This is a genomic window from Burkholderia sp. AU32262, from assembly GCF_020419985.1.
GTDB classification, from domain to species: domain Bacteria; phylum Pseudomonadota; class Gammaproteobacteria; order Burkholderiales; family Burkholderiaceae; genus Burkholderia; species Burkholderia semiarida.
This window is the reverse complement of record NZ_JAIZRS010000032.1, coordinates 1-56,333: the sequence shown is the minus strand read 5'-3', so window position 1 is coordinate 56,333 and position 56,333 is coordinate 1. Positions and strand designations below refer to the sequence as shown.

Annotated in this window: 50 protein-coding genes, 2 tRNA genes and 3 pseudogenes (1 of these 55 running past the window's edge); 21 read left to right on the top strand and 34 right to left on the bottom strand. The window is 66.3% G+C overall.

Annotated features, from left to right (window positions below; all coding sequences use genetic code 11):
• The 10 genes from queC to def form a co-directional block, all read right to left on the bottom strand.
• Positions 1 to 448, bottom strand: partial view of a 7-cyano-7-deazaguanine synthase QueC gene (queC, locus tag LGN10_RS28895; protein WP_059573614.1) — the 5' portion only. 287 nt of this gene lie to the left of the window's left edge; the window shows 448 of its 735 coding nt (coding positions 1-448); its start codon is at positions 446 to 448; its stop codon lies off the left edge, out of view.
• 351 nt (positions 449 to 799) lie between these two features.
• Positions 800 to 875 (bottom strand) — tRNA-Phe (locus LGN10_RS28890).
• Between the two features lie 60 nt (positions 876 to 935).
• Positions 936 to 1,637 (bottom strand): response regulator transcription factor EsaR, encoded by a 702-nt coding sequence (gene esaR / locus LGN10_RS28885; RefSeq protein ID WP_226225816.1) that lies wholly within the window; start codon positions 1,635 to 1,637, stop codon positions 936 to 938.
• The gene (esaS, locus tag LGN10_RS28880; protein WP_059573612.1) at positions 1,638 to 4,052 is read right to left on the bottom strand and encodes a sensor histidine kinase EsaS; all 2,415 of its coding nucleotides are present in this window, start codon (positions 4,050 to 4,052) and stop codon (positions 1,638 to 1,640) included. It lies immediately after the preceding gene.
• On the bottom strand, positions 4,042 to 4,632 hold the full coding sequence (locus LGN10_RS28875) for a DUF4390 domain-containing protein (RefSeq protein WP_124658801.1): 591 nt from the start codon (positions 4,630 to 4,632) through the stop codon (positions 4,042 to 4,044). Before LGN10_RS28875 ends, esaS begins: the two co-directional genes overlap by 11 nt.
• On the bottom strand, positions 4,629 to 6,020 hold the full coding sequence (rsmB, locus tag LGN10_RS28870; RefSeq protein ID WP_124863328.1) for a 16S rRNA (cytosine(967)-C(5))-methyltransferase RsmB: 1,392 nt from the start codon (positions 6,018 to 6,020) through the stop codon (positions 4,629 to 4,631). The genes LGN10_RS28875 and rsmB overlap by 4 nt, the downstream gene beginning before the upstream one ends.
• Before the next feature lie 233 nt (positions 6,021 to 6,253).
• Complete coding sequence (htpX, locus tag LGN10_RS28865; protein WP_006485774.1) at positions 6,254 to 7,111, bottom strand: zinc metalloprotease HtpX; 858 nt, start codon at positions 7,109 to 7,111, stop codon at positions 6,254 to 6,256.
• A 100-nt stretch (positions 7,112 to 7,211) separates the two neighbouring features.
• A complete protein-coding gene (locus LGN10_RS28860) occupies positions 7,212 to 7,853 on the bottom strand; it encodes a LysE family translocator (RefSeq protein ID WP_226225814.1) in 642 nt (213 codons plus the stop codon).
• Positions 7,854 to 7,973: 120 nt separating this feature from the next.
• Entirely contained in the window at positions 7,974 to 8,966 is a 993-nt protein-coding gene (gene fmt / locus LGN10_RS28855) for a methionyl-tRNA formyltransferase (RefSeq protein ID WP_060010902.1), read from the bottom strand.
• Between the two features lie 34 nt (positions 8,967 to 9,000).
• Entirely contained in the window at positions 9,001 to 9,504 is a 504-nt protein-coding gene (gene def / locus LGN10_RS28850; protein WP_059573609.1) for a peptide deformylase, read from the bottom strand.
• 192 nt (positions 9,505 to 9,696) lie between these two features.
• On the opposite strand from def, the gene dprA reads away from it, so the two are divergent.
• The 3 genes from dprA to LGN10_RS28835 all read left to right on the top strand — a co-directional run bounded on the left by dprA (position 9,697) and on the right by LGN10_RS28835 (position 14,218).
• Positions 9,697 to 11,010, top strand: a complete 1,314-nt coding sequence (gene dprA / locus LGN10_RS28845; RefSeq protein ID WP_226225813.1) for a DNA-processing protein DprA — start codon at positions 9,697 to 9,699, stop codon at positions 11,008 to 11,010.
• A 36-nt stretch (positions 11,011 to 11,046) separates the two neighbouring features.
• Positions 11,047 to 11,427, top strand: coding sequence for a thioredoxin family protein (locus LGN10_RS28840; protein ID WP_226225812.1), 381 nt, complete (start codon positions 11,047 to 11,049; stop codon positions 11,425 to 11,427).
• A 193-nt stretch (positions 11,428 to 11,620) separates the two neighbouring features.
• Entirely contained in the window at positions 11,621 to 14,218 is a 2,598-nt protein-coding gene (locus tag LGN10_RS28835) for a DNA topoisomerase III (protein ID WP_226225811.1), read from the top strand.
• Positions 14,219 to 14,345: 127 nt separating this feature from the next.
• Here the strand turns inward: LGN10_RS28835 and LGN10_RS28830 are convergent, their stop codons facing one another.
• Positions 14,346 to 15,395, bottom strand: a complete 1,050-nt coding sequence (locus LGN10_RS28830; protein ID WP_059573605.1) for a LysR family transcriptional regulator — start codon at positions 15,393 to 15,395, stop codon at positions 14,346 to 14,348.
• A gap of 427 nt (positions 15,396 to 15,822) precedes the next feature.
• Between LGN10_RS28830 and LGN10_RS28825 the strand changes: the two genes are divergently transcribed.
• A complete protein-coding gene (locus tag LGN10_RS28825) occupies positions 15,823 to 16,836 on the top strand; it encodes a D-2-hydroxyacid dehydrogenase family protein (protein WP_059573604.1) in 1,014 nt (337 codons plus the stop codon).
• 48 nt (positions 16,837 to 16,884) lie between these two features.
• On the opposite strand, the gene LGN10_RS28820 is transcribed toward LGN10_RS28825, so the two are convergent.
• Together LGN10_RS28820 and LGN10_RS28815 are read right to left on the bottom strand one after the other, a co-directional pair.
• Entirely contained in the window at positions 16,885 to 17,751 is an 867-nt protein-coding gene (locus LGN10_RS28820; protein WP_059646058.1) for a patatin-like phospholipase family protein, read from the bottom strand.
• An 8-nt stretch (positions 17,752 to 17,759) separates the two neighbouring features.
• On the bottom strand, positions 17,760 to 18,164 hold the full coding sequence (locus tag LGN10_RS28815; protein WP_027785770.1) for a PaaI family thioesterase: 405 nt from the start codon (positions 18,162 to 18,164) through the stop codon (positions 17,760 to 17,762).
• A gap of 190 nt (positions 18,165 to 18,354) precedes the next feature.
• On the opposite strand from LGN10_RS28815, the gene LGN10_RS28810 reads away from it, so the two are divergent.
• Together LGN10_RS28810 and LGN10_RS28805 are read left to right on the top strand one after the other, a co-directional pair.
• A tRNA-Lys gene (locus LGN10_RS28810) sits at positions 18,355 to 18,430 on the top strand.
• A 175-nt stretch (positions 18,431 to 18,605) separates the two neighbouring features.
• On the top strand, positions 18,606 to 19,658 hold the full coding sequence (locus LGN10_RS28805) for a DUF3592 domain-containing protein (protein ID WP_060010897.1): 1,053 nt from the start codon (positions 18,606 to 18,608) through the stop codon (positions 19,656 to 19,658).
• Positions 19,659 to 19,697: 39 nt separating this feature from the next.
• On the opposite strand, the gene LGN10_RS28800 is transcribed toward LGN10_RS28805, so the two are convergent.
• Complete coding sequence (locus LGN10_RS28800) at positions 19,698 to 20,312, bottom strand: CGNR zinc finger domain-containing protein (protein WP_226225810.1); 615 nt, start codon at positions 20,310 to 20,312, stop codon at positions 19,698 to 19,700.
• An 81-nt stretch (positions 20,313 to 20,393) separates the two neighbouring features.
• On the opposite strand from LGN10_RS28800, the gene LGN10_RS28795 reads away from it, so the two are divergent.
• Positions 20,394 to 21,209 carry an alpha/beta fold hydrolase gene (locus LGN10_RS28795; RefSeq protein ID WP_226225809.1) on the top strand — a complete coding sequence of 272 codons (816 nt, stop codon included), beginning with the start codon at positions 20,394 to 20,396 and terminating at the stop codon, positions 21,207 to 21,209.
• 25 nt (positions 21,210 to 21,234) lie between these two features.
• Here the strand turns inward: LGN10_RS28795 and LGN10_RS28790 are convergent.
• The 5 genes and pseudogenes from LGN10_RS28790 to phnA all read right to left on the bottom strand — a co-directional run bounded on the left by LGN10_RS28790 (position 21,235) and on the right by phnA (position 26,367).
• Positions 21,235 to 21,991, bottom strand: a pseudogene (locus LGN10_RS28790) (amino acid ABC transporter ATP-binding protein).
• Complete coding sequence (locus LGN10_RS28785) at positions 21,988 to 22,668, bottom strand: amino acid ABC transporter permease (RefSeq protein WP_059573598.1); 681 nt, start codon at positions 22,666 to 22,668, stop codon at positions 21,988 to 21,990. The pseudogene LGN10_RS28790 and the gene LGN10_RS28785 overlap by 4 nt, the downstream one beginning before the upstream one ends.
• Positions 22,669 to 22,682: 14 nt before the next feature.
• Complete coding sequence (locus LGN10_RS28780; RefSeq protein WP_059573597.1) at positions 22,683 to 23,465, bottom strand: amino acid ABC transporter substrate-binding protein; 783 nt, start codon at positions 23,463 to 23,465, stop codon at positions 22,683 to 22,685.
• Positions 23,466 to 23,645: 180 nt separating this feature from the next.
• Complete coding sequence (phnY, locus tag LGN10_RS28775; protein ID WP_226225808.1) at positions 23,646 to 25,100, bottom strand: phosphonoacetaldehyde dehydrogenase; 1,455 nt, start codon at positions 25,098 to 25,100, stop codon at positions 23,646 to 23,648.
• Between the two features lie 28 nt (positions 25,101 to 25,128).
• On the bottom strand, positions 25,129 to 26,367 hold the full coding sequence (phnA, locus tag LGN10_RS28770; RefSeq protein ID WP_226225807.1) for a phosphonoacetate hydrolase: 1,239 nt from the start codon (positions 26,365 to 26,367) through the stop codon (positions 25,129 to 25,131).
• A 141-nt stretch (positions 26,368 to 26,508) separates the two neighbouring features.
• Here phnA and LGN10_RS28765 point away from each other — a divergent pair.
• The 3 genes and pseudogenes from LGN10_RS28765 to LGN10_RS28755 all read left to right on the top strand — a co-directional run.
• Positions 26,509 to 26,730: pseudogene (locus LGN10_RS28765) on the top strand (2-aminoethylphosphonate--pyruvate transaminase); the annotation flags it as partial.
• Between the two features lie 90 nt (positions 26,731 to 26,820).
• Positions 26,821 to 28,209: an FAD-dependent oxidoreductase gene (locus tag LGN10_RS28760; RefSeq protein WP_124863314.1), complete on the top strand. Its 1,389-nt coding sequence runs from the start codon at positions 26,821 to 26,823 to the stop codon at positions 28,207 to 28,209.
• Between the two features lie 691 nt (positions 28,210 to 28,900).
• Entirely contained in the window at positions 28,901 to 29,266 is a 366-nt protein-coding gene (locus LGN10_RS28755; protein ID WP_124863312.1) for a hypothetical protein, read from the top strand.
• Positions 29,267 to 29,406: 140 nt separating this feature from the next.
• On the opposite strand, the gene LGN10_RS28750 is transcribed toward LGN10_RS28755, so the two are convergent.
• Entirely contained in the window at positions 29,407 to 30,132 is a 726-nt protein-coding gene (locus tag LGN10_RS28750; protein WP_226225806.1) for a phosphonate utilization associated transcriptional regulator, read from the bottom strand.
• Between the two features lie 273 nt (positions 30,133 to 30,405).
• Positions 30,406 to 32,046 carry an L-lactate permease gene (locus tag LGN10_RS28745; protein WP_059573592.1) on the bottom strand — a complete coding sequence of 547 codons (1,641 nt, stop codon included), beginning with the start codon at positions 32,044 to 32,046 and terminating at the stop codon, positions 30,406 to 30,408.
• Positions 32,047 to 32,464: 418 nt separating this feature from the next.
• Here LGN10_RS28745 and LGN10_RS28740 point away from each other — a divergent pair, with 418 nt between their 5' ends.
• Positions 32,465 to 32,782: a DUF4148 domain-containing protein gene (locus LGN10_RS28740; protein ID WP_059608923.1), complete on the top strand. Its 318-nt coding sequence runs from the start codon at positions 32,465 to 32,467 to the stop codon at positions 32,780 to 32,782.
• Positions 32,783 to 32,854: 72 nt separating this feature from the next.
• Here the strand turns inward: LGN10_RS28740 and gshA are convergent, their stop codons facing one another.
• The 3 genes from gshA to ada form a co-directional block, all read right to left on the bottom strand.
• A complete protein-coding gene (gene gshA, locus LGN10_RS28735; RefSeq protein WP_226225805.1) occupies positions 32,855 to 34,468 on the bottom strand; it encodes a glutamate--cysteine ligase in 1,614 nt (537 codons plus the stop codon).
• Between the two features lie 463 nt (positions 34,469 to 34,931).
• Positions 34,932 to 35,891 (bottom strand): DNA-3-methyladenine glycosylase family protein, encoded by a 960-nt coding sequence (locus LGN10_RS28730; RefSeq protein ID WP_059573589.1) that lies wholly within the window; start codon positions 35,889 to 35,891, stop codon positions 34,932 to 34,934.
• A complete protein-coding gene (ada, locus tag LGN10_RS28725; RefSeq protein ID WP_060312297.1) occupies positions 35,888 to 36,979 on the bottom strand; it encodes a bifunctional DNA-binding transcriptional regulator/O6-methylguanine-DNA methyltransferase Ada in 1,092 nt (363 codons plus the stop codon). The genes LGN10_RS28730 and ada overlap by 4 nt, the downstream gene beginning before the upstream one ends.
• A gap of 429 nt (positions 36,980 to 37,408) precedes the next feature.
• On the opposite strand from ada, the gene LGN10_RS28720 reads away from it, so the two are divergent.
• Positions 37,409 to 37,822 (top strand): VOC family protein, encoded by a 414-nt coding sequence (locus LGN10_RS28720; RefSeq protein WP_226225804.1) that lies wholly within the window; start codon positions 37,409 to 37,411, stop codon positions 37,820 to 37,822.
• Between the two features lie 21 nt (positions 37,823 to 37,843).
• On the opposite strand, the gene LGN10_RS28715 is transcribed toward LGN10_RS28720, so the two are convergent.
• The 3 genes from LGN10_RS28715 to speG all read right to left on the bottom strand — a co-directional run bounded on the left by LGN10_RS28715 (position 37,844) and on the right by speG (position 39,984).
• Positions 37,844 to 38,398, bottom strand: coding sequence for a YaeQ family protein (locus tag LGN10_RS28715; RefSeq protein ID WP_059573586.1), 555 nt, complete (start codon positions 38,396 to 38,398; stop codon positions 37,844 to 37,846).
• A 190-nt stretch (positions 38,399 to 38,588) separates the two neighbouring features.
• Positions 38,589 to 38,936, bottom strand: coding sequence for a surface attachment protein Sap1 (sap1, locus tag LGN10_RS28710; RefSeq protein ID WP_059573585.1), 348 nt, complete (start codon positions 38,934 to 38,936; stop codon positions 38,589 to 38,591).
• Positions 38,937 to 39,426: 490 nt separating this feature from the next.
• A complete protein-coding gene (gene speG, locus LGN10_RS28705; protein ID WP_059573584.1) occupies positions 39,427 to 39,984 on the bottom strand; it encodes a spermidine N1-acetyltransferase in 558 nt (185 codons plus the stop codon).
• 149 nt (positions 39,985 to 40,133) lie between these two features.
• Here speG and LGN10_RS28700 point away from each other — a divergent pair, with 149 nt between their 5' ends.
• The 5 genes from LGN10_RS28700 to LGN10_RS28685 all read left to right on the top strand — a co-directional run bounded on the left by LGN10_RS28700 (position 40,134) and on the right by LGN10_RS28685 (position 43,183).
• Positions 40,134 to 40,304: a hypothetical protein gene (locus LGN10_RS28700; RefSeq protein WP_006489933.1), complete on the top strand. Its 171-nt coding sequence runs from the start codon at positions 40,134 to 40,136 to the stop codon at positions 40,302 to 40,304.
• Between the two features lie 115 nt (positions 40,305 to 40,419).
• Positions 40,420 to 40,668: a DUF2795 domain-containing protein gene (locus LGN10_RS28695; protein WP_226225803.1), complete on the top strand. Its 249-nt coding sequence runs from the start codon at positions 40,420 to 40,422 to the stop codon at positions 40,666 to 40,668.
• A 109-nt stretch (positions 40,669 to 40,777) separates the two neighbouring features.
• Entirely contained in the window at positions 40,778 to 42,136 is a 1,359-nt protein-coding gene (locus LGN10_RS28690; protein WP_226225802.1) for a GGDEF domain-containing protein, read from the top strand.
• A 149-nt stretch (positions 42,137 to 42,285) separates the two neighbouring features.
• A complete protein-coding gene (locus LGN10_RS33580) occupies positions 42,286 to 42,411 on the top strand; it encodes a hypothetical protein (RefSeq protein WP_256097665.1) in 126 nt (41 codons plus the stop codon).
• Between the two features lie 220 nt (positions 42,412 to 42,631).
• Positions 42,632 to 43,183: a sce7726 family protein gene (locus LGN10_RS28685; protein WP_060966486.1), complete on the top strand. Its 552-nt coding sequence runs from the start codon at positions 42,632 to 42,634 to the stop codon at positions 43,181 to 43,183.
• On the opposite strand, the gene LGN10_RS28680 is transcribed toward LGN10_RS28685, so the two are convergent.
• Both LGN10_RS28680 and mnmE read right to left on the bottom strand, forming a co-directional pair.
• A complete protein-coding gene (locus LGN10_RS28680; RefSeq protein ID WP_226225801.1) occupies positions 43,128 to 44,264 on the bottom strand; it encodes a beta family protein in 1,137 nt (378 codons plus the stop codon). The two genes, LGN10_RS28685 and LGN10_RS28680, sit on opposite strands and share 56 nt — an antisense overlap.
• Before the next feature lie 436 nt (positions 44,265 to 44,700).
• Positions 44,701 to 46,095 (bottom strand): tRNA uridine-5-carboxymethylaminomethyl(34) synthesis GTPase MnmE, encoded by a 1,395-nt coding sequence (gene mnmE / locus LGN10_RS28675; RefSeq protein WP_059646140.1) that lies wholly within the window; start codon positions 46,093 to 46,095, stop codon positions 44,701 to 44,703.
• Between the two features lie 348 nt (positions 46,096 to 46,443).
• Here mnmE and LGN10_RS28670 point away from each other — a divergent pair, with 348 nt between their 5' ends.
• The gene (locus tag LGN10_RS28670) at positions 46,444 to 46,875 is read left to right on the top strand and encodes a helix-turn-helix domain-containing protein (protein WP_059646012.1); all 432 of its coding nucleotides are present in this window, start codon (positions 46,444 to 46,446) and stop codon (positions 46,873 to 46,875) included.
• A 103-nt stretch (positions 46,876 to 46,978) separates the two neighbouring features.
• On the opposite strand, the gene yidC is transcribed toward LGN10_RS28670, so the two are convergent.
• From yidC to rpmH, 4 genes are all read right to left on the bottom strand, one after another.
• On the bottom strand, positions 46,979 to 48,640 hold the full coding sequence (yidC, locus tag LGN10_RS28665) for a membrane protein insertase YidC (RefSeq protein WP_226225800.1): 1,662 nt from the start codon (positions 48,638 to 48,640) through the stop codon (positions 46,979 to 46,981).
• Positions 48,641 to 48,648: 8 nt separating this feature from the next.
• Positions 48,649 to 48,915, bottom strand: coding sequence for a membrane protein insertion efficiency factor YidD (yidD, locus tag LGN10_RS28660; protein ID WP_006750110.1), 267 nt, complete (start codon positions 48,913 to 48,915; stop codon positions 48,649 to 48,651).
• A gap of 75 nt (positions 48,916 to 48,990) precedes the next feature.
• Entirely contained in the window at positions 48,991 to 49,452 is a 462-nt protein-coding gene (gene rnpA / locus LGN10_RS28655; protein ID WP_034208729.1) for a ribonuclease P protein component, read from the bottom strand.
• Positions 49,453 to 49,467: 15 nt separating this feature from the next.
• On the bottom strand, positions 49,468 to 49,602 hold the full coding sequence (gene rpmH, locus LGN10_RS28650; RefSeq protein ID WP_004198824.1) for a 50S ribosomal protein L34: 135 nt from the start codon (positions 49,600 to 49,602) through the stop codon (positions 49,468 to 49,470).
• 421 nt (positions 49,603 to 50,023) lie between these two features.
• Here rpmH and dnaA point away from each other — a divergent pair, with 421 nt between their 5' ends.
• The 3 genes from dnaA (at position 50,024) to gyrB (ending at position 55,544) form a co-directional block, all read left to right on the top strand.
• Positions 50,024 to 51,601: a chromosomal replication initiator protein DnaA gene (dnaA, locus tag LGN10_RS28645; RefSeq protein ID WP_226225799.1), complete on the top strand. Its 1,578-nt coding sequence runs from the start codon at positions 50,024 to 50,026 to the stop codon at positions 51,599 to 51,601.
• A gap of 170 nt (positions 51,602 to 51,771) precedes the next feature.
• Positions 51,772 to 52,878 carry a DNA polymerase III subunit beta gene (gene dnaN / locus LGN10_RS28640; protein WP_006756934.1) on the top strand — a complete coding sequence of 369 codons (1,107 nt, stop codon included), beginning with the start codon at positions 51,772 to 51,774 and terminating at the stop codon, positions 52,876 to 52,878.
• Positions 52,879 to 53,069: 191 nt separating this feature from the next.
• Positions 53,070 to 55,544 (top strand): DNA topoisomerase (ATP-hydrolyzing) subunit B, encoded by a 2,475-nt coding sequence (gene gyrB, locus LGN10_RS28635; RefSeq protein ID WP_226225798.1) that lies wholly within the window; start codon positions 53,070 to 53,072, stop codon positions 55,542 to 55,544.
• 369 nt (positions 55,545 to 55,913) lie between these two features.
• Here gyrB and LGN10_RS28630 read toward each other — a convergent pair.
• Positions 55,914 to 56,219 (bottom strand): annotated as a pseudogene (locus tag LGN10_RS28630) (integrase core domain-containing protein); the annotation flags it as partial.
• Between the last annotated feature and the right edge of the window lie 114 nt (positions 56,220 to 56,333).

Sequence of the window (56,333 nt, the reverse complement as noted above, 5' to 3'; positions counted from 1 at the left end):
TCGTGTCGTCGCGGCAGTCCGGATAGCCCGAGAAATCGGTCTCGCACATCCCGCCGACCAGCACGCGCAGCCCGCGGCGATAGGCGATCGCCGCGGCGATCGTCATGAACATCAGGTTGCGGCCCGGCACGAACGTATTCGGCAGGCCGTTCGCCGCCGTCTCGATCTCGATCGTGCGCGTCATCGCGGTATCGCTGATCGCGCCGAGCACCGACAGGTCGATCATGTGATCGTCGCCGAGCCGGTCCGACCACGCCGGAAACTTGCGCTTCAACGCTTCGCGCACGCCTTCGCGACACTCGAGCTCGACGCGATGACGCTGGCCGTAATCGAAGCCGAGCGTCTCGACCGTCTGGTAGCGTTCGAGGGCCCATGCCACGCACGTGGCGGAATCCTGCCCGCCGGAAAACAACACGAGCGCGCCGTCTTTAGCGTCTGTCCGAATCACCGTGATACTCCGTGAATGTGAAGGCTCGCGTCGCGCTGCGCCCCGAGGCCGGCTGCCGCCGGGCGGCCCGACACGGCCGGCCTGCGCCGGCTCGACCAGTATAGGCAGCGCGGTCGGCCGAGAATGCGGCGGCGCGCTTATACCGCTCATCGCGCGGCATCGTTGCCGCGCGCCACGGCAGGCGCGCCGCGGGCGGCCGGCCATGCGCATGAAGCGATGCGCTAAGTCATTGAGCGGGCACGGATTTTATCATGCCCCGGCGAATGCTGCCGGGCCCGCGGCCCACGACACGCGATACCCACCACAAACGAAAAACCCCAAGAACCTTCCGATTCTTGGGGTTTTGAATGCTGGTGGCCTGGGACGGAATCGAACCATCGACACGCGGATTTTCAATCCGCTGCTCTACCAACTGAGCTACCGGGCCAACGAAGAATGAAAGTATATCGAGCTATTCACCCCTGAGCAAGTGCTTTCGCAAAAAATTTTACAGCGCGCCTTCGGGCGGCTTCTTGCCGAGCTCGACGCCGAGCTGCTTGAGCTTGCGATACAGGTGCGTGCGCTCGAGGCCCGTCTTCTCCGCGACGCGTGCCATGCTGCCGTTCTCGCGCGCGAGGTGATATTCGAAGTACGCGCGCTCGAACGCATCGCGCGCTTCGCGCAGCGGGATGTCGAACGGGATCGCGGCCGTCTGGCCCGCGAGGCCGAGCGCCGACGCCATGTCGTCGCCGAGCGTCGGCAGCGCCGCCGCGGACGCGACCGCCGCCGGGCCTGCGGGCTGGCCGCCGCCCGCCTTCGCCGCCGCATTCGCGGATACGGGCGCCGCGCCGCGTGCGAGACCATGCTCGACCGACTTCAGCAGCTTCTGCAGCGCGATCGGTTTCTCGAGGAAATCGAGCGCGCCGATCTTCGTCGCCTCGACGGCCGTATCGATCGTCGCGTGCCCGGACATCATGATCACGGGCATCGTCAGCAGCCCCTGCGCCGCCCATTCCTTGAGCAGCGTGACGCCGTCGGTATCGGGCATCCAGATATCGAGCAGCACGAGATCGGGCGCCTGCTTCAGCCGGTATTCCCGCGCGGCCTGCGCGTTCTCCGCCGCCTCGACGACATGTCCTTCATCGCTGAGGATCTCCGAGAGCAATTCCCGGATGCCCATTTCATCATCTACCACCAGGATGGTTGCCATTTACGCTGCCTTTGTCTGCTCACTTGCTTTTGTCTTGGCGGGCGTCGCCCCGTCCTGCGCGCCCGGTTCGGCGCCTGGCGTATCGCTCGCCATCTGCAGGAAGAGAATCGACACCTGCGCACCCTCGACGGTCTCGCCGTGCATGCGATTGCGCAGATCGATCCGCGCGCCGTGCTCGTCAACGATTTTCTTGACCGTGGCCAGCCCGAGCCCCGTGCCCTTCGCCTTCGTCGTCACGTAAGGCTCGAACGCGCGGGTCAGGATGCGTGCCGGAAAACCGGGCCCGTTGTCGGACACGGTCAGACGTACCGCGACGCGCGTTTTGCCTTCGGCGTCGGGGTCGCCATATTCTACTGTCTTGGTTTCGATCAACACACGCGGATGCGCGGACTCCGCGACCGAATCCTGCGCATTCTGCAGCAGGTTGTGAATCACCTGGCGCAATTGCGTCGCGTCGCCGCGAATCACCGGCAGCGACGGCGCGAGCTCGGCGACGATCGGGCTCTTGCCCTCGCCGACGCCGTACAGCCCGAGCACCTCGCTCGCCAGATCGTTCAACTGCAGGTTCGCGAGCACAGCCGGCGGCGTGCGCGCGTATTCGCGGAAATCGTCGACCATCCGCTTCATCGCGGCCACCTGGTTCACGATCATCGTCGCGCCGCGCTTGAGCACGTCCGCGTCGGACGGCGCGAGCTTGTCCGACAGCTTCATCTGCAGCCGCTCGGCCGACAGCTGGATCGGCGTCAGCGGATTCTTGATCTCGTGCGCGAGCCGCCGCGCGACCTCGCCCCACGCGACCGACCGCTGCGCGGAAATCACGTCGGAGATGTCGTCGAACACGACGACGTAACCGGACGTCTGCGGATCGTCGGCCTGCCCCTCGACCGTCGACACGAGCCGCGTGCCGCGCACGAGCAGCGTCAGCGGATCGGTTTCGCCCGGCACCTCGATCGCGAACTGCTGCTGCCAGTGACCGCGATCGCCGCTGCCGCCGTCGGACGCCGCCTCGCGATCGGCGAACGCCTTGCGCACCATCGCGCCGAACCCGGCGGCCACGCCGATCCGGTCGAGCGTCGTGCCGATCAGCGTGTTGAACGGCTGCCGGAAGATCCGCTCGGCACCGCGATTGGCCGTCGTCAACCGGAACTGGCGGTCGAGCACGAACACGCCGGCCGTCAGGTTCGCGAGGATGCTCTCGAGATACGTCTTCGAATGCTCGAGCGCGATGCGGTTCTTCTCGACCGCGAGCCGCGCCTCGGACAACTGGCGCGTCATCGCGTTGAACGACTGCGTGAGGAAGCCGAGCTCGTCGCGCGTCTTGATCTCGCGCTTCGGCGTGTAGTCGCCTTCCGTGATCTCCTTCGTGCCCTGCGCGAGCAGGAACAGCGGCCGCGCGAGCTGCTGGCCGAGCGCGAGCGCGAGCATCATCGCGATGAAGGTCGCGAGGAACAGCGCGAGCGTCAGCGTGCCGATGTACATCTTGCGCAGGCCGGTGCGGCCGAGCGACTTTTCCTGGTACTCGCGGTACGCGCGCTGCACGGCGTCCGCGTTGTGCGCGAGCCCGGGCGGCACCGGCTGCGTGAGCTGCAGGAACCGCTCCGCCGGCTGCAGCAGCGACGTCGTCGCATCGGGAATCGGCCGCACGACGCGCAGCCGCAGCGCGCCCTTCGCGCCGTGCGCGCGCGGGTCGCCGTCGACTTCGCCCTCGATCGCCGCATACGCACCATGTTCGCGCGCCTGGCTCAGCATCAGCGGCGTCGGCAGGTCGTCCGGAATCAGCGCCGCGAAATTGCCGGACGCCTGCGCGACGATGTGCAGGTCGGGCGCCGCGCCGGAGCCGCCGCGGCTCGGCTCGACGATCGTCGCGTCCTGCACGCCGAACTGGTCGCGCAGCCGCAGCAGCGTGAGCGTCGTGCCGTTCGTGTTCGCGTCGACGCTCGCGAGCTGGTCGGACATCAGCCGCGCCTTCGTCTGCAGATCGGACAGCGACGCATCGAGCATCCCGCGGCCGAGGTTCAGGCCGGCCGTCAGCGCCGTCTCGACGTTCACGTCGAACCACGACTCGATACTGCGCGACACGAACTGGTACGACACGATGTAGATGATCCCGCCCGGCACCACGCCGACGAGCGCGAAGAACACCGCGAGCTTCGCGAGCAGCCGCGTGCCGAACTTGCCCTTCCTCAGGCGCGCGACGATCATCCCGATCAGCCCGAGCACCACGAGCAGGAACACGAGCGCGACGACGATGTTGGTCGCGTACAGCCACGAGTAGTAGCGGTCGAAGAATTCGGTGTTCGCGCTCGCGGCCGCGAGCAGCACGAGCAGCAGCAGCGCGGTCAGCGCGACGGTCGAGACGATCACGCGGACGAGGAGGCTCTTCCCGCTGGCCGCGCGGCGTACTTTATTTAGCACGTTCGGTCACCGTGAAGTTGAAACGCTTCCAGTCCGACCCGAGCGTCCAGTCGCGGTTGTTCACGGCATCGACCTGGAACGGCTTCGGCATCAGCGCCGTATCGAGCTGCATCCGCACCGATGCCGTGTAGGTTTCGCCCGCGCGCACCTGGTTGCGATCGATCACGTGCCACGACGTGATGTGCCGGACGACCGCGAGCGCATCCTTCAGCGACGGGAAGCCGAGCTGCAGGCCGCCCGTCGACACGCGATACTCGCGCGTGAGCGGCTGGAACGACAGGCGGATCGTCTGCGTGACGGACACCGGCTGCTCGTCGAACCAGTACCAGCGCGCGCGGCTCAGCTCGAAGTCGGTCGTGAAGTAGAGCGGGATGCCCTTGTTGACGGCATCCTCCAGATTCGGATTCAGCTCGAAGTCGAAACGCGCATCGAGGCTCCAGCCGCTTCCGTCGGCCTGGAGCGACGCGCGCTGCACGGCGATCGATTCGGCATGCACCGGCCGGACGATGGCCAGGCATAGCGTCAACGCAACCAACAAGACGGCCGCGAGCCGAAAGGGAAAAAGGTGTTTGATCGTCACCGTTTCTGAAACCGCGCGTAGAAAAATCCGTCGTGATCGGTGTTCTGGTCGAGTGCGCCGGCGGCCGCCCGTCCGTGCGCGCCACCCGGCAGCAGCTGGCCGGGGGCGTCCAATCGTACCGCATCTTCACAGGCCGCTTCAAACCAGCGGGCCTGCAATTCGCCTTCTTCGGGGAAGATCGAACAGGTCACGTACAGCAGTTCGCCGCCCGGCTTCACGAGCGGCCACAGCGCCGACAGGATGCGGCGCTGCTCCGCGACCAGCGCCGGGATATCGGCCTCGCGGCGCAGCCAGCGGATGTCGGGGTGCCGCCGCACGATGCCGGACGCCGAGCACGGCACGTCGGCCAGGATGCGATCGAACGGGCGCCCGTCGTACCACGCGTCCGGCGCGCCCGCGTCGCCGACGCGCACCTCCGCCGCGAGCGACAGCCGCACGAGATTCTCGCCGATGCGCGCCGCGCGCGTCGCGTCGCTTTCGAGCGCCACGACTTCCGCGTCCGCGAGTTCGAGAATATGGCCCGTCTTGCCGCCGGGCGCCGCGCATGCGTCGAGCACGCGCATGCCGTCGCGCGCGCCAAGCCATTCGGCCGCGAGTTGCGCGCCGGCGTCCTGCACCGACACCACGCCGTCGGCGAATCCCGGAATGCGATCCACCGGCAGCGCCGACGCAAGCCGCACCGCGTGCCGGCCGATCGCGGTCGCGTCGATCCCGCTCGCGCGCAGCGTGTCGAGATACGCGTCGATGCTCGCGCGGCGCGCATTCACGCGCAGCGTCAGCGGCCCCTGACGCTCGCCGGCCGCGAGAATCGCCTGCCACGCGTCGGGCCATGCGCGCTTCACCGCATCGACCCACCATGCGCGGTAGTTCCAGCGCGCGACCGGGTCGTCCTGCATCGCCGCGACGAGCGCGTCGCGCTCGCGCAGGAAACGGCGCAGCACCGCGTTGACCATCCCCTTCGCGAATGCGAATTCGCGCCGCGCACCGATGACGGTGACGGCCTGATCGACCACCGTGAACGCCGGGTACGCGGCCTCGTCCGCCGGGTCGAGCAGCAGCGCGAACGCGCCGGCGAGCACCGCGTGTACGTGCGCGGGCGGCGCCTTGCTGACGAACCGGCCGATCAGCCAGTCCGCGCTGCCGAGGCGACGCATCGTCCGGTAGGCGACGTCCTGCGTCGCGCCGCGCGCGAGCGCCTGCGCACCGGACGGCATCTGCGCGAACACCGCCGACAGCGCTGCCGGCAACGCGGTGCCGCGCCGCACCGCATCGACCGCCTGCGCAGCCGCGTCGAGCGCGAAGCCGAGCGAATCGGGCGCCAGATGCAGCGCGGCCAGGCGCGCCGGGCGGCCGGAAGGAGTCGAAGCGGAAGAACGGGGTCGTGTCATCGGTGCGGAATCGGCAAACAGGCGCGGCAATCAGCTGCGGCAAACAAATGCGGCAAACGGCGGGATCGCAGCCGCCGGATGGCCTGGCGATCCCAAACCGCGCATTGTAGCGTGCGGCCATGCCGCCCCTTTGGCCCCTTTACGGCGCACGCAAATGAAACACCCCGCAGCGCGGAGCATGCGGGGTGGCGGGGCGGCCTCCGCGCGGCAACGGCCGCGCGGTATGCCGGAGGTCAATCGAAGCGGCCGGTGCGCGCCATCTCCATCAGGCGCGCGATGCGCTCCTCGGTGGCCGGGTGCGTCGAGAACAGGTTCTGCAGGCCGCCGCCGTGCAGCGGATTCATGATCATCATCTGCGCGGTGGCAGGATGCGCCTCGGCTGCCTGGAACGGGATGCCCGCCGCATAGCGATGGATCTTGTCGAGCGCGGTGGCGAGCGACTGCGGATCGCCGGAAATCTGCGCGCCGCCGCGGTCGGCCTCGAACTCGCGCGCCCGCGAAATCGCCATCTGGATCAACGCGCCTGCGATCGGCGCGAGCAGCGCGACCGCGATACCCGCGATCGGGTTGGCCGGCCGGCCGTTCTCGTCGCGCCCGCCAAAGAACATCGCGAAATTCGCGAGTGCCGAGATCGCACCCGCCATCGTCGCCGTGATCGTCGAGATCAGGATGTCGCGGTGCTTCACGTGCGCGAGCTCGTGCGCCATCACGCCGCGCATCTCGCGCTCCGACAGCACGCGCAGGATGCCCGTCGTCGCGGCGACCGCCGCGTGCTCGGGGTTGCGGCCCGTCGCGAACGCGTTCGGCGCGTCCTCGTTGATCAGGTAGACGCGCGGCATCGGCAGGTTCGCGCGCGTGGCCAGCTCGCGCACCATCCGGTAGAACTGCGGCGCCGTGTTCTCGTCGACTTCCTGCGCGTTGTACATGCGCAGCACCATCTTGTCCGAGAACCAGTACGAGAAGAAATTCATGCCGAGCGCGAACAGCAGCGCGATCGTCATGCCGCGCGAGCCGCCGATCATCCCGCCGATCACGATGAACAGGGCCGTGATCGCGGCCATCAGCATCGCCGTTTTGACCCAATTGAACATACCCACTCCTTATCCGTCAGGGGACCCGCCGCGCTTCACAGCGCACGGCGGAAAATTGTAAGCGATTTGTTAGATAAGGTCTCGCCGGAAAAATTCAATCTCAGCGTTGCGAAGCGGCAAGACGCAGGCCGAGCCCGACGAAAGCGCTGCCGACCGTGCGATCGAGCCACTTCTTGACGCCCGGCTTGCCGGAAAAGCGCTGCGTGACGCTGCCCGCCACCCACGCGACCAGGCTCGTCCAGACCGTGCTCATCGCGACGAACACCGCGCCGAGGGTCAGGAACGCCCATGCCTTGTGCGGACTGTCGGCCGATACGAACTGCGGGAAGAACGACACGAAGAACAGCACGACTTTCGGATTGAGCACGTTGGTCCAGAAGCCCTGCATGAACAACTGGCGCAGCGGCCTGGCGGCCGGGACCTGCGCGGCTTCCGCGCCCGACGGCCCGGCGGCCGGCTTCGCGATGACCATCCGCACGCCGAGATAGATCAGGTACGCGGCGCCGACCAGCTTGATCACCGTGAACGCGGCTGCCGACGCCGCCAGCAGCGCGGTCAGCCCGAATGCGCACGCAAGGGCGTGGACGCAGCAGCCGGCCGAAATGCCGAACGCCGACATCAGCCCCGCGCCGCGCCCCTGCGCGACGCTGCGGCCGACGATGTAGGCCGTGTCGGGGCCGGGCGTGATGTTCAGCAGGAAAACCGCGAACACGAAGAAGCCGAAATGGGTGATGCCGAACATGAAGACCTCGAAACCGGAAAGCGCAGGGAAATTCTACGCGCGCCTGCCGCACCGCGCGACTCGGCCATCCGGCCAGTTGCGCCGGTCCGGCAGACCGGGTCGAATGGCGCTCGGGCCGTGTCAGTCAGCGTCGGGCAGCGCGAAACGCTGCCCGGCGGCGAGCGGCGAACCGGCGAGGAATTCGCGCGCGGGCAGCCGCTTGCCGCCCGGCTTCTGCAACTGGGTCACGCGCAGCGCGCCGCTGCCGCATGCAACCACCACGCCTTCCGGCGCGGCTTCGACGATCGTGCCGGGCGCCGCGTCGGCAATCGTGCCGCGCGCCGCCATGGGCTCGGCCGCCCACAGCTTGATGGCCGCACCGTCGAGCGTCGCGACGCCGCCCGGGAACGGATCGAACGCCCGCACCTGGCGTGCGAGCACGTCGGCCGGCTTGCGCCAGTCGAGCGCCGCTTCGTGCTTGCCGATCTTTTCCGCGTAGGTCACGCCGTCGGCCGGCTGCGGCGTCGCCGGCAGCGTGCCGTCGCGCTCGAGCCGCACGAGCGCGTCGACGATCAGCCGCGCGCCGTCGGCGGCGAGACGGTCGTGCAGCGTCGCGGTCGTATCGTCGGGCGCGATCGCCGTGCGCGCCTCGTCGATCATCGCGCCGGTGTCGAGGCCGGCGTCCATCTGCATCAGCGTGACGCCCGTCTCGGCGTCGCCGGCCTCGATCGCGCGATGGATCGGCGCGGCGCCGCGCCAGCGCGGCAGCAGCGACGCGTGAATGTTGATGCAGCCGGCGCGCGGGATGTCGAGCACTTCCTGCGGCAGCAGCAGGCCGTACGCGGCCACCACCATCACGTCGTGCGGCGTCGCGCGCAGCAGCTCGATCGCGTCGGCCGCCTCCGCCGGGTACTTGCCCGCGCGGCGCAGCGACGGCGGCTGCGCGACGGTCATCCCGTGCTCGACGGCGTAGCGCTTCACGGCGCTCGCCTGGAGCTTCATCCCACGGCCGGCCGGGCGATCGGGCTGGGTGAGCACGAGCGGCACCGGGAAACCGGCCTCGTGGATCGCGGCAAGGGCAGCCGCGGCGAATTCCGGCGTGCCGGCAAAAATCACGCGCAACGTATGGGTCATGACAGCGTTCGGGGTCGGGCTGGGCGTGCGCGCATCACATCGCGCGTTCGAGTTTCTTCATCTTCGTCTTGATACGCGTCTGCTTGAGCGGCGACAGGTATTCGACGAACACGCGGCCCATCAGGTGATCCATCTCGTGCTGGACGCACACGGCGAGCAGCCCTTCGCAGTCGAGCTCGAATGCCTCGCCGTGCTCGTTGAGCGCGCGCACGCGCACGTGGTCGGGCCGCTCGACCTCGTCGTAGATGCCGGGCACCGACAGGCAGCCTTCTTCATAGGTCTGCTTCGCGTCGCTCGACCACACGATTTCCGGGTTGATGAACGCGCGCAGTTCGTTCTTCTCCTCGGAGACGTCGATCACGATCACGCGCTCGTGCACGTCGACCTGCGTGGCCGCCAGGCCGATGCCGGGCGCCGCGTACATGGTCTCGGCCATGTCGGCGACGAGCTTGCGGATCCGGTCGTCGACCTTGTCGACGGGCTTCGCGACCTTGTGCAGCCGCTTGTCGGGGTAATGAAGAATATTGAGCAAAGCCATGGTGTTCGGTGTTCGGTATTCGATGGGGCGGCGCGCCGCATCGGCCATCCGGCCGGCTGGCGCCGCCGCCGCGATGCAATGAAGATGAGGCGGATGCGTGGCATATCAATGCCGCGGATCGCGCCTCCTGCAATCGGCCGGGCGCCTGCGCGCACGGCCCTGTCGAGTATTTCGGATGATGAAAATTTTATCATGGCGTCACGCGCTGCGCTGGCCGCCGCATTCGAGGGCCGTCTCATGTCGCCGCAAGCGCTGACGCCCGCCGCGCTGCGCGCCTGGCTGCAGCTCGCGCATGCGCCCGGCCTCCCGCCCGCCGTGCTGCAGATTTTACTTGCCGCCTTCGGCTCGCCGGCGGCGTTGCTGCGCGCGTCCGGCGGGGCAATCGCCACCGTGGCCAGCCCCGCCGCCGCGCACGCCGTGCGCGCGAGCGAGCGCGACGATCTCGATACGCGCACCGACGCCGCACTCGCCTGGCTCGACGGGCCGGGCAACGTGCTCGTCACGCTGAGCGATCCGGCCTACCCGCCGCGGCTGCGCGATCTGCACGATCCGCCGCCGCTGCTATATGTAAAGGGGCGGCTCGATCTGCTGCACGCCCGCGGCCTCGCCGTGGTCGGCAGCCGCCACGCGACGCCGCAGGGGCTCGCCGACGCCACGCATTTCGCACGCGGGCTGTCCGACGCGGGCCTCACGATCGTGTCGGGCCTTGCGCTCGGCATCGACGGCGCCGCGCATCGTGGCGGGCTCGACGGCCGCTCGGGCACGGTCGCGGTGATCGCGACCGGCGCCGATCTCGTCTATCCGGCGCGGCACCGCGCGCTCGCCCACGAGATCGCCGCGCACGGCGCGATCGTGTCGGAATGGCCGCTCGGCACGCCGGCCCGCGCCGCGCATTTTCCCCAGCGCAACCGGCTGATCGCCGCGCTCGCGCTCGGCGTGCTCGTCGTCGAGGCCGCCCCGCGCTCGGGCTCGCTGATCACCGCGCGGCTCGCGAACGAATTGGGGCGCGATGTGTTCGCGATGCCCGGTTCGATCCACGCCCCGCTCGCGCAGGGCTGCCACGCGCTGATCCGCGACGGCGCGAAGCTCACCGCGGCGCCGTTCGACGTGCTCGAGGAATACGGGCTGGGCGAGCCGGCGGCGCAAGCACGAGCCGGCACGGTGCGGGCCGGCCACCCGGGCCCGAACGCCGGCGAAAGCGGCGAGCCCGAAACGGCCGGCGGCGCGCCGGCGAATCGCGCCGTCGCGGCCGCCGCGTCGCTCCGGACCGAAGCCGCGTCACCGGTTACCCCATCGGAACAGGCGGTGCTCGCTGCCCTGGGATACGGCCCCGTGACGTACGAATGGCTGGCCGAGCACAGCGGCCTGTCCGACGACGTGCTGCATGGCGCGCTGCTCGCGCTGGAACTGGCCGGCCGCGTCGCAAGCGTCGCCGGCGGACGGTTCGCGCGGCTTGACGCGGCGCCCACCCCGTCCGCGCGGGGCGTGCTACATTCCCCGCCATAGGGGCGGCCCGGCCGCCGACGCTACCCAAGGAATGCCATGCCCGCGCTGAATCTCGACACCGACGCAGATCGGATCGCCGAGCGCCTCGTCGATCCCGGCACGTTGCTGGTCGCCTGCCTGTGCGCCGAGTGGTGCGGCACGTGCCGCGACTACCGGACCGCCTTCGACCAGCTCGCCGACGCGCATCCGGATGCCTGCTTCGCCTGGATCGACATCGAAACCCATGCCGACCGGCTCGACGATCTCGACGTCGAGAACTTCCCGACCATCCTGATCGAGGATGCCCACACCGCGCGCTTCTTCGGCACGGTACTCCCGCACGCGGCGATCGTGGAGCGCATGCTGTCCGACCTGAGCGCGGTGCCCGGTGCGCCGCACGCACCGAAATTGCGCGACGTCCTGACCGTCGAAGCCTGAATTCGCGGGCCGGCGCGGCAGGTTTCGCGCAGGTTCGCGCGCTGCGCCGCGCCGAACGCTTGCCGCCGTTGCGGCCCCCCTCTATGATGAGCCGCTTTTTACACGCCGAGCCGCCGTCGCTGCCGCGTGTGCTATAAAGCGGTCGTAAAAGGGACCCACGCCGGCGAACCCGGTCTACCAACACACACCTGTCATGTCCAAAGCACTGATCATTGCGGAAAAGCCTTCTGTCGCGAACGACATCGCACGCGCTTTGGGCGGCTTTACCAAGCATGACGAGTATTACGAGAGCGACGATTACGTCCTTTCGTCCGCTGTCGGCCACCTGCTGGAAATCGCCGCCCCGGAGGAGTACGAGGTCAAGCGCGGGAAATGGAGCTTCGCGCATCTGCCCGTCATTCCCCCGCATTTCGACCTGAACCCGATCGCAAAAAGCGAGTCGCGCCTCAAGGTGCTCACGAAGCTGATGAAGCGCAAGGACGTCGACCGCCTGATCAACGCATGTGACGCGGGGCGCGAAGGCGAGCTGATTTTCCGCCTGATCGCGCAGCACGCGAAGGCGAAGCAGCCGGTCCAGCGTCTGTGGCTGCAATCGATGACGCCGCAGGCGATCCGCGACGGTTTCGCGAACCTGCGCAGCGACTCGGACATGCAGCCGCTCGCCGACGCCGCACGCTGCCGCTCGGAAGCCGACTGGCTCGTCGGGATCAACGGCACGCGCGCGATGACCGCGTTCAACAGCAAGGGCGGCGGCTTCTTCCTGACCACCGTCGGCCGCGTTCAGACGCCAACGTTGTCGATCGTCGTCGAACGTGAAGAGAAAATCCGCCGCTTCGTCCCGCGCGACTACTGGGAAGTGAAGGCCGAATTCGCGTGCGCGGGCGGCTTCTACGAAGGCAAGTGGTTCGACCCGAAATTCAAGCGCGACGAATTCGATCCGGAAAAGCGTGACTCCCGCCTCTGGAGCCTGCCGGCCGCCGAAACGATCGTCGCCGCCTGCCGCGACCAGATCGGCACGGTGTCCGAGGAATCGAAGCCGTCGACGCAACTCTCGCCGCTCCTGTTCGACCTGACGAGCCTGCAGCGCGAGGCGAACAGCCGCTTCGGCTTCTCCGCGAAAAATACGCTCGGCCTCGCCCAGGCGCTGTACGAAAAGCACAAGGTGCTGACCTATCCGCGTACCGATGCGCGCGCGCTGCCGGAAGACTATCTTTCGACGGTCCAGTCCACGCTCGAGATGCTCAAGGAGAGCCACAACTATCTGCCGCATGCGAAGCAGGTGCTCGACAAGGGCTGGGTGAAGCCGAACAAGCGGATCTTCGACAACTCGAAGATCAGCGACCACTTTGCCATCATCCCGACGCTGCAGGCGCCGAAGTCGCTGTCCGAGCCGGAGCAGAAGCTGTACGACATGGTCGTGAAGCGCTTCCTCGCGGTGTTCTTCCCGGCGGCCGAATTCCGCGTGACCACGCGGATCACCGAAGTCGCGGGCCACCACTTCAAGACCGAAGGCAAGGTGCTCGTCGAGCCGGGCTGGCTGCAGGTGTACGGCCGCGACGCCGAAGGCGCCGACGCGAACCTCGTGCCGGTGCAGAAGGACGAGAAGGTGAAGACGGACGAAATCGCCGCCGTCGCGCTCGTGACGAAGCCGCCCGCACGCTACTCGGAAGCGACGCTGCTGTCCGCGATGGAAGGCGCGGGCAAGCTGGTCGAGGACGACGAGCTGCGCGAGGCGATGGCCGCGAAGGGTCTCGGCACGCCGGCGACGCGCGCGGCGATCATCGAAGGCCTGCTCGGCGAGAAGTACCTGCTGCGCGAGGGCCGCGAACTGATCCCGACCGCGAAGGCGTTCCAGCTGATGACGCTGCTGCGCGGCCTCGGCGTGAAGGAACTCACCGCGCCCGAGCTCACCGGCGAATGGGAATACAAGCTGTCGCAGATGGAGCGCGGCAATCTCGGGCGCGACGCGTTCATGCAGGAAATCGCCCGCATGACGCAGCAGATCGTCAAGCGCGCGAAGGAATACGATTCCGACACGATCCCCGGCGACTACGCGACCCTTCAGACGCCGTGCCCGAACTGCGGCGGCCAGGTGAAGGAAAACTATCGCCGCTTCGCGTGCACGAAGTGCGACTTCTCGATCTCGAAGATCCCGGGCAGCCGGCAGTTCGAGATCCCGGAAGTCGAGGAATTGCTGCAGAAGAAGGAAATCGGGCCGCTGTCCGGGTTCCGCAGCAAGATGGGCCGCCCGTTCTCGGCAATCCTGAAGCTGTCGTTCGACGACGAGACGAAGAACTACAAGCTCGAGTTCGATTTCGGCCAGGACCAGGGCGGCGAGGAAGGCGAAGCGCCCGACTTCTCCGCGCAGGAACCGGTCGGCGCATGCCCGAAGTGCAAGGGCCGCGTGTTCGAACACGGGATGAGCTACGTGTGCGGGCACTCGGTGGCGAACCCGAAGACTTGCGACTTCCGCTCGGGCAAGGTGATCCTGCAGCAGGAAATCACGCGCGAGCAGATGGGCAAGCTGCTGGCCGACGGCCGCACGGACCTGCTGCCGAACTTCAAGTCGTCGCGTACCGGCCGCAACTTCAAGGCGTTCCTCGTGAAGCAGCCGGACGGCAAGATCGGCTTCGAGTTCGAGAAGAAGGAGCCGAAGGCGGCCGCCGCGAAGAAGACGGCCAAATCGGCGACGAAGGATGCCGAAACCGTGACCGAAGGCGCCGAAGAGAAACCGGCGCCGGCCCGCAAGACCGCCGCACGCAAGACGACGGCGCGCAAAACGGGTTCGTGACGGCCCGGCCGCCGCGCGCCGCTTGCGGCGCGTCCGGCTCCGGCGCGCACCCATAAAAAACGCGGATCGATCGATCCGCGTTTTTTCTTCGTGCCGGCCGTCTTGCTACCGGGCGGGCGCCGGGCCGTTACAGCGGCGACGGCATCGCCACGCGCGTGCGCGGCGAGCGCGCAAGACGCGGTTGCAGGTTCGGATCGGTCGTCTCGGGCTGCTCGGCACGCATCTCGACGCCGATCGGCGGCGGCGTCGCGCCCTGCGCGGCCCATTGCTCGCCCATCGTCGCGTCGGTCGAGTGACTGAAATGCTCGACGAGATGATCGATGAACGTACGCACCTTCGCCGGCAGATGGCGCCGGCTCGGGTAGGCGATGTTGATCTCGACCTGCGGCAGCCGGAAATCCGGCAGCAGCCGCACGAGCGCGCCGCGCGCGATGTCGCTGCCGATCAGGTAGCTCGGCAGGATCGCGACGCCCATCCCGAGCAACGCGAACTGGCGCAGCATCGCGGTGTTGTTCGCGACGATCACGTTGGTCGGGCGCACGCGCACTTCGCCGTCCGGCCCCGTGAACACGCGCTCGTCGCCCCAGTATTCGGTCGGCAGGCTCAACGCCGGGTGCTCGGCGAGCTGTTCCGGATGCGTCGGCACGCCGTGCTTCTCCAGATAGCTGGGCGTCGCGCACACGGTCATGCAGCCGGTGGTCAGGCGCCGCGTGACGATGCTCGCGCTGCGCATCTGGCGCGTGACGACGATGCCGACGTCGAAGCCTTCCTCGACGAGATCGACCTGCCGGTCGACCAGCGTGAGATCCGGCACCACCTTCGGGAAATTCTCCGTGTACGACTGCAGCACGGGGGCGAGGTTGTGCAGGCCGAACACGACCGGCGCCACGATGCGCAGCGTGCCGACCGGCTCGTGATTGCGCGCGACGACCATCTGCTCGACGTCCTCGAGCTCGTCGAGGATCTGGCGGGCACGCTCCAGATAGACCTGACCCGACTCCGTCAGGGAGAGGCTGCGCGTGGTGCGGTTAAGCAAACGCGTGCCGAGCCGGCCTTCCAGATCGGCGACGTGGCGCGTCGCGACCGCGTTGGAGATATCCATTGCGCTCGCGGCCCGCGCGAAACTGCCGAGATCTGCAACCTTGACGAACACGCGCATCGACTGCAAATGATCCATAAACGACTCCTGCCGCTGTTACAACTTCAAAAAGATGAAGCAAATGCGTAATTCTCCTACGACAGCGGAAATGATGCAGAGTTGCTCAACAACCGGCCGGTTGACGATAAAAATAGTCAAAAATCCTCGCCTTCCGCGGATAGTTGATCCAATTATTCTGCTGCGAGCAACAATTGGGTGAACCTCGTCGAGTAAGCGGCCGAATCAGGAAGGACGTGTTTGATGCGACACAACAGCGCACCCTTGCGCACGGCGCGCGAGCGGCGTGGGGGTGGCTGGCGCCCATTGCGGCGGAGCGTAACAACCTGTTAAAAAGACCCCACGAAGGCCGCCGGCGTAGCATCATGTCGGCCCCGGCCGGGCGGAACAGGTGCGCAGGATGCGCCGCCGCCCGTGCCCGCTTTCAACGCGCGACACCCCGTTCACCATGAAAATTGCCATCCTCGACGACTACCAGGACGCCGTCCGCAAACTGAACTGCTTCGAGATGCTCGCCGGCCACGACGTAAAGGTCTTCAACAATACGGTGCGCGGCCTGGGACAGCTCGCCAGCCGTCTGGCGGAAGTCGAGGCGCTCGTGCTGATTCGTGAACGGACCCCGATTACCTCGCAGTTGCTCTCGAAGCTGCCGAACCTGCGCATGATCAGCCAGACCGGCCGCGTGTCGAGCCACATCGATCTCGACGCGTGTACCGACCGCGGCATCGCGGTGCTCGAAGGCACCGGTTCGCCGGTCGCGCCGGCCGAGCTGACCTGGGCGCTCGTGATGGCCGCCCAGCGCCGCATTCCGCAGTACGTCGCGAACCTGAAGCAGGGCGCCTGGCAGCAGTCGGGCCTGAAGACGTCGGCGCTGCCGCCGAACTTCGGCCTCGGCCAGGTGCTGCGCGGCCAGACGCTCGGCATCTGGGGCTACGGCAAGATCGGCCGGCTCGTCGCCGGTTACGGCAAGGCGTTCGGGATGAACGTGCTGATCTGGGGCCGCGAGCATTCGCTCGAGGCCGCGCGCGCCGACGGCTACACGGCCGCCGAGAGCCGCGAAGCGCTGTTCGAGCAGAGCGACGTGCTGTCGCTGCATCTGCGCCTGCACGACGACACGCGCGGGATCGTGAAGCAGGAAGACCTGATGCGGATGAAGCCGACGTCGCTGCTCGTCAACACGAGCCGCGCCGAGCTGCTCGAGGAAAACGCGCTCGTCAACGCGCTGTCGCACAACCGGCCGGGGATGGTCGCGATCGACGTGTTCGAAAGCGAGCCGATCCTGCAGGGCTACAGCCTGCTGCGGATGGAAAACGTGATCTGCACGCCGCACATCGGCTACGTCGAACGCGAAAGCTACGAACTGTATTTCAGTGCCGCATTCCGCAACATTCTCGCGTTCGACGACGGCGACATGTCGAGCGTCGCCAACCCCGAAGCGCTGACGCCGATCCGCAAGCGCTGATCGCGCGGGCCGCGCGCGTCGCGTGGCCCCGTTGCCCGATTCCCGTCGTCAGGCGGCCACGCGGCCACCCGTCATCGCGTCGACGCGCGTGAGGAAGTGCTCGCCGTCGCGCCGCCCGAGATCGTACGCATGCCGCATCTGCGACGGGCTCGTGTAATCCCAGCTCGAAATCGGCACCTTGCTCGACGGCTGCACGTACAGCCGCCGCTGGTCGCCATGCGCGACCGTGAACATCTGCGGACGCGGATACAGCCGCGTGACGAGCACCAGCACGTCGCCCGGAGACGAATCGAGCGCATCGACCGGCACGTTGTCGACCATCCCGCCGTCGAGCACCGGCCGGCCGCCGCGCCGCAGCACCGGCGTGAACGGCGGCGTGCAGGACGACTGGAGGATCAGGTCGGCGAGTTCGTCGACGTGCGCGCAGGCCTGCGCGCGCACGAATTCGGGCCGAAAGCCGAGCGTGCGCCCGAGCGTCGGGTGCAGCGTCTTGCGCACGTACTTCTCGATGTTGTACGCGACGAGGCCGGCCGCGACCGCGCTGCGCGCACCGAGCCAGCGCGGCACGTGCGACACGCCGATGCGGATTTCCGGCGCCGCGGCGAGCTTCGCGAACGGTTCGCCGTAGATGTCGAGCAGCGCCTGACGATAGATCCGGTAATGCGGAAACACCGGCTCGCGCCCGAACAGGTTGCCCCAGTACGCATTCTTCCGGTTGTGGCGCAGCGCCTCCTCGTAATAGCGCATCACCCATGCGGCGTCGCGTGTATACAGCATGCAGGCGGTCGCCGCGCCGGCCGAGATGCCGGTGATCACGCGCGGGCGCAGGCCGAGGGCCGGCTGCGCGACGTCCCAGAAGCCGGCCTGCCACCAGCAGCGATTGCCGCCGCCCGCAAAGACGATCTGGTCGAACATCGCGCCGCTCAGCTGACGAGCGCGTAGGTCGACGTCGCGTGGACGGCCATCTTGCCGTCCTCGTCGAACAGCTCGACTTCGCCGAACACGAGGTTGCGACCCATCCGCAGCACGCGCGCGGTGACGAGCACGTCGCCCTTGCGCACGGGACGCATGAAGTTCGTGTTCAGCGACACCGTCGTCATCGGCCGGAATTCGCCGAGCGCAGCCGAGATCGCGACCACCATCGCGGTGTCGGCGGCCGCCGTGAACACCTGGCCGCAGATCACGCCGCCCGAATGGCGGAACTCGCCGGAAAACGGCAGGCGCAACGTGACGCTGTCGTCGCCGATCGACACGGGGACCAGACCCAGCGAGCGGACCCACGGGGCCAGCAGGCGATCCAGCAATTCGCGGACTGCGTTTTCGTCCATCTTCGAATGTCCAGAAAACGTTGCGCGACCGTCGCGCAACGCGTGTGGCGTCATCATACCGGGAGCGCGCAAACTGCGACCGCTCGTTACCGCGCCGGCAACCGCCGCCGGCGTGACGAAATATTTTCGGGAAATTCGCAGAAAGGGCTTGCCATGTCCCGAAAACCCCGGCATAATCTTTCTTCTGTTGGGGGCGTTAGCTCAGTTGGTAGAGCAGCGGACTCTTAATCCGTAGGTCGAGTGTTCGAGTCACTCACGCCCCACCAGGAATTTCAAAGGCCGGTCAGCGAAAGCTGACCGGCCTTTTTCGTTTTGGCGCGCCGCGCGCCTTTCGCGGTACGCCGCCGCACGCCCGTCGCGCATCGTTTCCGCTAGAATCGTCCGACAAATATCACACGACCGGCGCGGGGTTCGTCATTTGCCCGCCGGCACTGAGAGAACATGGGACGTCAGACATGGAAGCATGTGAACGAGACGCGACCATTCAGAGGGCATGGTTGCGCCGATATCGGCCTGTCCGTCGCGATGGGCCGCTCACCCGGACCGGCCCCGATCCGCGCGACGCCCGAACCGGATCGCGTCATGCCGGGTAAGGACGCGCTGGTCGCACTGATGATCGGTGTCGTGCTGTTCGTGCTGGCCGGCGTGCTCGCCGTCACGGCCGGCCGGGAACCCGACCGCTTGGTCCGCGCGCCGGGCACGGTCGTGCGCATCGTCCAGGACAGCGATGCAATGCGCGCGTACCGGCCGATCGTCGCGTATCTCGCGAACGACGGCCGGCGCCGCGAAGTCGCCGGCAATACTGCATCCGCGGTGCCCGCGTACGACATCGGCGAGAACGTCGACATCCTGCTCGACCCCGACCACCCGGAGCGCCCCGCGCTGATCGACGATTTTGCGCAACGCTGGCTTCCGGTGGCCGTGCCGGCGCTGCTCGCCGTCGCGTCGTTCGCCATCGGCGGCCTGCTGCTCGCGGGCGAGCGACGCCGCCGGCAGTCGGGCCCGGCGCCGCGCCACGTCGAACGCAAGCCGGCACGGCGCCGCTGGGATGTCGCGATCGCGCTGATTCCGATCGCGATCGGCACGGGTTTCCTCGCCGGCGCCGGCGCGGCCGGGCTGCGTCAGTGGCAAATCGTCCACCACTATGCGCGTTCGACCGGCCATGTGGTCGAGATCGCGAAAAACGGGCGGCCGTCGCGGTCGCGCACGTCGCTGTATTCGGCCATCGTCGCGTTCACGACCGACAGCGGGCGGCTGATCACATTCGCCCAGGGCTCCGCGGCGTCGCCTCCGGGCCTCCACAAAGGCGATGCGGTCGACGTGCTGTACGATCCCGTCACGCCCGAGCGTGCGCTCGTCGATCGCTTCTGGGATCGCTGGGGCCTCACGGCCATCCTGTTCGCGATCGGCGCGCCATTCCTGGCGGCCGGGCTGTTCGCCGCCGCGACGTTATGGCCCGACCATCGGCCGCACGAAGCCGAGGCCGCTCGATGACCCACGCGCGGCGCGGTGCGGCAACCGCCGCGCCGCGCGTCACCGCTCCCTGAACGCCTCCACCTTCGCGCGGTTCCCGCACGTGCGCATGTCGCACCACCGCCGCCCCACGCCGCGGCCGCGATCGACGAAGAACCACGTACACCGGCCGCATTGCCGCACGCGCGCGAAATCGTCGCTGCGCATCAGATCCTCGAAACCGAGCGCAGCCGCATCGATCCAGCGCGACGCAGCGCGCGCGTCCGGTCGCCACGCGAAGCGGCCGCCAACCGCATCGAACGCACTCCGCCCGATCGCCTCGCGGATCGCCAGCGCAAGCCGGTCGGCAGCGCGCGCGCCCGCGCCGCCGCCGCCCGCGGCCGTCAGGTGCACGATCGCGGCGTACGCGTCGTCGCGAAAGCGGTGCAGCGCCGCCAGCTCCTCGGGGCCATCCTGGCGCGGATGACGCAGCAGCCGCGCCAGATCGTCGGGCGCCAGCAACCCCGCTTTCCCGGCCCACGCACGCACGGCCGGCCAGTCGACGAGCTTGTCCTCGTCGCGCGTCTTGCCCGTGTCGGCCACCGTGTTGAGGAAGTCGAGCGCCGGATGGCCGCCGACGAAATCGGCCGCGCGCCATTCGTGCCCGTGCCGCGCCGGGTCGGATCGAGTAACCATTTATTTTCACCTATCGGTTTCATATCCGGAAAATCCGGCGTAACCTGTTAACAACCAAAACAGGTTAGCACGGAGAAGCCGATGCTCGCACTTCCGAACCGCTTCGATTTCGAAGGCCACCGGATTGCATGGGGTACGCTCGGCGAAGGCCCGCCGCTCGTGCTCGTGCACGGCACGCCGTTTTCGTCGCAGGTATGGCGCCGGATCGCGCCGTGGCTCGCGCGGCGCCATCGCGTGTATGTCTACGACCTGCTCGGCTATGGCCAGTCCGACATGCCGGACGCGGACGTGTCGCTCGGCCGCCAGAACGCGCTGTTCGGCGCACTGCTGAACGAATGGACACTCGCGCGGCCGCGTGTGCTCGCGCACGACTACGGCGGCGCCACGGTGCTGCGCGCGCACTTTCTCGACGGCATCGCGTATGCGGATCTCACGCTCGTGAACCCGGTCGCGATCGCGCCGCAAGGGTCGCCGTTCGTGCGTCACGTCGCGCAGCACGAAGCCGCGTTCACCGGCCTGCCCGCGTACGCGCACCATGCGCTCGTGTCGGCCTATATCGGCCAGGCGGTCGCGCGACCGCTGAGCGACGAAGCACTGTCGATCTACCGTGCACCGTGGCTCACGCCGGCCGGCCAGGCGGCGTTCTATCGCCAGATCGCGCAGATGCGCCAGCGCTACATCGAGGAAGCGGAAGCCCGCTACGCGCCGCCGGACTTTCCGGTGCGCATCGTGTGGGGCGAGGACGACGCATGGATTCCGCTCGAGCAAGGGCAGGCGCTCGCCGATCGCGTCGCGAACGGCAAGCTGATCCGCGTCCCGCACGCGGGCCATCTGGTTCAGGAAGATGCGCCGGAGGCGATCGTCGCCGCGGTGCTCGACGCGCACGCGCCACGCTGACCGCCAGCCTCCTCGCGTCGCGTCGTCAGAACACCGGCACGCCTTGCGCGAGCGTCGCGACGAACTTCGCGGTACGCGGGTCGCGCGGCCGGCCGAACAGGTCGCGCGACGCGCCGGCTTCGACGATGCGGCCATCGGCGAGGAACACCGCATCATGCGCGATCGACGCGGCCAGGCGCAGGTCGTGCGTGGCCATCAGCATCGTCGTGCCTTCGCGCGCGAGCTGGCGCAGCACCTCGACCACTTCGACGGACAGCTCCGGATCGAGCGCCGATGTCGGCTCGTCGCACAGCAGCACCTGCGGAGACGGCGCAAGCGCGCGCGATCGCCACGCGCTGCTGCTGTCCGCCCGATAGCGTGGCCGGCCATGCGTCGGCCTTGCCCGCGATGCCCACCTTGTCGAGCAGCGCGAGCGCCCGCTGGCGCGCCTGCTCGCGCGGCCAGCGCTGCACGGTCACGAGCCCCTCCATCACGTTCTGCACGACGCTCAGGTGCGGAAACAACTGGAAGTTCTGGAACACCATGCCGGTCTGCTTGCGCACCGCGAATACCGCGTCGCGCGACGGCCGGCGCCCCGGCACGAATGCGATGCGCGCATCGCCGACCGAGAGCGCGCCCGCCTCCGGCACTTCGAGCAGGTTCACGCAGCGCAGCAGCGTGCTCTTGCCGCTGCCGGACGGGCCGATCAGCGCCGTTACGCTCCCCGGCTGCAATGCGAGGTCGATTCCGCTCAACACGCGATGCGAGCCAAACGACTTGTCGATGCGCTCGAGACGGATCATCGCAACTCCGCGTGGAACAGCGCATGCCGGCCGAAGCGGGTTTCGAGGCGACGTTGCAGCGTGGACAGCACCGAGCTGAACAGCAGATAGATCAGCGCGGCTTCGGTATAGAGAATCAGCGGCTCGTAGGTCACGGCCGCGATGCGCTGCGCGGCCTGGAAGATCTCGGGTACCGTCAGCACGGCCGCGAGCGACGTGTCCTTCACGAGCGAAATGAACGAATTCGACAGCGCGGGCAGCGCGACGCGCGCGGCCTGCGGCAGGATCGCGCGGCGCAGCGCCTGCGCGCGCGTCATCGACATCGAGTACGCGGCCTCCCACTGCCCCTTGGGGATCGATTCGATCACGCCGCGAATCACTTCCGCGTTGTACGCGCCGACGTTCAGCGAGAAGCCGATCACGGCGGCCGTCAGCGGATCGAGCACGATGCCGACGCTCGGTAGCCCGTAGAAGATCACGAACAACTGCACGAGCAACGGCGAGCCGCGGAACAGCCAGATATAGAAACGCACGACGGCCTGCGCCCAGCGCGGCCCGAACAGCCGCGCGAGCGCCGCGCCGAACGCGAGCAACAGGCCGATCGCGAACGACGCGAGCGTGAGCGGAACCGTAAACACGAGCCCTGCAACGAGCAGGGGGCGCAGCGATTCCGCCATCAGGTGCAGCCAGGCCGGCATCGTTCAGCCTCGCGTCACGGCTGCGACACGTCGCGGCCGAAGTACTTCTGCGAGATCTTCGCGTAGGTGCCGTCCGCCTTGATGTCCGCGAGCGCCTTGTCGATCGCGGCCACCAGCGCGGGGCTGCCCTTGCGCAGCAGCACGCCGGACGCGTCGCCCGCGCCGCTCGTGTCGGTCGCCGCGATCTTCAGTTTCGCGTCGGGCTTGTGCTTGCGGAAATCGAGGTACGACAGCGAATCGTTGATCGTCGCATCGACGCGTCCGGACGTCAGCAGGTCGATCGATTCGTTGAAGCCCTGCACGGGCACCACGTCGGCGCCGTGCGCGGCCGCGAGCTTGCCGAAATTGCTGGTCAGCGTGTTCGCGGATTTCTTGCCCTTCAGGTCGTCGAACGAGCGGATCGTCGTGTTGTCCGCGCGCACGATCAGCACCGCGTGCGACGTGATGTACGGCGTCGAGAAATCGTATTTCGCCTTGCGCGCGTCGGTGATCGACACTTCGTTCACGACCGCGTCGTAGCGGTTCACGTCGAGGCCCGCGATCAGCCCGTCCCATTTGCCTTCGACGAACTGCGGCTTCACGCCGAGACGCTGCGCGATCGCGGTCGCGATGTCGACGTCGAAGCCCGTCAGCTTGCCCGTCTCGTCGTGGTACGTGAACGGCGCGTAGGTGCCTTCGGTACCGATGCGGAACACGCCGGCCGACTTGATCTGCGACAGGTCGTCGGCAGCCAGCGCGCTGGTGGCCGCGGCGGCCTGCAGCAGCGCGACGATCAGGATGGAGCGGAGGAATTTCATGGTGCGGACCCCGAATGATTGGAGAGAATCATCCCGCCGGCTCGCCTGCGCCGTTCGAGAGGTCCGCGAATTCTACCGATGCGGGAAGGCCCGGCAAAAACGCAAATCGGCTAACGATATGAGCCGATCGAATAACGACCACGCCAACCTCGATGCCGACGCGGGCCCCTTACACGTCGCTTACCATGGCAACGAATACGTCTTCGTGTTCGTGAAGCTCTTCATCGCTTCCTGCACACCCTCCTTGTATCCGAGCCCCGAATCCTTCACGCCGCCGAACGGCGTCAGCTCGAGCCGATAGCCGGGCACCTCGCGCACGTTCACGCTGCCGACTTCGAGTTCGGTGATGAAGCGCGTGATGTGGTCGAAGCGGTTCGTGCACACCGACGACGACAGCGCGTAGTCGGTGCTGTTCGACATCCGGATCGCTTCGTCGATGTCGCGAAAGCGCAGGATCGGCGACACCGGCCCGAAGGTTTCATGCTTGACCAGCGGCATGTCGGGCGTCACGCGATCGACGACGGTCGGCGAATACAGCGCGCCGTCGCGCACGTTGCCGACCAGCAGCCGCGCACCGCGTGCGATCGCGTCGTTCACCTGCTGCTCGCAGAATTGCGCGGCCGCTTCGTCGATCACGGTGCCCATGTCGACCGACGGATCGGACGGGTTGCCGTACGACCATGCGCGCGTCTTCTCGACGACGAGTTCCGTGAAGCGATCGGCCACTGCCTCGTGCACGAGCATTCGCTTGATCGCCGTGCAGCGCTGCCCCGAATTCCTGTACGAGCCCGACACCGCGAGCGTGCTCGCCTCGTCGAGATCGGCGTCTTCCATCACGATGATCGGATCGTTGCCGCCGAGTTCGAGCACCGCGCGCCGATAGCCCATCCGCGCGGCGATCGATTTGCCGATCGACACGCCGCCGGTGAACGTGATCAGGTCGATCGCCGGGTTCGTGATCAATTCGTCCGCAATGTCCTTCGGGTCGCCGGTGATCACCTGCAGCATCTGCGGCGGCAAGCCGGCTTCGTACAGGATGTCCGCGAACAGGTAGCACGACAGCGGCACCTTCTCCGACGGCTTCACGACGATCCGGTTGTTGGTCGCGACCGACGGCACGACCTTGTGCGCGACCTGGTTCATCGGGTGGTTGAACGGCGTGATCGCCGAAATCACGCCGAGCAGCGGGTCGCGCTGCGTGTACACGCGGCGCTTCTTGCCGTGCGGCGTCAGATCGCACGAGAAGATCTGCCCGTCGTCCTTCAGCACTTCGCCGGCGCCGAACGTCAGCACGTCGGCCACGCGGCCCGCTTCGTACGTCGAATCCTTGACGCACAACCCGGCCTCGGCCGTGATCAGCGCCGCGATCTCCGCGGTGCGAGCACGCACGATGTCGGCCGCGCGGCGCAGGATCGCCGCGCGATCGTGGCGCGTGAGCGTCGGCCGGTACGCACGCGCGACCGCGAATGCGCGGCGCACGTCGTCGAGCGTCGCCTTCGGCACGGTGCCGACCAGTGCGCCGTCGTGCGGGTTGCGCACGTCGATCACCGCATCCCGCTGAATCCGCTCGCCGTCGATTCGCAGTGCCTCGCGACGAATCTCGCGCACCGCCGTCGATGCTGCAAAGGCGTTCATGCCTGTATTCCCCAAAGACGCGCGTGCATCACTGCAGATGGTTGAGCGCGATATCGATGATGTCGAAGTTGCGCAGCCGCGCGCGGCCCGCGACGTCGGTCGCGACCGGCTTGCTGAAGATCAGCGGCACGATCTGCTCGGAGATCCCGCCGTGCGAGCGCAACGGCACGTCGAGGCCGGACAGATCGTGCTTGATGCGGCGCGTGCCGAGCACGACGTCCTGCCTGGAGATCACGATCAGGTCGCCCATCCGCGCGGGCGGCAGCTCGAAGCGCGCGCAGCCTTCGGCGCCCGTCAGCACGACGTCGATGCCGTCGACCGCGGCGAGCCGCGCGCGCAGCGCTTCGGCATCGGCCGTTGCCGGCACATAGACGGTCGCGAACGAACCGAGCGCACCATGGTGCACGACGTACGGATCGGTGATCGGCAGGATCACGCGCGCCGCATCGTGGCCGAGCCACTCGTCGAACAGCTCCTGCAGGTAGACGACGTTCGGCTCGCCGGTCGCGTCGTCGTGCTTCGCGTTCATCCCGTGATCGGCGGTGATCGCGACGATCGCGCCGAGCTCGTCGAGGCGCTTCAGGTACGTGTCCATCATCGCGTAGAACGCGTTCGCGCCTTCCGTGCCGGGCGCGCACTTGTGCTGCACGTAGTCGGTGGTCGACAGGTACATCAGGTCGATCGGGCGCGTCTCGAGCAGGCGCACGCCGGCCGCGAACACGAATTCGGACAGATCCGCGCTGTACACGCTCGGCACCGGCTTGCCGACCAGCTCGAGCACGCGGTCGATGCCGTTTTCCTCGACGCTCGCCTCGTCGGCCTTTTCCGACGAGAAGCAGATGCCCTTCAGCCCCTTGCCGAGCAGGCGGCGCAGCTTGTCCTTCGCGGTGACGACCGCGACGCGCGCGCCCCGCTCGGCGAAGGCCGCGAGCACGGTGGGCGCGACCAGGTACTTCGGATCGTTCATCAGCACCTCGGCGCCGGTGTCGCGATCGTAGAAGTAGTTGCCGCTGATCCCGTGGATCGCCGGCGGCACGCCGGTCACGATCGACAGGTTGTTCGGGTTCGTGAAGCTCGGCACCACGCATTCTCCCTTCAGTGCCGTGCCTGGCTTCAGCAGCGTGCGCAGGAACGGCGCGACGCCCGCCTCGGCGGCCTCTTCCAGATATTCATACGCGCAGCCATCGACGCAGACGACCACCACGGGCCGGCTCATCCAGTTGTAGCGGCGGCCGTTCACTTCCACGGAGACGGGCGTTTCAGTCATGACGTTCATTCCTTTCGGGGCGAAGCGGTGAGCCGTCGGCGCCCGTGCCGCGCCGAACGAGTGTTTCGATGCTTGACATTAAAATGGACGATTTGTAGATTGTCAACAACATGCAAAAAGCAGGAAGCAACGCGATGGCGCCCGGACGATCCGAATGACGACTTCAAGCGGTGTTATCAGGAGGTCAAAAAGCGCGCCTACATTCGGTATCCGGGCAAGCGGACCGAAGTGCAGACGCTCCGCGTCGGCTGCATCGGTCGCGTCGGCGAAGCCGGGATTCCGCGCGCTGTCGCGGCGATCGCCGACACGTCGAAGGCGATAGATGTGCGCCGCAGCCGCCTATCGGCCGAAGCGGCTGCATGACGATGTGGCGCGACGTACCGGCCGCATGTGCATGCGGCCGCCCGTTTTTCCGGCTGTGCGCCGCACGGCCCTTTATCGACGAATGCTCCGATGCGCCCCTTCTGGATCGAACAAGCGCTGTTCAACGACGGCGATCTCGCCCCCGCGCTGCAAGGTGCGACGCGGGCCGACGTGTGCATCGTCGGCGGCGGCTTCACGGGCCTCTGGACCGCGATCCAGGCGAAGCAGCACAACCCCGCGCTCGACATCGCGATCCTCGAGGCCGACCTGTGCGGCGCCGGCGCGAGCGGCCGCAACGGCGGCTGCCTGCTCACGTGGTCGGCGAAATTCCTGACGCTGCGGCGCCTGTTCGGCGAAGCCGAGGCGATCCGGCTCGTGAGGGCGTCGGAAGCGGCCGTCCAGCACATCGCCGACTTCTGCCGCGCGCACGGCATCGATGCGGACCTGCGGCTCGACGGCACGCTGTACACCGCGACGTCGCGCGCGCAGGTCGGCACGCTCGCGCCGGTGCTCGACGCGCTCGCCGCGTGCGGCATCCACAGCTACGAACATCTGCCGCCCGCCGAAGTCGCGCGCCGCTCGGGCTCCGCACGCAATCTCGACGGCGTGTACTCGCCGATCGCCGCGACCGTGCATCCCGGCAAGCTCGTGCGCGGCCTGCGCCGCGTCGCGCTCGATATGGGCATCCGGATCTACGAGCGCACGCCGCTCGTCGACTTCACGCCAGGGCAGCCGGCCGTCGTGCAGACGCCGTGCGGCAGCGTGCACGCAGGCAAGCTGGTCTTCGCGATCAACGCGTGGATGGCGAGCCGCTTCCCGCAGTTCGAACGCACGATCGCGGTCGTGTCGAGCGACATGGTGATGACCGAGAAATGCCCGGCGTTGCTGGCGCAGACGGGGCTCGTGGACGGCGTGTCGGTGCTCGATTCGCGGATCTTCGTCTACTACTACCGCACGACGGCCGACGGGCGGCTGATGCTCGGCAAGGGCGGCAACACGTTCTCGTGGCGCAGCCGCATCGCGCCCGTGTTCGACCGGCGCTCGCCGTACGAGGCGCAGCTCACGCGGAGCCTGCGCGCATTTTTTCCGTCGCTTGCGGGCGTGCCGATCACCGCAAGCTGGAACGGGCCATCGGACCGCTCGGTGACGGGCTTCCCGTTCTTCGGCCGCCTCGACGACGCGCCGAACGTGTTCTACGGCTTCGGCTATTCGGGCAACGGCGTCGGGCCGACCTACATGGGCGGGCAGATCCTGTCGTCGCTCGTGCTCGGCCTCGACAACGCGTGGACGCGCAGCCCGCTCGTGCGCGGCCCGCTCGGCCAGTTTCCGCCGGAGCCGATTCGCTATGTCGGCGCGCATGTCGTGCGCAATGCGATCCGCCGCAAGGAGCGCGCGGAAGACGAGAACCGGCAGCCGTCGGTCGTCGATACGTGGCTCGCGAAGTTGGCGAGTGCGGCGGGGAAGGCGGACAAGGCGTAACGGGCGGGGCGAATGCGGCGAGGAACGGGAGAGGCCGGCGGCTCGCCGGCACCATCATGTCGCCAGCCTCTGTCGAATCCGCACATCGACCGAACAACAGGTGAGGAAATCCCGCTAATAGAAAAAGTCCGATTCCAGGCGCCGCTTTTGTTTCGAAAAGCAAAATCCCCCATGAGGACAATCACGCATCGACAAGACATGTCCCAGCTAAAATAGAACTTATAAAACGGCGTGCCAATCCATACGCTTTATTTTTGTCATTTCATTATCTCGGTTTTATTATCAAAAACAGCATGATAGGATTCAAACAATCCGACAAATAGAATCCCGCTTTTTCTTTCATGCACTCATCAACAACCATTGAAATCTTGATTAGCGATTCCCGATCCGTCTCGAGAGGGTCGCAGTTCGGACATGTCGCGATTGCAGTCGATGGGGTCGTATATGGCCGAGCGCACCCGGGATGGGACGTAGATAACATCCTGAACTACTTAAATCGCCAGCAGACCAAGATGCAACGCGATACGATCGGCTATCTCCTTCATACATCCAGGGATGAGAAAAGGATCATCGTTTCCTAGATAAAACGCCGGCTACACGAAAACAAACCATGCTCTCTCGTCGACAACAATTGCTCCTCGAACATAGCCGAAGTACTTGGCAAAGCGGGAATTCTGGCTCACGACCCGAGATGGCGACTCCCGAGTACCATAGCGCCTGCGGATTTGATGACCGGTCTGCGCCATTCGAAACGCCTGATTGGAATCCGCCGGTATCCGAAAAAATGACACGCCTGCTGCTACTTGTCGCGCTCACGATGATGATCGGTGCGTGCTCGAAATATAAAGACGAGAAATGGGCGGCACTTCGCGACATGCCGGCCTTCGCCGAGCCAAACGACGACAGAACGCATCCGATCTTCACGGTCAGGAAAGGCGAATCCTGCGTCCCGGTGGCGGATCGGGCTGCGAAGATTTACGCGTACACGCAAGTGCGCTGCGAATCCGGAACGGGTTGGGTACTCGACGACTTCTTTGACAAGCAGCGCGGCCAATGATCAGCGGCGAGCGATCATCGCATTCGGACGAATATCATCAATGTCCTGCGGAGAGCGCGCCTTCAGCGTTCTGCCATGCAAGCGGGCGAGCGCACCCACTCCGTGCCGCGTCACCGTGCGGTGACAGCTAACGCGGCAATTCACGCGCCCGCCTTCTCCCGCGCCGCCTTGCCCGTCGCGGGCAACCCCTGCTCATGCATGCGGCGCATCCGTGCGAGACCATGCGCGACGTGCTCGCGCACGAGCGCGACGGCCTTTTCCTCGTCGCCGGCCGCGAGCGCCTGCACGATCCTGTCGTGCTCGGCCGCCGACACCGCGATCGCATCCTCCTCGGCCTCGATCGCCGCCTGGCGCAGCAGGCCGAGCTGGCGCACGAGCCGGCGGTAGGTATCGACGAGATGCGTATTGCCGACGCCGACGACCATCGCGTCGTGAAACTGCACGTTCAGCTCGGTATAACGCGTGACGTCGTGCGCCTTCGCGGCGTCCTTCATCGACTGGACGATGCCCTTCAGCACCTTCAGCGTGTCGGGCGAGATGCGCTTCGCGAGCGCGCGCGCGACCGACTCGTCGAGCATCGCGCGCACTTCGTAGATCTCCTCGGCCTCGCGCAGCGGCACGACGCGCACGGTCACGCCGCGGTTCTTCTCGTTGCGCAGCAGGCCGGCCTGTTCGAGCGCGCGGAACGCTTCGCGCACCGGGCCGCGCGACACGTTCAGCCTCGTCGCGATATCGACTTCGTTGAGCTTTTCGCCGGGCGCGTATTCGCCGGAAACGATCGCGCGCTCGAGCATGTCCTGAACGATCATCGCGAGCGACTGGCTTTGCAGGAGTTCGATGGCGCTGAGCGCGTTCGGGGCGGTCATGGTCGGGCAGGCGGCGGAGCTGTCGGTGAAAACGGGGGGCGCCGTATCGGCGAATGATCGTTGTATACCGTCGCCCCGGCATATTGTCCACAGTTTTCAGTCGCCAAAAGCCCATCCTGCGCGCCGGAGTGCAACCAATCTGCAACCGGCACGCGGCGGGCGAACGCGCGCCGAGCCGCCGCGCGCTCGCCATTTCCGCATGCTACGTGGCGCTTTTCCCGCGCCTTCCCTCGTTGTTTTCCTCGTGCCTTCCTTCTGCGGCGGCGCCGTGCGTCACTTCGGCAGCGCCGGAATCATCCACGTCAACACATGCTGCTGCAGGAACACCAGCACGCCGAGCAACAGCGTGAGAATCACGCTGTGCCAGAAGGTGCGGGCGAACACGACGCCCTCCTGCCCTTTCAGGTCCGTCGTCGACACGCCCGTCGCGATGTTCTGCGGCGAGATCATCTTGCCCATCACGCCGCCCGACGAGTTGGTCGCCGCCATCAGCACCGGATCGAGGCCGAGCTGCCGCGCGGCGACGACCTGCAGGTTGCCGAACAGCGCGTTGCCCGACGTGTCGCTGCCGGACAGGAACACGGCGATCCAGCCGAGCGACGCGGACACCAGCGGGAACAGCGCGCCCGTCGACGCGACGCCGGTGCCGAGCGTGTAGCTGATGCCCGAGTAGTTCAGCAGGTACGCGAGCCCGACGATCATCATCACCGTGACGATCGCGATCCACGTTTGCCGCCACGTCTTCACCACGCATTCGACGAACGCGCCGGGGCCGGTGCGCGTCAGCGCGGCCGTGATGATCGCCGACACGAGGATCGCGGTGCCGGTGCCGAGCGGCTGGAAATCCCAGATCGCCGCATACGGCTTGTGGTACAGCGACACGTACACGGCGTTGTGCAGGCCCGGCCACTTGATCTTCACGTCGCCGATCGCCGCGATGTTCGCGTGCACCCACACGATCACGACCACCGACACGACGAGCCACGGCAGCCAGCCGCCGAAGCCCGCGCGCGCGGCGCCGGCGGCGGCCGGCACGCTGCGCGCGAGCGCGTATTGCGGATCGGGCTGCGGCTTCCACACCTGCAGGAAGCCGATCGTCACGATCAGCGACGAGAGCGACGACAGCACGTCGGTGAGCTGATAGCCGAGGTAGTTCGACGTGACGAACTGCGCGAGCGCGAAACTGCCGCCGGACACGAGCAGCGCCGGCCACAGCTTCGAGATCGAGCGCAGCCCGCCATACGCGCCGACCACGTAGAACGGCAGCAGCAGCGCGAAGAACGGCAACTGGCGGCCGACCATCTGCGCGAGCGTCGCGGGCGGCAGCGACGTGACGGCGCCGAGCACGGTGATCGGCACGCCGAGCGCGCCGAACGCGACCGGCGCCGTGTTGAACAGCAGCGTATAGGTAAGCGCTTCGAGCGCGGGGAAGCCGAGCGCGATCAGGAGCGCGCTCGTGATCGCGACCGGCGTGCCGAAGCCGGAAATCCCTTCGAGCAGACAGCCGAACGAGAACGCGACGACGAGCAGCACGAGGCGGCGGTCGTCGGGCAGGTTATCGAGCATCCACTGCCGGAACTGATCGAAGCGACCCGACTTCACCGCGATGTTGTACAGCAGCAGCGCGTTGAAGACGATCCACATCACCGGCACGACCGCGAGCGCCATGCCGGCGCCGACCGCGTTGAACGCGAGGCCGGCCGGCATCCCCCACGCGCCGATCGCGACCGCGAGGCCCGCGACGAGCCCCGCGAGCGACGCCTGCCACGCGGGGCGGCGCAGCACGCCGAGCGCGATCAGCGCGACCGCGATCGGGATCACGGCGACGAGAAACGACAGGAGCAGCGAGTGCGCGACGGGCGTCAACGGTTGCGCGAAGACGATGCCGGGCGGTAGGGCGTCGGTGGGATTCATCGTGTCTCCAGAGTCGACCCGAATTCGCATGTCGATGCGCCGGGTTCGGTACAAGGCGATGTCCTGCAGTCACGGCCGCGATCGGGCGCTTGCATGCGCAACGACGTTGCGCGGCCAACCGATCGGTCGCTTAAAAGAGGTTAGGAGGCGCGGCACGCTTGTACAAGGGGGAGAAGCCCGATGCGGCGGGCCGATGCGGGCGGCCCGCCGCACGATGGCCGGCAGATGGCGCGCCGCTGTCGCGTTCGACAGGAAACCCGTCGCGGCCGGCTCACCGGTGCGCGCAATGTTGCGCGACCGGAAAAGGTGACTGCCAGCCGCGACGATGTTTCGTTGGGCATCCGAAGCCTAGACTGGCTGCATCGTTTCCGGCCGCGCCGGCGATGGCGCGGCACCGGGGTCTCACGGAGCACACACGATGAAGACGATGAAACACGCGGCATGCGCTTTCGTGCTGATCGGCGCGGCGTTCGCCGCTCACGCGCAAGCCGCGTCGACGCTCACGCGCGCGCAGGTCCGCCAGGAACTCGTGGCGTTGCAGGCCGCCGGCTACCGGACGAGCCTCGCAAGCAGTCCCGACTTTCCGGGCAACATGCAGGCGATCATGCAGCGTGCCGCGCAGGCGCAAGGTGAAGGCGACGCTGCCGGTTACGGCGGCGCTGCCCGGGCCCGCACGGAATCGGGCAAGCCGGCGCTGCCGCACGTAGTCGATCGCGGCACGTACGCCCATCACTGATCACCGATGGAACCGGATGGCCGTCGCATCGCGGCGTGGCGCAGCATTCTGCGCCGGCCGCGTGCGCGATCGTCACACGCTGAAGCGGTTCAGCGTATAGGCGCGATAGGCGGCGACGAATGCGTCGAACGATCCGGCCTCCTTCGCTTCGAGCTCGGCCTGCTCGGCGAGCGACTTCGCGGCGAGCGCCTGCTCGGTACGCAGCGTCTCGGCCGACGGCGGGCGCGCGCGGAAATGCGTGGCATGCGCTTCGCTCTGCGCGAGCGCGAACGCGAGGAACGACTGGCCGTTCTCGCGCATCGTGCGCAGCACGCGCGCGGATGGCGTGCGCTCCGGATCGGCGAGCTTCTCGCGCTGCGCGGCAATCGCGCGCGCATGCGCGTCGCCGCCGCGGATTTCGTCCAGACGTCGGCCGACGACCTCGATATCGGCCATCAGCTCGTCGGCCCACTGCTGCAGCGTGATCGACTGGCCGTCGCGCGTCAGCGTGAGCCCCGGCTTGCGGCCGTCCAGCGTCACGCTGCCGAAGTTCGTGTTCGCTTCCTTGTACGCGTCGCAGTCGAGCGGCGCGCTTTCGTCGAGCGCGCACGCGAGCAGGAACGCGTCGATGAAGCGCGCGGTCTCCAGCGCGATGCCGGTCGGCTCGAACGGATCGATGTCGAGGCACCGCACTTCGATGTACTGCACGCCGCGCGACGCGAGCGCATGCAGCGGCCGCTCGCCCGAATACGTGACGCGCTTCGGCCGGATCGTCGAATAGAACTCGTTCTCGATCTGCAGCACGTTCGTGTTGATCTGGATCCACTCGCCGTCGCGATGCGTGCCGATCGCCTCGTACGCGGGATACGGCTCGCTCACGGCCTTCGACAGCGCGTCGAGATAGCCGGGCAGCGTGTTGTAGTCGACGTGCAGCGCGGCCTGGGCCGTCGTGTTCGAGTAGCCGAGATCGCTCATCCGCAGGCTCGTCGCATACGGCCGGTACAGCGTATCGGCGTCGAACGTGTCGAGCTTGTGCGGCTTGCCGCGCAGGAATTTCGTGTCGAGCACCGGCGACGCGCCGAACAGGTACATCAGCAGCCAGCTGCGGCGGCGGAAGTTGCGGATCTGCGCGAGATAGCGTTCCGACTGGTAATCGACGAGCGTCGCCGTCGATTCCTCTTCCGCATGCAGGCGCCGCCACACTTCCTCGTGCAGCGAGTAGTTGTAGTGGATGCCGGCGATGCACTGCATCGTGCGGCCGTAGCGATACGCGAGGCCGCGCCGGTACACCGTCTTCAGGCGACCGATGTTCGACGTGCCGTAGTCGGCGATCGGGATCTGGTCGTCGGCCGGCAGCAGGCCCGGCATCGAGTCGTTCCACAGGATCTCGTCACCGAGCGACGCATACACGTAGCGATGCAGATCGTCGAGGCGTTCGAGCGTGAGCGCGGCGTCGCGCTCCGCGGGCGTGATCAGTTCGATCAGCGCTTCGGAATAGTCGGTCGTCAGCGCCGGATGCGTGAGCGCCGAACCGAGCGCGCGCGGATGCGGCGTGAACGCGATCATCCCGTCGCGCGTCACGCGCAGGCTTTCCTTCTCGATGCCGCGCAGGCCGTCGGGCAGATGCTGCCGCGTCGGGCCCGAGCTCAGCGCGTCGAGGCGTTTCAGCAGCAGTTCGGACTGGCGGTAAGTCATGGTGTTCGACATGGAGACGCAAGTGCGTGACGGCCGCGCGCAGAACGCCGCGCGCGGCCGGCTGGATTGTTGGTCGCTTCGTTGGTAGCGGGCACTTTAACATCTCGCCGGAACCCGCGCTTGAGGTGGCGCCGGGTCCGGCGCACGGGCCTGAGCGGGCCACCGGACGGGTCGGACGCGCCAGTCCCGGCCTCCATCGCCGGCTCCGGACAACGCCGGCCGGCACGCCGGTCAGTGGAATTCGTCTGACGGAACGTGAACGGCGAACGGGTGGCGCGCGGGTGCAACCATGCCGCTGAATGGATCGGGAAGCGACGCGTGCGCGGGCGTCGCACGCGCAGCATCGGGGCGGCGCCGAATGCGTGGCATCGCCATGACGGGCCGCGTCACGCCTGCGCTCGCCGCATGCCGGCATCGCGTGCGCAACGGGTTGCGGCACTGCCTGCTGGCGGTCGCACCCGGCCGGCCGCCGCAGTTACCCGCCGCGCGCGCCGCCCGCTCGGTCGGCCACTTCGTTCCACAGATGCAGCGCCGCATACGCGCGCCATGGCCGCCAGCCTTCGGTGCGGCGCTTCTGGCTGGTGAGCCGGTCGAGCGCCGGGTCGCGCGCGGCGATCGACTGCATCAGCACCAGATCGGATGCCGGCCACGCATCGGGGTCGCGCCACGCGCGCATCGCGATGTATTCGACGGTCCACGGGCCGATGCCAGGCAGATCGAGCCACGCGCGGCGCAGCGTCGCGAGATCGGCATGCGCGCGATCGACCGGCACGTCGCCGGCCGCCACCGCGCGCGCCACGCCGGTCAGCGCCGCCACGCGCTTGCCGGGCATCCCGATCTTGTCGAGATCGCACGCGGCCAGCGCGTCGGGCGTCGGGAAACGCCACGCGGGCGCGCCGTCGTCTTCATGAATCACGCGTTCGCCGGCCCGTTCGACGAGCCGGCCGACGATCGTCGTCGCGGCCTTCACGCTCACCTGCTGGCCGACGATCGCGCGCACGGCCAGCTCGAACCCCGACCATGCGCCCGGCACGCGCAAGCCCGGCGCGGCCTCGACGAGCGGCGCGAACCACGGATCGCGCGCGAGCCCGCCGCCGATCGCGGCCGGATCGGCGCCGAGGTCGAACATCGTCGCGACACGTGCGGCGAATGCGTCGTCGACGTGACGCGCGACCGCCCCTTCGACGGTCGCGATCAGGCAGTGCTTGCGCGGGTGCTTCGTGACGGTGAGCCGGCCGGCATCGCCGTGCAGATCGACGATGCGGCGATACGCGCCGCCGGCCACCTGCTCGACGCCCGGAATCGCGCGCCCGCTGAAGAAGCGCAGCACGCGCGCCCAGTCGTACGGCGCCTTGTAGCGCAGTTCCATCTGCGCGGACGGCGGCACCGGGCCGCCGTTCGCGACAGACGTGATCGTTATCGTGTCGATGCTCAAACCGCACTGCCCTCCGTCTCGGCTTCGGCTTCATCGTTGTGAACATGGCGCGCCTCGGCCGCGAGCAGGGTCGCCTTGCGGCGCACGCCCCAGCGATAGCCGGCGAGCGCGCCGCCCTTTTGCACGACCCGGTGGCACGGGATCGCGAGTGCAACCGGATTCGACGCGCACGCGGACGCGACCGCCCGTACCGCGCGCGGCGAGCCGAGCGCCTCGGCGATCTCCGAATAGCTGCGCGTTTCGCCGTACGGGATATGCGTCAGCGCTTCCCACACGCGCTGCTGGAACGCGGTCGGCGCGATGTCGAGCGGCAGGTCGAACGCGTGCCGCGTGCCGTCGAGATACGCGCGGATCTGCGCGACGAACGGCGCGAGCCGGGCCGACGATTCGACGAGTTCGGCCCGCGCGAACGCGCTCTTCAGCTCGACGACGAGCGACGCCGCGTCGTCGCCGAACGCGATCCGGCAGATGCCCTGTTCGGTCGCGGCGACGAGCACCGTGCCGAGCGACGTCGACGCGGTCGCGTAGTCGATCCGCAGGCCGGCGCCCTGGCGGCGAAACGCGGACGGCGCCATCCCGAGCTCGCGCGACACCGACGCATAGAGCCGCGACGGCGAGTTGAACCCCGCGTCGACGGCCGCCTGCGTGACCGGCTGGCCGTTTTGCAGCGCCTGCCGCAGCGCGGCGCCGCGCTGCGCGGCCTGGTACTGCCGCGGCGACACGCCGACCACGCGCTTGAAGAGCCGCTGCAGGTGGAACGGGCTCACGTGCACGGCGTCGCTCAACTGCTGCAGCGTGAGCCGCTCGGCGTGCGCGTCGAGCACCGCGCACGCGCGATTGACGATTTCCAGCTCGCGCGGCAGCCCTTCCGGCTGGCAACGCTTGCAGGGCCGGAAACCGGCCGCGCGCGCGGCCGCCGGATCGGCGAAAAAGGACACGTTCTCGCGGCGTGGCTGCCGCGACGCGCAGGTCGGGCGACAGAACACGCCGGTCGTGCTGACGCCATAGAAGAACGCGCCGTCCGCGTGCGGATCGCGCTCGGTCACGGCGCCCCAGCGGGCATCGTCGGTCGGATAGGCGGTTTTCATCTGAACCTCGCACTCTCTAGTGTAGATGGTGCCTACTCTAGCCATCGGCACATGCCGTCGCGCCCTGGATCTTGCTCTGTGATTCGGGCCGGCGAATCGGGGCCACATCCATGGGGATAAATGCGACGAAACGCGCGCGGCGGCTGCTCGCGCGCCGTTTCCGTCATCGTCCCGTCACCGTTTTGCTGCAGTGCGGATGCGACAAATCGCCGTCCTGACGTTTTTTTGCAATCGGAATATTGCGTCGCACCATCGCCGTGTGTATAGTTGGAACTGTCTCCTCCATGTCTCCTCCTGATATGGATTAAGCCCGTTCCGCTCTGCGTGAACGGGCTTTTTTTCGTCCGTCGATTGTGCCGCGTTCCGGCCGGCAGCGCAGGCGCGATGCGTCTACACTCGATGCTCGTCGACTGCGAAGGAGTCCCGCCCATGAAGCCCACCATCCGCGGAATCGATCACATCGTGCTGCGCGTGACCGACATGGCGGCCATGACGCGCTTTTACTGCGACGCCGTCGGCTGCCATGTGGAAAAGGAACAGCCCGATCTGGGCCTCGTGCAACTGCGGGCCGGCGATGCGCTGATCGACCTATTGACGGTCGGCGGCCCGATCGACCGCCCCGACAGCGGCCCGCCTGGCGCCGGGCGCAACCTCGACCACCTGTGCCTGCGCGTCGAGCCGTTCGATCCCGACGCACTGGTCGCCCATTTCGCCGCGCATGGCGCGCGGCCCGGCGCGCCGGCCGAACGCTACGGCGCCGGCGGCTACGGGCCGTCGATCTACCTGTTCGATCCCGAAGGCAACATGGTCGAATTCAAGGGGCCGCCGGCCGCGCTCGGCTGAACGCGGCCGACGCGCGAGCCGTTACGCGTCCGCGCGCGCCTTCAGCACCGCCCACTCGACCGCGACCGGATCGTGGTCCGCGCTCGAGATCCATGCGGCGCCGTCCTGCACCGTGCACTGCAGGCGCATCGTGCGCGCCGCGAGCCGCCCGAGCGCGGCCGCGACGCCGTCGGCGAGCGACAGCACCTGCACGTTGCGCAGCCGTTCGACCTTGCTGCGCACGCCCTGCCACCAGATATCCGACGTCTTGCCGCCGTACGCGATCACCGTGACCTGCCCGGCACGCCCGGCCGCCTTCGAGATGCGCCGTTCGTCGGGCTGACCGGCCTCGATCCACACGTCGATCGCGCCCGTCAGGTCCTTCTGCCACAAGTCGGGCTCGTCGACGTCCGACAGCCCCTTGCAGAATTCGAGCCGCTCGTGCGCGAACAGCGCGAACGCGACGATGCGCACCATCATCCGTTCGTCGGTTTCCGACGGATGGCGCGCCACCGTCAGCGCGTGATCGGCGTAGTAATGCCGATCCATGTCGGCGATTTGCAATTCGGCTTTGTAGATCGTGGATTTCAGCGCCATGCGGATACGGCCCGGGCGGGCATTCGGTTCGGTCGGGCCGTGATGATACCGAATGCGGGCCGTCCGGCGCGCGTCATGCGCGCCCCACAGCGCAACGGCCCGGCATTGGGCCGGGCCGCGTTCGGTTCGCGCCGCCGGCTCGTCGGGCCGGCGCGCTCGCGCGTCGTGCGACTGCGCGGGGAATGGACGGTTACTGCTTGACGAAGCGTGAATCGGCCCAGAGGCCTTGCTGGTCGCTGTTGTCGGCGCTGACGAACTGCACGTCGCCCTGATCGACCGACACCACGCGGAAGCGCTGGCCTTCCGGCACCGACAGGCAGCGGAAGTCGTCGAAATACTGCTGCTTCGCCTGCGACTTGCCGTCACGTTCGTGACTCAGTACGGAGTCCAGATTGTCTTTCGACAGGCAACCCCATGCGTTCTTCGTCAGCTGGATTTCCTGCTTCGGCTTGACGGCCGAATCGCCGCCGGCCTGGGCAATCGACACCGCGCAAAACGCGCCGACAAGGGCAAAAAGGACACCGGTACGCTTGATCATGTTCTGTCTCCAGGCTTGCGGGCACCAGGCTGGGTTAGCTATGTGTTTAAAGGTGATCGTGAACCCGCGTTTTTCACTTTAGAAGACCGGCAAACGATAGCAAGCACATTTGTTGTGCGACCGCAATAGCGGCGGATTGTCGCACCCCGTGCGCGGCCCGCTTTTCGCGGGCGGCGCGCGTCCGGCAAACGCTGCCGAATCGCGGACGGGCCCGCGCCGCCCGGCGGAAAGCGTTATCCGACAAGGCTTTCAGCGAAGTTACAATGCGGCGATTGAACGGTTTGGATAATCCATTTCGCTATTCGGCTCATTTTGATGCGTTGCACATAAAGTCATCCAAAATGATTCGACTTTTACCGCAGCGCGGCAGCGCCTTTACCCGATACAAGAAAAATGCCAGATATAGGCGCATCCGTATTTATCCGTAGATCGCCGCCTCTATTCGGCGCGCTCGGTGCCCCGTCGCAAGCGCATTTCGTCCGTGTGGTGTTTACCCTGCTTTATTCAATCCGGTTTGCTGGCGCTCGAAATAATCGCGCTGGAAGATGCACATGCGATAAGCGTTGTGATACGCGCCATTCCCGAAAAATTCTTCCTTCAATTCGGCTTCGTGCTGGAATCCGCATTTCTCGTACACGTGAATCGCCGCCGCGTTCGACGTATCGACGATCAGGTACAGCTTGCGCATGTTCAACACCTTGAACGCGTATTCGATCGCGAGGCGCGTCGCCTGGCCCGCATAGCCGCGCCCCTGGCACTGCGGCGCGATGATGATCTGGAACTCGCCGCGGCGGTGGATGTAGTCGAGCTCGATCAGCTCGACGAGGCCGACCAGTTCGTCGCGCGCATCGACCGCGACGAAACGGCGCTCGCGCTGATCGTGCACGTGACGGTCGTACAGTTGCGACAGTTCCGAGAAGGTTTCGTACGGCTCCTCGAACCAGTAGCGCATGATCTTCGCGTCGTTGTTCAGCTCGTGGACGAAGCGCAGGTCCTGGCGTTCCAGCGGCCGTAGCGCGAGCGTGTGGGTATCATTCTGAAGTTGCATGTTGGTGTCCTTTTTGATGTCGCCGCATGCGCGGAATGCCTGCGGCGCGGCCGCGTTCCGGCCCGTTTCGCACTGTAAGAAATTGAACGCGGGCGAAGTTCAGAGCCTAGAATGGGAACAAGGGTTCCTGCCACCGCAAGGAGGCTATCGTGATCGAGCAAGTCATCCTCGGAATTTTCCTCGTGCTGCCGCTCGTCATCGTGGCTGCGCTGTTTTCCGACGAACTCTGGCAGGAGCATCGTCGCCAGCATCCGCGCGACGAGAACGCACCGCACATCGACTGGAAGCATCCGTGGCGCCGCGTGCGACGCGGGCATTGACTTCGATCATCGTCGATCCGCCGCATGCGCAGGGCCGGCCACCCCAGGCCGGGTAACATGCGGGCACGACCCTTGCGCTTCGATCCGATTCCCGCCCCACCCGCGAGACACCGACGTGAACGACAAGCCCGCCCTTCCTCCGCACGATATCCCGAACGAAACGATCGACCTGCAGATCGCCGATGTGCTGGCGACCGTCCGCTATCCCGCGAACAAGGATGCGATCGTCGATGCCGCACGCGACGCCGGCGCCAGCAACGAAGTGCTGGCGATGCTCGACGGCCTGCCCGAACAGGACTACGCGGACGTCGACGCCGTCACGCGCTGGATTGCCGGCAACTTCGGCCCGGGGCTCGGCATTTGAGCGGATGCCAATAACGCGATAGGATCGGGCCGCACCGGTCGCGCCGCGATCGGGGAGCGCGCCGCCCGGCGCAAGATCGGGCGTTTCGCGCGCGTGCCCGGGGGACTCCATGGAAGGCATCCTGATCCAGCACACGACGCAACGTCAGCTGTGGTTCGGCGCGCTGACGGCGCTCGTCATCCTGCTCACGCTCGGGATCGCCGTGCCGCACGCGAACGTCGCGCTGCCGGCCGTCGAGCCGTTCATGCCGATGTGCGCGCTCACCGTGTTCACGACCGCGAGCATCGCGGCGTTCTTCCTCGGCGCGCAGTTCACCGTGACGCGCCGGCCCGTGCTCGGTGCGCTCGGCGGCGCCTATGCGTTCACCGCGCTCGCCGTCGCGCTGCAGTTGCTGACCTTTCCCGGCGTGTTCGCGCCGCACGGCCTGCTCGGCGCGCGCCCGCAAAGCGCCGCATGGATGTGGATCTTCTGGCATGCCGGCTTTCCGTGCTTCGTGATGGCCGCGCTGGTCGCACGCGAGCGGCTGACGCGCGCGCCGGTCGGTGCGAAAGAAACACGCCGCTGGACGCTCGCGCTCGTCGGCGGCCCGGCCGTCGCGGCGGCGCTCCTGTGCGTGCTCGCGCTGAACGTGTCGCTGCCGCCCGCGTTCCATCCGCCTCGCGACGCGGCCGTGCTGCCCGTCAACGGCACCGCGCTCGTCGTGTGGATCCTCAACGTGCTCGCGCTCGTGGCCGTGCTGGTCACCGGCCGGCTGCGCACGACGCTCGACCTGTGGCTCGCGATCGCGGTGCTCGCGTGCCTCACCGATACGACGCTGAACCTGCTGTCCACCCATCGCTTCACGCTCGGCTGGTATGTCGCGCGCGTGTTCAGCATGTTCACGCCGGGCGTGCTCGTGTGCGTGCTCGCATGGGAAGTGACGATGCTGTATCAGCAACTGTTCGAAGCGCACGCGACGCTGATTCGCTCGTCCGCGCGCGACGGGCTCACGGGTGCGTTCAACCGCAGCCACTTCAACGACCATTTCCACACGCTGTTCCTGCAGGCGCGGCGGCAGGGCGAACCGCTGTCGCTGCTGATGGTCGACGTCGACCACTTCAAGGCGTACAACGATGCGTTCGGTCACGTGAAGGGCGATGCGTGCCTGATCGCCGTCGCGAATGCACTGGTCGGCGCGGTGCGGCGGCCCACCGATATCGTCGCGCGCTACGGCGGCGAGGAGTTCGCGATCGTGCTGCCGAATACCGGCGCGCACGGTGCGCGGGTGGTGGCCGACGAAGCGCGCGAAGCCGTATTGCGGCTCGACCTCGCGATGCCCGATTCGCCGGCCGGGCGCGTGAGCGTCAGCATCGGCTGCGCGACCGTGTCGGCCGACGACCTGTCGACGCCCGACGCGTTGATCGAGGCCGCCGATGCCGCGCTGTATCGGGCGAAGGACACGGGGCGAAACCGGGTCGTCGTCGCCTGAAACGTCTGCTGTTTGGCTAATTGTTACGGTCATTTTGACCGGAATAATCCGCCGTTACGGATTGCGGCGCGGGGATACGATCGCTTACAGCCTCGGCCGGAGCCGCTCGCTATGCTGGGTTTCATATTGAATCCGAGCAGGTGAACGCGATGAAGAAGGCCCTTTTGCTGATTGCCGGCGTCGCCGTGTTGTTGAGCGGCTGTATCGTGGTGCCTGACGGTGGCGGGTATTACGGTGGGGGTGGGTATTATCACCATCATCGTCATTGGGATTGAACGTCCGGCCTGGCTTCGACGGGCATCCCAACTTCGTCATCAGGCTTGCTGCCGACGCAGGGTCGGCCTAACGGCAGTGGGGGGGGTAAAGGCACTCTCTGCCTGTGTTAACATGCCCCGCTGCGTACCGATTCAGGGGCCCTCCACCGTGGTGAAATTTTCAAACAGCAATCAAACGCCTCGTATCGCAACACGCGATCGTGACGTTCGAACCGCTGTCATGAAAAAGGTCCTTGCGGAGCCGATGTCGAATCCCAACGTGCTCGTCGTGGAAGAGCTGGGGCTCGAGCACGGCGCATGCAGGGTCGACATCGCGGTAATCAATGGCGTCATTCACGGGTACGAGCTCAAAAGCGATACCGATACACTGCACCGTCTGCCGCTGCAGATCGACGCCTACTCGCGAGCGCTCGACAAGGCGACGCTCGTCGTGAGCGAACGGCACTTCGTCGAAGCGGCGAACCTGCTTCCACCGTGGTGGGGCATCAAGGTGTCGCATGTCGGCCCTCGCGGAGCGGTTCACATCGAGACCGAGCGCGCCGCGTCAATGAACCCGGACATCTCCCCGTTCCATGTTGCCCACCTTCTCTGGCGCGACGAAGCACTGGCCATTCTGGAAGCCCTTGAAACCGACAGGAAGGCGCTGCGCGGCAGCAGACGGGCGCTGTATACGCTGCTCACGCAACACCTTTCCCCTTCGTCGCTTCGCGCGCAGGTCAGGGAAGCGTTGAAGCGCCGAACAAGGTGGCGACATCCCTCACAACCTTCGTGACATGGTGGTTGCTCCCCACCATCGGCCAGGTTGATGCACCGCCGGTACTTCCAATGCCGCTCGCGCAGTCCTCGATGAATTGATCACCGTGTGAGTAGGCGCCTCCCATGAAGATCGGCGGCCTGGCGGAAACAATGCTCCGGCAGATGTCGGCGTACTGCGCACGCCCATGTTTCTTGACCTGCACACCCATCGCGATGAACCACTCATCGTCGATGGTGTACTTCACCTTTGCAGTCGGATCGAGCATGCGTGGATCGATGAGTTCGGTCTCCGGATGCGCCACGGCGTAGTCGCCGAAAGTCGGCACGCGTGTGCCGGCAGGTAGCATTCCGACAAGTGATTTGTAGCCAAGCCAATCATGACGCTTGATCAGGCCGGACGGTCGATACGACGCCGACGGCAACGTCTGCGGGAATGACGTCCCGGCAATCGTGACGGAACGCCAGTCTTCGAGCTTCGGCAACTCGTCGAGCAACCCTTTCCACACCAACGCCTGCATCTTCGGGCTGGTTGCGATGTCGGCCGCGCAATCGAGTACGAGATCGCACGCGCTTTCTGCTATCCCGATGGCGTCCAGCAACGTATCCACCTCCGCGCGCATCGAAATGCCGAAGTCGTCCGGCGTCAGTCGAAGACAGGCTCCCCGTCCATCGCGATCGACAATCGCCCTTACAGCAGCCATATACGCTTCGGAGCGCCCGACCCCAAACACCGGGACGGGCATGGTCCCGGCGGCCCGTGCCAAGTCGAAGATATGGGCCAGATGATGCGCGCCGCTCTCGACACATGCGTCGCCGTCGATAAAGGGAGAATCGACAAAACAACGTCGCGTGTCCCATTTTTGTTTGAGTCGCACGCCAAACTTGCTCAAGTGCTCGTCGAGGCTCTTGGCTGGCGCTTCAGCCTCAAAGTCCCACGCCTCCGTCGGCACCTCGAACAACGGTGTTACCCAATTCATGACGGTCGCCGTCAATCTGGACAACGCAAGGTATTCTCCCTGACGCCATTTCAATACTGGAACGTAGTGGTTGTGATCGAACATGCTTTCCTCAAAATAAAACTCGTCAAAGTCGAGCATTCCCGCCACTCCGAAACGAATGGCGTCATTTGAGGATTACTGTATCGATTCAATATCGCAAGAGCATGCAGGGGATTCGTCCGATCGGCACCGGATATCTCAATATACCGGCACCGGAAATTGATGCATATTCCGCAACACCCAACAAAAAATGTTGAGAAAAATCCGTCTCGTCGAAAAGGCATGTTCGCCGTCTACGCCCCGCATGTAGCGCCAGCCAAGGGAGATCGAGTGCATCGGCCGGATGATGCCCCTCCAGGAGATTGATCTTTGTCTCATGAAGGATGACCGCAAATATGCGATCAGCCGACTGCAGCTGAAAATGTCATAAATCGTATATTTTTTTAGTGTCTCTGCAAACGGACACGCTTCACGATCGGCATCAGGGGGAGGCGGCCTCTCCAGTGCTTTTTTAGCTTCTGAAACAATGCTGCCTTTATTTCCCGATACAAAACCTGCTGAAAATCACCCCCAGCAAATCATCCGACGTGAACTCCCCGGTAATCGCATTGAGCTGCTCCTGCGCGAGCCGAAGCTCTTCGGCAAACAGATCGAGCGACTGCGCGCGCTGCTCCGCATGATCGGCCGCCTGCGCGAGATGTTCCTGCGCGGCCCGCAGCGCGATCAGATGCCGCTCGCGCGCGAGATACACGCCCTCGGCCCCCGCCTGCCACCCGGCGATCCGCAGCAGCTCCGCGCGCAGCATGTCGATCCCGTCGCCGCGCTTCGCCGACAGATGCACCTCGGTCAGATCGCCTTCCGCCGCCGGATGCTCGACGCACGCCGGCACGCCGGTCAGATCCGTCTTGTTCAGCACGCGCACCACCGGCACGCCGGCCGGAAACCGCGCCGCGATCGTTTCGTCGTCCGGCGTCATCCCCGTGCGCGAATCGAGCAGATGCAGCACGACGTCCGCGCGCTCGATCTCGCTCCACGTGCGCGCAATGCCGATCCGCTCGACCTCGTCCTCCGTCTCGCGCAACCCGGCCGTATCGATGATGTGCAGCGGAATCCCTTCGACCTGGATCGTCTGCGCCACCTTGTCGCGCGTCGTGCCGGCGATCGGCGTGACGATCGCCAGCTCGGCGCCCGCCAGCGCATTCAGCAGCGACGACTTGCCGACGTTAGGCTGCCCCGCGAGCACGACCGACAGCCCTTCGCGCAGCAACGCGCCCTGCCGCGCATCGCCGAGCACGTGCGCGAGCTGCGCGCGGATCTTCGCGAGCTTGCCGCGCGCGTCGGCCGCCTCGAGGAAGTCGATTTCCTCCTCCGGAAAATCCAGCGTCGCCTCGACCAGCATCCGCAGCGTGATCACGTCGTCGACGAGCGCATGGATCTGCCGCGAGAACGCGCCGTCGAGCGAACGCCCGGCCGAGCGCGCGGCCGCCTCGGTGCTCGCCTCGATCAGGTCGGCGACGGCTTCGGCCTGCGCGAGATCGAGCTTGTCGTTCAGGAACGCGCGTCGCGTGAACTCGCCCGGCTCCGCGAGCCGCAGCCCGAAGCCGCGCCCCGCATCCAGGCAGCGCTGCAGCAGCAACTGCATCACGATCGGCCCGCCGTGCCCCTGCAGCTCGAGTACGTATTCGCCCGTGTACGAATGCGGCGCCGGGAAATACAGCGCGATCCCGCGGTCGAGCGGCGCACCATGCGCGTCGAGAAACGGCACGTAGCTCGCATGACGCGGCGCGAGCTTCTGCCCGCACAACGCGTCGATCAGCGGCAGTGCGGCCGCCTCGCCGCCGCGCCCGAACGACACGCGGACAACGCCGATGCCGCCCCGGCCGGCGGCGGTGGCAATGGCGACGATCGGATCGGAATCGGTAGCGAGCATGGGAATCGGACGAATCTGGGGAGTCTGGGAAATCGGCGAGTAGCCGGTGCGCCGGCGCAACAGTTCGCGGATCGGAACGCCGGCATTGTAGCGTGTCGGCACCCGCGCCACCGGACGCGACGCCGAATTCGGACTCGCCCGAATTTATCCCGACGGGGATAAGTCGAGTATCAGTACCCCGTGCTGGCATACTCTTCGTTTCGGACAAGTATGCCTGCTGGCGGGGGCGGACGATTTGCCCCTCAATTCCGCCAATGTGCCCGTACGAGGCCGGGATTCGTCTGAACAGGATACGTTTATCCTATATGGTTGTCTTAGAAACGTCGGCCGAATTGCACAATCTCTCCCATGCCGACACCCGAAGAAAAAGCCGCGTTCTCGGAACGCCTGAAGTTCGCCCTGCGGCGCAGCCCGGAGAAGGTCACCGGCGCGACGGAACTGGCGAACCGATTCAATCTGCGCCATCGCGGAGCCCAGCCCGTTTCGCCGCAAACCGCGCACAAATGGCTGACGGGCCGCACGATTCCGACGCCGGACAAACTCGCGACGCTCGCCGACTGGTTGCGCGTCGAAGTCCACTGGCTGCATTACGGCCCGTCGCCGAGCGTGATCGAACACCCGACGCCGCAACCGCTGCCGCGCGACGAGCACTATCCGCCGACGCCCGAGACGATCGAACTCGCGTCGAAGATCGAAGCGTTGTCGCCGCATCATCGCTACCTCGTGCAGGAGTTGGTCGAGCAGTTCTACGGCGACGTGGGCGAATCGAAGAAGGGCTGAGCCGGGATCGGACCAGTAAAAGCAAAAAGCCGCATGGTCATGAACCATGCGGCTTTTTTTGCGTGCATCGCGAGCGGCGAACCGCCCGCGAGTACGACTGACGTCAGGCCGGCTTCTTCTTCACGCCGCCGAGCTTGCGCGTGATGTAGTACTGCTGCGCGATCGACAGCACGTTGTTCACGACGTAGTACAGCACCAGGCCGGCCGGGAAGAAGAAGAACATCACCGAGAACGCGATCGGCATGAACTTCATCATCTTCGCCTGGACCGGATCCGGCGGCGTCGGGTTCAGGCTCGTCTGCACGAACATCGACACGGCCATCAGCACCGGCAGGATGAAGAACGGATCGCGCTGCGACAGGTCGTGAATCCACAGAATCCACGGCGCGCCGCGCATTTCGACCGACGCGAGCAGCACCCAGTACAGCGAGATGAACACCGGAATCTGGATCACGACCGGCAGGCAGCCGCCGAACGGATTGACCTTCTCGGTCTTGTACAACTCCATCAGCGCGGCGTTCATCTTCTGCGGATCGCTCTTGAAGCGTTCGCGCAGCGCCTGCATGCGCGGCGTGATTTCCTTCATGCGCGCCATCGACTTGTAGCTTGCCGCCGACAGCGGGAAGAACACGGCCTTGATCAGCACCGTCAGCAGCACGATCGCCCAGCCCCAGTTACCGACATAGCCGTGGATCTTCTCGAGCAGCCAGAACAGCGGCTTCGCGATGATCGTCACCCAGCCGTAGTCCTTCACGAGCTCCAGGCCAGGCGCGATGCCTTCGAGCATGCGCTCTTCTTCCGGACCGGCGAACAGGCGCGCCTGCACGTCGGCCGACTGGCCCGGCGCGATCGCGGCGACCGGCTGCTTCACGCCGACGCGGTACAGCGTCGGATCGATCTTTTCAGCGTAGATGTCGCGCTTCGCGCCCTGCTGCGGAATCCAGGCCGACGCGAAGTAGTGCTGCACCATCGCGACCCAGCCGTTGTCGGCGGACTTCTCGAAGTTCGCCTTGTTCTTGTCGAGGTCGCTGAAGTCGATCTTCTGGAAGTGCTTCGCGTCCGTGTAGACCGCCGGCCCGAGGAACGTGTGCGAGAACATCGGCGTTTCGACGGCCGTGTTGTCGCGCACCAGTTCCATGTAGACCGTCGGCGTGACGGGCGCCGTGCCGACGTTGTCGATCTTGGTGTCGACGCCGATCACGTAGCTGCCGCGCGTGAACGTGTAGGTCTTGATCACCTTCACGCCGCCCTTCACCGGCGATTCGAACGACAGCTTCAGCGTGTTCTGGTCGCCCGTCAGCGACGTCGAGCCGGGGTTCAGCTGCGTGTAGACGTCGTTGTGGTTCGGGAAATCGCCGCCGAGCAGGCCCGTGCGTGCGAGATACGTGTGGCCGGCCGTGTGGTCGAACAGCGTGATGTACAGGTCGGGCTGCTTGCCGTCGCCCTGCTTCTTCAGCGTCAGCTTCGCGAGCGTGCCGCCGCGCGTGTCGATTTCGCCGTCGTACACGTCGGTCGAGAACTTCACCAGCTGCGCCTGCGCGGCCGGAGCCGTCGTCGACGGTGCGGCGCCGGCCGCGGCGGCAGGCACGTCACCTGCGGTCGTCGTCGCGCCCGTGCCCGATGCGCCGCCGGCAGCGGCCGGGGCCGTGTGCGTGGCGCTCGGGAAGAACATCGACGGGCGTCCATGGTCCCGCTGCCAGTTGTCGTACAGCATGACAGCTGACATGAAGAAGATCACCCATAGGACGGTGCGTTTGATATCCATGCGTTGTCTCAGAGTCGATGGGACCGCGCGTCGGCTTCGCCGCGAGCGCGAGTGTCGGAGTTGGGCGGCGGGACGAGGTCGATGCCGCCCGCGGAAAACGGATGGCATCGGCACACGCGCCTGACGGCGAGATACGTGCCGCGCGCGGCGCCATGATACTGGATTGCCTCGCGCGCGTAATCCGAACAGGAAGGATAAAAACGGCAACGGTTGCCGAGCATCGGGCTCACGGCAACCTTGTAGAAGCGCAGCAAGGCGATCAATACCGTTTCCATACCTTGGGCGGCGCCGTACGACGCCGCGTCAAAACCGGCCGGGCGGGCGCGAACGCCGCACCGGGCACGGATGCGTCACTCGGACGCGGGCTTCGACGCGCGGCGCGCGATTTCCCGGGCTGCCCTGTCGAGCAACTCGCGGATCTCGGCCGCGCACATCGCCGCGAGCGGGGCGGAAGCCGCGCTCGGCAGCGCTTTCTTGTCGAAGCGCGTGTGCTGCCGCAGCAGCAGGTCGTAACCGGCGAACTCGGCGCGGCGCAGGCGAAACGCATCGCGCGCCAGCCGCTTCACGAGGTTACGGGTGACCGCTCGCGGCGCATACTTCTTGCCGATGACGAGCCCCAGGCGTGCGGGCTGACCGGTCGGCTTGCCGTAAATCACGAAGTGCGCGGAGCGCCGCCAGGGGCGCAAACGAAAAACGGATGAAAATTCATCCGTTTTCAGAAGTCGCGCAGCTTTCGGGAAGGCGGCTTTCGTCTGCGACGGATTCGCACCCGGCTCGACGGCACCTTCCGCAGGACTGCGGACGGCGGACACAGCGCGCAACCTGCCTTAGATGGCGAGGCGCTTGCGGCCCTTCGCGCGGCGAGCGTTGATGACCTTGCGGCCACCTGCTGTCTTCATGCGGACACGGAAGCCATGGGTGCGCTTGCGGCGCGTCACGGACGGTTGGTAAGTACGTTTCATGATGTTCTCACTTGTTCGAGAATGTCGAAATTCAGGGGACCGCGTGCCCTTAACCGGAGGCATTCGGGCGAACGCAATCGCCGGGAATACAGGATTGGTTTTCGCGGAACCCGCTATTTAAACCGTTTTTCCGTTGACGGTCAATACTTTACGCGTCGTTCGCCTGTGCCGGCCCGCCCCGATCCGGCCCCGCGGCCCACAAACACAGCCTGTGGATAAGTCCCGCTGTGGCCGCGTTTGGCGTTAGAATCTCGCCTTATCTCCAAGAATCCCGCACGCCGCTTCGGCTCGCGCCTGCCCCTCCAAGACTGTGACGCAGGCGTCCGACGCACGCTCGCACGACCGCTTCGGGCCTTGTTGCGCGACCGCGACAAGGGCGCCGGCGAGCCGCGCCGTGCACGCAAAAAACGACAGTTACTTGATGAACGATTTCTGGCAACACTGTTCCGCACTGCTGGAGCGCGAGCTGACGCCCCAGCAGTACGTGACGTGGATCAAACCCTTGGCCCCGGTGGCCTTCGATGCGTCGGCGAACACGCTGTCCATCGCCGCGCCGAACCGCTTCAAGCTGGACTGGGTCAAGAGCCAGTTTTCGGGCCGGATCAGCGATCTGGCCCGTGAATTCTGGAACACGCCGATCGAAGTCCAGTTCGTCCTCGATCCGAAGGCCGGCATGCGCAGCGCCGCGGCAGGCGCCGCACCGGCCGCGCCGCGTGCGCCGCTGGCGCCGAGCGGCCCCGCCGCGGCGGTCGCCGCGATCGCCGCCAACCTGACCGCGAATGCCGGTGCAGCGCCCAGCGCGCCGGCCGACGTGCCGATGACGCCGTCGGCGGCCGCCGCACACCACCTGAACGCCGACGACGCCGACATCGACCTGCCGAGCTTGCCCGCGCACGAAGCGGCGGCCGGCCGCCGCACGTGGCGTCCGGGCCCGGGCGCCGCACCCGCCGCCGGCGGCGAAGCCGATTCGATGTACGAACGTTCGAAGCTGAATCCGGTGCTCACGTTCGACAACTTCGTGACCGGCAAGGCGAACCAGCTCGCGCGCGCCGCCGCGATCCAGGTCGCGGACAACCCGGGCATCTCGTACAACCCGCTGTTCCTGTACGGCGGCGTCGGCCTCGGCAAGACCCACCTGATCCACGCGATCGGCAACCAGTTGCTGCTCGACAAGGCCGGCGCGCGGATCCGCTACATCCACGCCGAGCAATACGTGTCGGACGTGGTGAAGGCGTACCAGCGCAAGGCGTTCGACGACTTCAAGCGCTACTACCATTCGCTCGACCTGCTGCTGATCGACGATATCCAGTTCTTCTCCGGCAAGTCGCGCACGCAAGAGGAATTCTTCTACGCGTTCGAGGCGCTGGTCGCGAACAAGGCGCAGGTGATCATCACCAGCGATACCTATCCGAAGGAAATCTCGGGCATCGACGATCGCCTGATCTCGCGCTTCGACTCGGGCCTCACCGTCGCGATCGAGCCGCCGGAGCTGGAGATGCGCGTCGCGATCCTGATGCGCAAGGCGCAGTCGGAAGGCGTGAATTTGTCGGAAGACGTCGCGTTCTTCGTCGCGAAGCACCTGCGCTCGAACGTGCGCGAGCTCGAAGGCGCGCTGCGCAAGATCCTCGCGTATTCGAAGTTCCACGGCCGCGAGATCTCGATCGAGCTGACCAAGGAAGCGCTGAAGGACCTGCTGACCGTGCAGAACCGGCAGATTTCGGTCGAAAACATCCAGAAGACCGTCGCCGACTTCTACAACATCAAGGTCGCGGATATGTACTCGAAGAAGCGCCCCGCGAACATCGCGCGGCCGCGGCAGATTGCGATGTACCTCGCGAAGGAACTCACGCAGAAGAGCCTGCCGGAAATCGGCGAGCTGTTCGGCGGGCGCGATCACACGACCGTGCTGCACGCGGTGCGCAAGATCGCCGACGAGCGCAGCAAGGACGCGCAGCTCAACCACGAGCTGCACGTGCTGGAACAGACGCTGAAGGGCTGAGCGCGCGCGCCGCGCTTGATAATTCGGCCTCCGCCCCAATTTAAGGGGGGCGGTTCGGTTTTGAGGCACAATACTGGTTTGACCGCCCCGGTGGTGGCGGGCCAAGAGCCCGGCCGGCGGGGCGCTGCGTGGCTGCTGCGCTGCAGGCCGTTACTCAACGAAGGAACTCTATGCAACTGGTCAAGACCGAACGAGACACCCTCCTCAGGCCGCTGCAAACGGTCAGCGGCATCGTCGAACGCCGCCATACGTTGCCGATCCTCGCCAACCTGCTGATCACCAAGAACGGCCCGGACGTTTCATTCCTGTCGACCGACCTGGAGCTGCAGATCACCACGCGCGCCGATTTCGGCGTCGGCGGCGACCAGGTTGCGACCACCGTCGCGGCGCGCAAGCTGCTCGACATCCTGCGCGCGATGCCTGACGGCCAGGTCACGCTGTCGCTCGCCGACAAGCGCCTCACCGTTCAATCGGGCAAGAGCCGCTTCGCACTGCAGACGCTGGCGGCCGACGAGTTCCCGACCGTCGCGCAGGCCAAGGATTTCGGCGCCACGCTCACCGTCCCGCAGAAGTCGTTCCGCCAGTTGCTCGGCATGGTGCACTTCGCGATGGCGCAGCAGGACATCCGCTACTACCTGAACGGCATGCTGCTCGTCGTCGACGGCGACCAGCTGATGGCCGTGGCCACCGACGGCCACCGCCTCGCGTTCTCGTCGATGAAGCTCGAAGGCGGCACGTTCGGCCGCCAGGAAGTCATCGTGCCGCGCAAGACGATTCTCGAGCTGCAGCGCCTGCTCGAAGACATCGACGACACCGTCACCATCGACATCGCGCAAACCCAGGCCAAGTTCACGTTCGGCCAGGTCGAGCTCGTGTCGAAACTCGTCGAGGGCAAGTTCCCCGACTTCCAGCGCGTGATCCCGAAGGCGCACAAGAACACGTTCGAGATCGGCCGTGAAGAGCTGCAGCGTTCGCTGCAGCGCGCGGCAATCCTGACCTCGGACAAGTTCAAGGGCGTGCGCTGCATCATCGCGCCGGGCCAGCTGAAGATCATGTCGACCAACGCCGATCAGGAAGAGGCGCAGGAAGAACTCGAAATCGCCTACCAGGGCGATACCGTCGACATCGGCTTCAACGTCACGTATCTGCTCGACGTGCTCGCGAACCTGAAGGTCGACACCGTGCAGGTGAGCCTCGGCGACGCCAGCTCGAGCGCGCTGATCACCGTGCCCGAGAACGACGAGTTCAAGTATGTCGTGATGCCGATGCGCATCTGACGCGCTCGACATCGCGACACACACCAGGGGGCGGCAAGCCCCTTTGGCGTTTTTATGGCGAACCGACAACCCGCCCTTTTGGTGCCCTTTCGGCGCCTCGGGCGGGCCAGGAAACTGGAGCGGCCCGGCGATTTCTCGCTGAAACGCACCGCGCCGCCACGAGAGTGGCCCCGCAGAACCGGAAGATATCCATGAGTGAACAGCACAATTCGCAACCCGATAACAGCAGCTACGGCGCCTCGTCGATCCAGATCCTCGAAGGTCTGGAAGCGGTGCGCAAGCGCCCCGGGATGTACATCGGCGACACGTCGGACGGCACCGGTCTGCACCACCTCGTGTTCGAGGTGCTCGACAACTCGATCGACGAAGCGCTGGCCGGGTACTGCAACGACATCCACGTGACGATTCACGCCGACAACTCGATTTCCGTGGTCGACAACGGCCGCGGGATTCCGACCGACGTGAAGATGAACGACAAGCACGAGCCGAAGCGCAGCGCCGCCGAGATCGTGATGACCGAGCTGCACGCCGGCGGCAAGTTCGACCAGAACAGCTACAAGGTGTCCGGCGGCCTGCACGGCGTGGGCGTGTCGTGCGTGAACGCGCTGTCGAGCTGGCTGCGCCTGACCGTGCGCCGCGACGGCAAGAAGCGGTTCATGGAGTTCCACCGCGGCGTCGCGCAGGATCGCGTGATCGAGGTGGTGGACGGCGTGGAAGTGTCGCCGATGCTCGTGACCGGCGACACCGAGAACCGCGGCACCGAAGTGCATTTCATGGCCGATCCGACGATTTTCGGCACGGTCGAGTATCACTACGACATCCTCGCGAAGCGGATGCGCGAGCTTTCGTTCCTGAACAACGGCGTGCGGATTCGTCTCACCGACCTGCGCTCGGGCAAGGAAGACGATTTCGCGTTTGCCGGCGGTGTGAAGGGCTTCGTCGAGTTCATCAACAAGACCAAGAGCACGCTGCACCCGACGGTGTTCTTCGCCAACGGCGAGAAGGACGGCGTGGGCGTCGAAGTCGCGATGCAGTGGAACGACAGCTACAACGAAAACGTGCTGTGCTTCACGAACAACATTCCGCAGCGCGACGGCGGCACGCACCTGACCGGCCTGCGGGCCGCGATGACGCGCGTCATCAACAAGTACATCACCGACAACGAAATCGCGAAGAAGGCGAAGGTCGAGACGACCGGCGACGACATGCGCGAAGGGCTGTCGTGCGTGCTGTCCGTGAAGGTGCCGGAGCCGAAGTTCAGCTCGCAGACGAAGGACAAGCTTGTTTCATCCGAGGTTCGTGCGCCGGTTGAGGAAGTTGTTGCGAAGGCGCTGGAAGAGTTCCTGCTGGAAACGCCGATCGACGCGAAGATCATCTGCGGGAAGATCGTTGAGGCTGCTCGGGCGCGGGATGCTGCGCGGAAGGCTCGCGAGATGACGCGCCGCAAGGGCGTGCTCGACGGCGTCGGCCTGCCGGGCAAGCTCGCGGACTGCCAGGAGAAAGACCCGGCGAAGTGCGAAATCTACATCGTCGAGGGTGACTCGGCAGGTGGGTCGGCCAAGCAAGGGCGTGATCGGAAGTTCCAGGCGATCCTGCCGCTGCGCGGCAAGGTGCTGAACGTCGAGAAGGCGCGCTACGACAAGCTGCTGTCGTCGGAACAGATCGTCACGCTCGTGACCGCGCTTGGGTGCGGGATCGGCAAGGAAGACTACAACCTCGAGAAGCTCCGCTATCACCGCATCATCATCATGACCGACGCCGACGTCGACGGTGCGCACATCCGGACGCTGCTGCTCACGTTCCTGTATCGCCAGATGCCGGACATGATCGAGCGCGGGTACGTGTATATCGCGCAGCCGCCGCTTTACAAGATCAAGGCGGGCAAGGACGAGCGGTATCTGAAGGACGACGTGGAGCTCAACGCGCATATGCTGCGGTTGGCGCTGCAAGGGTCGGAGCTGGTGCCGGGTGAGAATGCGGCGGCGATTTCGGGTGATGCGCTTGGGGAGCTGGCGCGGTCGTATCTGCTGTCGCAGAGCGTGATCGAGCGGTTGAGCCGGTTGTATGACCCGGCCGCGCTGGAGGCGGTCATGGACGGCGTGGTGATCGATCTCTCCAACGAGGCTTCGACCGAAGCTTCGGCTAAGGCGCTGCACGCTGCTTTGCATGATGAAGCGCTGAAGAACGAAGTGCGGGTCGTGCCTTCGTATGACGCGGTTCGCGAACAGCGGGCGCTGCATGTCGAGCGCACGCATCACGGCAACGTGCGGGTTTCGGTCATCGACCAGGAATTCCAGCACACGGCGGATTATCAGCAGCTCGTGACCACCGCGAATACGTTCAAGGGGCTTATTGGGGAAGGTGCGGTCATCAAGCGCGGTGAGCGCAGCATGGCCGTCGCGGACTTCAAGAGCGCGATGAAGTGGCTGCTGGCGGATGCGGAACGGAACGTGTCGAAACAACGCTATAAGGGGCTCGGCGAGATGAACCCCGAGCAGCTGTGGGAAACGACGATGGATCCGGCCGTGCGGCGTCTGCTGCGTGTGCGGATCGAAGACGCGATTGCGGCGGATGGGATCTTTACTACCCTCATGGGGGATGATGTCGAGCCGCGGCGGGCGTTTATTGAGAGCAATGCGTTGCGGGCGGGGAATATTGACGTCTAATACTGCCTGTAGATAGCCACATAAGCCGTGAAAAACGGACCCGTAAGTTGAAGAACTTATGGGTCTTTTTTGTTGTTAATAGCACGGACTCATCGGCGAGTCGCCGACGCGTCCCATCTCTCGTGCGCCGACTGCCTTCCTGCAGGCTTTCCGTTGCGCTCTCGGCGCTTACGTCGTTTCACTCGTCTCAGGTGTCACTTTCATTGCTCTGGCCTGCCTCCCAGCAAACCGGGCCAGTCAGAACCTAGTAGAGTTCGTCTCCGGAGAAGAAGACGAACATGAAGAAGCGCTTTACGGAAGAGCAAATCATCGGGGTTCTGAAGGAAGCCGAGGCCGGCATGCTGACCTGCCTGATTTCTTCGGGCCATTTCAATCTTGGAGAACGGCCTCGGTTGCTTCAGTTGAACAATACCGCTGCTTGAACTCGTTGGGCGTCAGATAGGCCAGGCTCGAATGCGGCCGGATGGCATTGTAGTGACGCCGCCACTGCTCGATCACAACCTTCGCTTCCGTGCGCGTTCGAAACCATTCAAGGCTCAGGCATTCATCTCGGAACTTGCCGTTGAAGCTCTCGTCCGCGCCGTTCTGCCAAGGTTTGCCGGGATCGCTGAGCGCCATGTCCATGCCGTTTTGTGCCGCCCACTTCAGGATGGCCCGCGATACGAACTCCGGGCCGTAGTACATGCAGAATGTCAGCCATCAGGGGTAACGGGCATCCTTTGGATTGCCCGTTCACCGCCCGCCGGAGGAAACCGAAATGGCCGACTTGCTGGAAGGTACGCTGCCCCT

What these genes read in the sequence shown, in the direction of transcription:
- esaR (WP_226225816.1), bottom strand. Translation starts at nt 1,637, where the DNA reads ATGGCAACCATCCTGGTGGTAGATGATGAAATGGGCATCCGGGAATTG.
- rsmB (WP_124863328.1), bottom strand. Translation starts at nt 6,020, where the DNA reads ATGACACGACCCCGTTCTTCCGCTTCGACTCCTTCCGGCCGCCCGGCG.
- htpX (WP_006485774.1), bottom strand. Translation starts at nt 7,111, where the DNA reads ATGTTCAATTGGGTCAAAACGGCGATGCTGATGGCCGCGATCACGGCC.
- LGN10_RS28860 (WP_226225814.1), bottom strand. Translation starts at nt 7,853, where the DNA reads ATGTTCGGCATCACCCATTTCGGCTTCTTCGTGTTCGCGGTTTTCCTG.
- fmt (WP_060010902.1), bottom strand. Translation starts at nt 8,966, where the DNA reads ATGACCCATACGTTGCGCGTGATTTTTGCCGGCACGCCGGAATTCGCC.
- def (WP_059573609.1), bottom strand. Translation starts at nt 9,504, where the DNA reads ATGGCTTTGCTCAATATTCTTCATTACCCCGACAAGCGGCTGCACAAG.
- dprA (WP_226225813.1), top strand. Translation starts at nt 9,697, where the DNA reads ATGGCGTCACGCGCTGCGCTGGCCGCCGCATTCGAGGGCCGTCTCATG.
- LGN10_RS28840 (WP_226225812.1), top strand. Translation starts at nt 11,047, where the DNA reads ATGCCCGCGCTGAATCTCGACACCGACGCAGATCGGATCGCCGAGCGC.
- LGN10_RS28835 (WP_226225811.1), top strand. Translation starts at nt 11,621, where the DNA reads ATGTCCAAAGCACTGATCATTGCGGAAAAGCCTTCTGTCGCGAACGAC.
- LGN10_RS28830 (WP_059573605.1), bottom strand. Translation starts at nt 15,395, where the DNA reads ATGGATCATTTGCAGTCGATGCGCGTGTTCGTCAAGGTTGCAGATCTC.
- LGN10_RS28825 (WP_059573604.1), top strand. Translation starts at nt 15,823, where the DNA reads ATGAAAATTGCCATCCTCGACGACTACCAGGACGCCGTCCGCAAACTG.
- LGN10_RS28820 (WP_059646058.1), bottom strand. Translation starts at nt 17,751, where the DNA reads ATGTTCGACCAGATCGTCTTTGCGGGCGGCGGCAATCGCTGCTGGTGG.
- LGN10_RS28815 (WP_027785770.1), bottom strand. Translation starts at nt 18,164, where the DNA reads ATGGACGAAAACGCAGTCCGCGAATTGCTGGATCGCCTGCTGGCCCCG.
- LGN10_RS28805 (WP_060010897.1), top strand. Translation starts at nt 18,606, where the DNA reads ATGGGACGTCAGACATGGAAGCATGTGAACGAGACGCGACCATTCAGA.
- LGN10_RS28800 (WP_226225810.1), bottom strand. Translation starts at nt 20,312, where the DNA reads ATGGTTACTCGATCCGACCCGGCGCGGCACGGGCACGAATGGCGCGCG.
- LGN10_RS28795 (WP_226225809.1), top strand. Translation starts at nt 20,394, where the DNA reads ATGCTCGCACTTCCGAACCGCTTCGATTTCGAAGGCCACCGGATTGCA.
- LGN10_RS28785 (WP_059573598.1), bottom strand. Translation starts at nt 22,668, where the DNA reads ATGCCGGCCTGGCTGCACCTGATGGCGGAATCGCTGCGCCCCCTGCTC.
- LGN10_RS28780 (WP_059573597.1), bottom strand. Translation starts at nt 23,465, where the DNA reads ATGAAATTCCTCCGCTCCATCCTGATCGTCGCGCTGCTGCAGGCCGCC.
- phnY (WP_226225808.1), bottom strand. Translation starts at nt 25,100, where the DNA reads ATGAACGCCTTTGCAGCATCGACGGCGGTGCGCGAGATTCGTCGCGAG.
- phnA (WP_226225807.1), bottom strand. Translation starts at nt 26,367, where the DNA reads ATGACTGAAACGCCCGTCTCCGTGGAAGTGAACGGCCGCCGCTACAAC.
- LGN10_RS28760 (WP_124863314.1), top strand. Translation starts at nt 26,821, where the DNA reads ATGCGCCCCTTCTGGATCGAACAAGCGCTGTTCAACGACGGCGATCTC.
- LGN10_RS28755 (WP_124863312.1), top strand. Translation starts at nt 28,901, where the DNA reads ATGGCGACTCCCGAGTACCATAGCGCCTGCGGATTTGATGACCGGTCT.
- LGN10_RS28750 (WP_226225806.1), bottom strand. Translation starts at nt 30,132, where the DNA reads ATGACCGCCCCGAACGCGCTCAGCGCCATCGAACTCCTGCAAAGCCAG.
- LGN10_RS28745 (WP_059573592.1), bottom strand. Translation starts at nt 32,046, where the DNA reads ATGAATCCCACCGACGCCCTACCGCCCGGCATCGTCTTCGCGCAACCG.
- LGN10_RS28740 (WP_059608923.1), top strand. Translation starts at nt 32,465, where the DNA reads ATGAAGACGATGAAACACGCGGCATGCGCTTTCGTGCTGATCGGCGCG.
- gshA (WP_226225805.1), bottom strand. Translation starts at nt 34,468, where the DNA reads ATGTCGAACACCATGACTTACCGCCAGTCCGAACTGCTGCTGAAACGC.
- ada (WP_060312297.1), bottom strand. Translation starts at nt 36,979, where the DNA reads ATGAAAACCGCCTATCCGACCGACGATGCCCGCTGGGGCGCCGTGACC.
- LGN10_RS28720 (WP_226225804.1), top strand. Translation starts at nt 37,409, where the DNA reads ATGAAGCCCACCATCCGCGGAATCGATCACATCGTGCTGCGCGTGACC.
- LGN10_RS28715 (WP_059573586.1), bottom strand. Translation starts at nt 38,398, where the DNA reads ATGGCGCTGAAATCCACGATCTACAAAGCCGAATTGCAAATCGCCGAC.
- sap1 (WP_059573585.1), bottom strand. Translation starts at nt 38,936, where the DNA reads ATGATCAAGCGTACCGGTGTCCTTTTTGCCCTTGTCGGCGCGTTTTGC.
- speG (WP_059573584.1), bottom strand. Translation starts at nt 39,984, where the DNA reads ATGCAACTTCAGAATGATACCCACACGCTCGCGCTACGGCCGCTGGAA.
- LGN10_RS28690 (WP_226225802.1), top strand. Translation starts at nt 40,778, where the DNA reads ATGGAAGGCATCCTGATCCAGCACACGACGCAACGTCAGCTGTGGTTC.
- LGN10_RS33580 (WP_256097665.1), top strand. Translation starts at nt 42,286, where the DNA reads ATGAAGAAGGCCCTTTTGCTGATTGCCGGCGTCGCCGTGTTGTTGAGC.
- LGN10_RS28685 (WP_060966486.1), top strand. Translation starts at nt 42,632, where the DNA reads ATGAAAAAGGTCCTTGCGGAGCCGATGTCGAATCCCAACGTGCTCGTC.
- LGN10_RS28680 (WP_226225801.1), bottom strand. Translation starts at nt 44,264, where the DNA reads ATGCTCGACTTTGACGAGTTTTATTTTGAGGAAAGCATGTTCGATCAC.
- mnmE (WP_059646140.1), bottom strand. Translation starts at nt 46,095, where the DNA reads ATGCTCGCTACCGATTCCGATCCGATCGTCGCCATTGCCACCGCCGCC.
- LGN10_RS28670 (WP_059646012.1), top strand. Translation starts at nt 46,444, where the DNA reads ATGCCGACACCCGAAGAAAAAGCCGCGTTCTCGGAACGCCTGAAGTTC.
- yidC (WP_226225800.1), bottom strand. Translation starts at nt 48,640, where the DNA reads ATGGATATCAAACGCACCGTCCTATGGGTGATCTTCTTCATGTCAGCT.
- yidD (WP_006750110.1), bottom strand. Translation starts at nt 48,915, where the DNA reads ATGGAAACGGTATTGATCGCCTTGCTGCGCTTCTACAAGGTTGCCGTG.
- rpmH (WP_004198824.1), bottom strand. Translation starts at nt 49,602, where the DNA reads ATGAAACGTACTTACCAACCGTCCGTGACGCGCCGCAAGCGCACCCAT.
- dnaA (WP_226225799.1), top strand. Translation starts at nt 50,024, where the DNA reads ATGAACGATTTCTGGCAACACTGTTCCGCACTGCTGGAGCGCGAGCTG.
- dnaN (WP_006756934.1), top strand. Translation starts at nt 51,772, where the DNA reads ATGCAACTGGTCAAGACCGAACGAGACACCCTCCTCAGGCCGCTGCAA.
- gyrB (WP_226225798.1), top strand. Translation starts at nt 53,070, where the DNA reads ATGAGTGAACAGCACAATTCGCAACCCGATAACAGCAGCTACGGCGCC.